Origin of the sequence: Spiroplasma poulsonii (genome assembly GCF_009866525.1) — a bacterium.
In the GTDB taxonomy this organism is placed as follows: Bacteria; Bacillota_I; Bacilli_A; order Mycoplasmatales; family Mycoplasmataceae; genus Spiroplasma; species Spiroplasma poulsonii.
In genome coordinates this window covers 1,602,932-1,660,602 of the sequence record NZ_CM020866.1, presented here as the reverse complement: position 1 = coordinate 1,660,602, position 57,671 = coordinate 1,602,932, and the positions used below count along the sequence as shown (strand labels likewise).

Below are 57,671 nucleotides of genomic sequence, written 5' to 3'. Positions count from 1 at the left end.
GGCATAATATATCTCCTTTCAATAAATTAAAAAATTGAAATTTGCAAACTCGCTCCGCTCGTTGTCGCTTTGCTCCATTAAAAAACATTATTGAATAAATTATCCGCTAATAAATTACGCGGAATAATTTATTCTTTTACTTTTTAATTTCAATATCTTTTGCAATCTTATTGACAGTATTAATAACATTATCTTTACCGTACTTTTTCACTAACGACCGCAAAATCAAATATTGCTTTGTTTGCATAATTTCAACTCCTTAAAACTAACTTAAAAAAGTTAACTAAATTGATAGTTAACTTTTTATGGTTTGGAATTTACAATTTACACGGGCTTGAAAACACGAAACAGTAACGGCAATTGCCAAAAATGCTGATGTTCCTGTTTTTAACGGCCTAAGTGATTATAATCATTCGACACAAGCCTTATGTGATTTATTTACGATCTTAGAACACACTGACCCAACCTTGTATTTGAATAATGACTTTAGCAAATTAAAAATTGTTTTTATTGGTGATCGAACTAATGTTTGTAGTTCGTTAATGCACATTACGACAAAAATGGGAATGAACTTTGTTTATATTGCCCCGAAAAAATATCAATCACCACCAGAGTGAATTGATATTGCCAAAGCAAACATTAGACTTCTTGCATTACTTGTTAAAAAATTGCAAATATTTGTAAAAAAGATACTAATAGAAAAATATAATTTTAATTAATTATGTTTTTTATTTAAAAATTTAATATTTTTCCACAACGAAAAATTAATTTATTATTTAAATTATTTAATTTTAAATAAATATTTTATGTTAAATATAATAATTGTAAATTATAAATTGAGGCAATTAAATTAAATCTTAAACCAAATCTTTTTCTTCGATTACGATATTTTTCTGTAATAATTTTAAATTTTTTAAGAATAGCAAAAATATTTTCAATAATAATTCTCATTTTTGAAACTAGTCTATTATATTGCTTTTGTTCTTTGTTTAAAGGGTTTTTCTTTGTTTTCTTTGTAGGTATTAGAACATTATTGTGATTTTTTTGTATTCCTTGATAACCACTATCAACTATTAATTTGGTATTTTTTAAAATTGGGATTTTTGATTCTTTAAATAAAGCATAATCATGTTTTTTTCCGAGCGAAAAACTTGTTGCAATAATTTTTTTGGTTTCTTGTTCGATAATTACTTGTGTTTTGATCGTGTGTTTTTTCTTTTTACCAGAATAAGATTGTTTTTGTCTTTTTTTGGGCGTTGGATTGGAGTTTCGGTAGCATCAATAATAATAGTTTTATCATTAAAATAATCATTTATTAGTGCTTTTTTACCAGCAAGTTGTTGAAAATCAGAGTTTTTAATTAAAATATCTTCAATTCACTTAATATTACGATAACAATTAGCCTCACTAATATCAAAACTTTTACCAAGATGAAAATAAGTCTGATATTCTCGTCAATATAATAAAGTCATCAATAATCTATTTTCTAATGATAATTTATTAGTTTTACCACCTTTTTTAAATTTTTCTATTTCAGCAACTTTTAAAATATCTAACATTTTATTAAAAGTGGATTTTTTTATTCCTGTTAATCTTAACCATTCTCTATCATTAAGAGTATTAAATTTATTATTGTTCATATTTTTATGTCCTCATAAATTATATTTTATAATAATATTTTAATAAAAAAGGGTATCGCAAGAAGTCTATTAAAGAAAACAATAGCGGTAGTATTTTAATTACGGAAGATTTAAATTATGTTAAAGATGCCAATATTATTTATACCGATTTATGATAATGAGTTGACCAAGAAGATGAAGCAGACGAACGTGTAAAAGCCTTTAAACCAACTTATTAAATTACTAATGCCCTAATGGCAAAATCGGGATTACAAGCAAGATTTATGCACTGTTTGCCAGCTTCACGAAACATTGAAGTTATGGATGAAGTTATTGATTGAACTCAATCAATTGTTTTTCAACAAGCTGAAAACCGTTTAACTGCCCAACTGGTCTTGTTAGTTTACTTTATCTATCCACGCCTCGATATTGCCACAGAATCTACAAAAATTTATCATAGTGGTGATATTACTAGTTGATTAGATAATATTCAGTGTCCGTGAAAACAATGTTATACTTTTAATCATCAAGAATAATCTTTATGAAAACAAAGAAATTAAAAATAACTGATATTATCCTTTTTAACTTTAGTGCCATTTTTGTCCTTGACTCATTTGCTGCTGCTGCAAAAATTGGATGATCATCAATTATTTATTGATTTTTACTCGCAATCTTTTATTTTCTTCCCTATGGTTTTATTAGTGCTGAATTAAGTTCTACCTTTGGTGCTGAAGGTGGAATGTATGTTTGAGTGAAAAAAGCGTTTGGACGAAAATGAGCTGCACGAACAAATTGGTTATATTGAATTAACGTTGGACTATGAATGTCATCTGTTTACTTAGCTTTTTCAAGTACCTTATCATTTGCCTTTTTTAATAATACGCTAAACTTTTGAATTCAAATTGGAATTGCCTTATTGCTAACTTGAATTATAATCGTATTAAATTTTATTCGATTAGAGAAACTAAAATGAATTCCAAATTTAACATCAGTCGCAAAATTAATTGTAACTGTTGCCTTAATTGTGGGTGCAATTTACTGATTAGCAAATGGGCATCCAGTTTCAACTCTAATTAATGATGCAAAATTTGGTTTTTTACCTTCCTGATCAACAGGTGTTATCTTTCTGCCAGTTATTATTTATAATTTTTCTGGCTTTGAATTACAAAGTAATGCTACTGATAAAATTGATAATCCCCAAAAAACAATTCCAAAAAGTATTTTAATTAGTGGAATTATTATCATTATTTGTTATTTAATTGGAACCGCCGCTGTTAACATTATTGTTAATGTTAACCACCTTGATGAAGCAAATGGAATTATCCAATCAATTGGTGCTGCTTTTAAAGCACCATGAATCACAATGATTGTTGCTATTTTTATCTTGTTTACTTTCTTTGGAACAATGCTTACTTGAACATCTGGCGCAAACTTAGCAATTAAAGAGGCGGCTGAAGACGGTGAATTTCCAAGCATCTTTGCTTCTAAATTAAAAAATGATACACCATTATGAGCATCAATTATTACCGGTATTATTTCAACTATTGTTATTTTAATTGGCGGAGCAATGCTATCAGCAACACCAAATGTTGCAAACCTATTTTGAACCTTATATGCTTTTTCATCGCTGATGTTTTTAGCCCCTTACTTTTTAATCTTTCCTGCCTATATTAAATTACGGCTTAGCAAGCCTAATATTGAACGGTCATTTAAAATTAAAGGACCCCTATGAGTTCAATGAATTATTGTTTTACTTCCAACCATTATTATTATTTCTGTTATTTTGTTTATTTTTGGTAGTATTGTTGTTAAGAATGACACCTGAGCTTTCAATAGTGGCGGACAACACGTTACCTTTTGTATTGTTGGGAGCATTATCGTCATTATTGTTGGAGAAATCTTAATTAGTTACAACAAATGAAAACATAAAAAAGGAGGAACACAACAACATGAATAAGTTATTAAAAACAATACCGCAAGATGATGAATATTATATGCCCGGAGAATTCGAACCACACCAAGGCTGTTGAATGGTTTTCCCGGAACGAATTGATAATTGACGAAAAAATGCTGAGCCCGCACAAATTGTATATGCAAAAGTTGCTAATACAATTAATAAATATGAGCCTGTAAGAATGATTACTTCGCCACGAACAAAAGAAATTGCCAAAAAATTATTGGATCCAACCATTAAAATTTTAATCTTCGAAAACGACGATGCCTGAATGCGTGATATTGGTCCAGCCTTTTTAAAAAACAAAAGTGGTAATGTCCGTGCCGTTGATTGAGTCTTTAATGCGTGAGGAGGTTTAAATGGTGGCTTATACTTTCCATGGGATAATGATGATAAAATTGCCTCTGAAGTATGTGCTTATTTAAGCATTGATCGTTATCGTACTTCGTTTGTTTTAGAAGGAGGTAGTATTCATGTTGATGGTGAAGGAACCTTATATACGACAGAAGAATGTTTATTAAATCCTAATCGTAATCCAGATTTATCAAAAGCAGAAATTGAAGCAGCTTTAAAACAATACTTAAATATTAAAAAAGTAATTTGATTACCCTACGGAATTTTCAATGATGAAACAAGTGGCCACATTGATAATATGTGCTGTGTTGTTAAACCAGGAACCATTCTCTTGGCCTGAACTGATGATCAAAATGATCCCCAATATGAACGTAGTCTTGCTGCCCTCAAAGTGCTAGAAACAACAACTGATGCAATGGGTCGTAAAATTAAAGTAATTAAATTGCCAATTCCAACACCAATGTATACAACAAGAGAAGATACTAGTGATATTGTTGACAAAGAACATGTTAAAGCACGATTAGAAAATACCCGCTTAGCTGGTAGTTATGTTAATTTCTACATCACTAATGCTGCAATCATTTTACCAATCTTTAATTTAGCAACCGATCAACAAACAATTGATATTATTAGTACTGCTTTCCCACATCATAAGATTGAAATAATTTATGCTTATGAAATTTTATTGGGTGGTGGAAACATTCACTGTATTACACAACAACAACTTTAACAAAGAAAAAAACGACAACATTGTCCTTTTTTATGTCCTATTTATTTTGAACAGCTTCAATTCCCGGTAACGGTTTACCTTCCATATATTCTAGGCTTGCCCCACCACCAGTTGAAATATGGGTGAATTTATCTTTATAACCCAACTGAATTGCAGCAGCCGCTGAATCACCACCACCAATTAGGGTAAAAGCATCTTTTAATTCGGCAATTGATTCACAAACAGCTTTTGTTCCAATACTATAGTTACTAAATTCGAACACTCCCATTGGTCCGTTTCAAGCAACTGTTTTAGCACCAGCTAACTCTTTTTTAAACAACTCAATTGTTTTTGGCCCAATATCTAAGCCCATATAACCTTCATCAATCTCAACTCCGTTAGTAACTTTTGCTGGAACATCAGCAAATTCTGGTGCTTCTAACGCATCAATTGGTAAAATAATTTTCCCATTAGCTTTTGCTAAAAACTCTTTTGCAATATCAATTTTATCAGCTTCTAATAATGAATTTCCAATGTTATGACCTTGGGCGGCAAAAAAAGTATATGCCATTCCCCCACCAATTAAAATCTTATCCGCTTTTGTTAATAAATGTTCAATTACACCAATTTTATCTGAAACTTTAGCCCCACCAATAATTGCAACAAATGGTTTAACTGAATTATCAACTCCTTGTGATAACATTTTTACTTCTTTTTCAACTAGAAATCCTAAGCATGATTCCTTAATATTTGAAGCAATCCCGACATTTGAAGCATGAGCACGATGCGCTGTTCCAAAAGCATCATTAACAAAAACATCACCTAAACTCGCTCAATATTTTCCTAATGCTGTATCATTTTTACTTTCACGTTTTGCAGTTGCATTGCCATTATCATCAACACTAACTTGCCCATCTTTATCAAGAATGTCAGCAAATCTGGTATTTTGAAATAAAATAACATCTTGTTCTTGCATTTCATTAATTGCTGCTTCTAATTCTTTTCCTTCAAAAGCATCAACAAATTTAACTGGTCGTCCTAACTTTTGTTCCAAAACTTTAGCAACCGTCGCCATGTCACATTTTTCTAAATCAGCTACTGTTTTTACTTTTCCCAAATGTGAAAATAAAATAACTTTTGCCTGATGCTCTAGCAAATATTTAATTGTTGGTAATGCTGCTGTGATTCGATTATCATTTGTTACTTGCCCATCTTTCATTGGCACATTAAAATCAACTCTAACTAAAACTTTTTTCCCATTAACTTGAACATCTTTTAATTCTTTTTTATTCATAATAACTACTTTCTCACTTTCTTTTGTGCTTTATCTAATATATATCTTATCGTAAATTTTTCCTTTTAACAGCAATTATCAAGATATTCTAAGGCAAATTGCGCTGCTTTTGCCCCGTCACTAACAGCTGTTGCAATTTGACGCAATGTTGTATTCGTCACATCACCAGCTGCATATAACCCCGGCACTTTTGTTAAACATTTATTATCAACAATAAAGTATCCATTTTCATCTAAGACATCTAAATTTTTTGCAAAATCACTAATTGGAATTGCACCAATATATGGAAAGACTGCGCTAACTTCTAATTCTGTTATTTCATCAGTTTTAACATTTTTGACAACAATTGCTGTTACCCGATTTGCATCAACATCTTTAATTTCTGTTACAATGCTATCAACAATAAAATCAATTTTAGGGTTAGCCTTTGCTTTATTAACAATGTTCATATCCGCACGGAATTGGTCACGACGATGAATCAAATAAACTTTATTAACAAACCGTGCTAAATACATTGCTTCTTCAATTGCAGCATAACCACCACCAACAACAACGACATCTTTTCCTCGATATAAAGCACCATCACAAACAGCACAGTACGAAACACCACGACTATTTAATTCAATTTCCCCAGGAATTCCCAATTTTCGTTCAACAGTTCCAGTTGCCACAATTACTACTTTTGCAAATAATTTTTTACCTGATAATAAATCTAATTCAAATAAATTATCTTTTTTAGTAATATTTGTTACGCGTTCTGCTAAATAGGGAATATTTAATTTTTGGGTTTGTTCAAACATTTTTAATGCTAAATCTGGGCCTTGAATACTATCAAACCCCGGATAATTTTCAATTTCACTGGTTTTTGTTATTTTTCCTCCTGGAGCCCCTTTTTCAATCATTGCAATCTTAGCCATTGCCCGTGCCCCATAAATTGCAGCAGTTATCCCCCCTGGTCCTGCACCAATGATTAATATATCATATATTTCATTAGTATTGTTTTTCATACAATCATCCGCCTTTTCTTCATTTCATAACAGCTATTCACTGTGCAAATAATATTAAAATTAAACCAATCCCAATCATTAAACTAAGAATAACATAATCAAGGATCCGCATATTTTTAATAAATAAATCATGATCATCACGTTGTGTTTCTAAAATTATCCGAATAATATTATAACCAGCAAGGTATATTCCTGTTTGGATCCCACAACGGAAAATCTTTAATCGATGGGGGTTTTCTACTTTTTCTAACTCTCGTTTATCAGCTTTTAAAATTTGTTTTAAACGTGCACCGTGATATTTAAAGTAAGTTTTCATTACTTGTTTTTTTGTCATTTTATGTTTATTTTTAAAATAAACTTTTTTTAAATTTACCTCCTGTGATAGGTTATTGACTATCATTGGGTCAGGTTTAATATCATAATATCATTTTGCTCAAATCCCTTTTCACGATAGTTTCGTAAAATCGGGTTCTTCTTTTTTAAACCGTCAATAATAACTATAACGAAATATTAATGGTAATGCAATCACAATTAAAATTCATAATAAAATATTAGCAAATGATTCATATAAAAAAATTGGTTGAAAATATTGCACATTATTAAAATCAGTTGGATCAACAGGACCACCACCAATTCCGACCGCTTGTGTTGGGTGAAAATTATTTGGGATTGGATCAGGAACATATCATTTAAACAAATTGTCGCGAATAAAACTTGGTAGTCACATTAATTGCTCTCGTGCAACAGCTGCTCCCAATAACTCATGATTAAAAAAATTACCTCAACGCCCAATTGCTTGTGCTAATAAAATATTTGGAACAATTAAATCAGCATAAACTCAAATGGAAATATTATGTTTCCGTGATTCAAATCCAAATCAAATTCACCCGGTTATTAAACCAAAAATTAAACCACCATGAATACTCATTCCTGGTTGTCAAAACGCAAATAACGTAAAAAAGAAAATTGGATTCTTAGCATCGTATTTTCCAAAAAAACTAGCTCCTAATAAAGCAATTGGTGAAATAACAAAGATTCCTAAATATAATCCTTGGGTGTGAATATGGCGTTTACGAAAATTAACTCACAACAAAATAATTGTAATTGCAAAGCCACAAAAAATTAAAAATCAATATGGTCGAAATCAATTCCCATACGTATCATGGGCAATTCATGTTCCTAAATTCACCAGCCCTACTCCTTTTTCTATTTTGAATATTTTTTAAAACGATCTTGTAATGTTTTCATTGAAGAGATACCAGCTGCTTCTAATTTTAATTTTGAAACAGCTGTTTCAACTAATTCACTAACATTTCGTCCATACGTAACGGGAATTGTTACAATTGGAACTTGTGTATCTAAAATTTTAATATATTTATATTCTGAGCCAAGACGGTCGATTGATTTATATTGCTCATCCTCAAGATGAATCAATTCAATTACTAAATCAATTGTTGTTTCATCTAATAAAACTTGTAAGCCATAAATTTTGCTTAAATCTAAAATCCCTAAACCACGAACCTCAATTAAATTTTTTAACATTTCATGTGATTGCCCATACAACTTATTATTTCGTTGTTGAATAATAATCCGATCATCACCAACAAATAAATGATTTTTTTTAACTAATTCTAATGTCATCTCAGATTTTCCGATGCCAGATTTTCCTTTTAATAAAATTCCTTTCCCAAAAATATTAATTAATGACGCATGTTCTTCCACTATTGGAGCAAAGTGTTCATCAAAAAATTCTAGGACAACTTGATACAAACGACTTGTGGTAATATTTTTTGCTAAAACAACCGGACAATCATGCTTGTCGGCAATTGTTAATAATACTTTATCCGTAAACTTTTCTGTCAAAATAATCATTGGAATGTTTTCATTTAAAATATATTCATAACGTTCTTTTTTTATCTCATCAGTTAATGTATTAACAAATAATTTCTCTTTATTTGATAATAAAACTACCCGACGGTTACTATTATTTTTTTCAAAATCAAATCCTGCTAACTCTAACCCCGGACGATTAAGACCATAAACTTTAACTTCACGGTTAAGTCCTTTTGCTCCTGCTAAAACTTCATATTCAAATCTATCAACAATATCTTTTACAATAAACTTTTCCACCCTAAGTTCCTCCTCGTAGTTTAATACTATCACAAATTTTTATTATGCCTCAATTTCAATAATAATATCGCGTAATTCTGCTGCTCGTTCAAAGTCAAGTTTCTCACTGGCTTCATACATTTCTTTTCGCAAATCGTGAAGCAATGCTTCTTTTGTTGTTTTATATTCTTTTGATTTTTTATTTTTAATTTTTTGTAATTTATCATCCTGACGTTTAATATTAGTATAATCACGAATGCTTTTAATAATTGTCGTTGGTGTAATATGATATTTTTGATTATACTCGTCTTGAATTCGACGACGACGCGCTGTTTCTGCCATTGCTTTTTCCATTGCATCAGAAACATTATCTGCATATAAAATAACATGCCCACTAGCATTTCGTGCTGCGCGTCCAATTGTTTGAATTAAACTACGTTCATTACGTAAGAAACCTTGTTTATCAGCATCTAAAATACAAATTAGTGATACTTCTGGGATATCAATTCCTTCCCGAATCAAGTTAACACCAACAATACAATCATAAACACCCTTTCGTAAGTCTAATAAAATTTGACTCCGTTCCAATGTTTTTAATTCACTATGTAAATAAGCAACTTTAACATTTTGTTCTTGTAAATAACTTGTTAAATCTTCTGACATTCGAATTGTTAAAGTTGTAATAAATACCCGTTCATTTTTTTCACGGCGACTTTTAACTTGGGCAATAATATCATCGATTTGCCCAACTGTTCCTTTTACCTCAACAGTTGGGTCTAATAAACCAGTTGGTCGAATAATTTGTTCAACTACTTTTTGATTAACTAATGCTAATTCATAATCACTTGGTGTTGCCGAAACATAAATAACATTCTTTAATTTTTGATTAAATTCATCAAAATTTAGCGGGCGATTATCTAGCGCACTTTTTAATCGAAACCCATAATTAACTAGTGTTTCTTTCCGACTGCGATCAGTATTATACATTGCCCGAATTTGGGGTAATGACATATGTGATTCATCAATAATTGTTAAAAAATCATCACCAAAAAAATCAATTAAAGTATATGGAGCTTCTCCTTCACTTCGTAAATCTAAATGCCGTGAGTAATTTTCAATCCCAGAACAAATTCCACTTTCTCGTAACGAATCTAAATCATATTCTGTCCGTTGTTTTAATCGTTGTGTTTCAACAATTTTTCCTTCCTGTTCTAATTCTGCTAGGCGAACTTTTAATTCTGCTTCAATCCGTTTGATTGCTTCTGCTAATCGTTCTGGTGAAGTAATATAATCTTGTGCCGGGAAAATTGTTAATGTTGATAACCGTTGTGTTACATCACCAGTTAACCCATCAATATATGCTAAGCCTTCAATCTCATCACCAAATAAATCAATCCGAATAAAAGTTTTAATATTTCATCCCGGAACAATTTTAATGACATCTCCTTTTGCACTGAAACTACCTGGAATTAATTCAATATCATTTCGGACATATCCTGAAGATACTAAAAAATTTGCTAACGCTTTTTTACTAATTTTCTGGTTACGATCAACTTGAAAAAAAGATTTTTTATATTCGTTGGGATCTTGGGCCCCATAAATTGCAGCAACCGAAGCAACAACAATTACATCCTTACGCGTTGTTAAAGCATTAAAAGCACTTAGACGCATCATATCTAATTCCATATTTTGACGAGCATCCTTGTCAACATATAAATCATTGCTAGGAACATATGCTTCTGGTTGATAAAAGTCAAAGTTTGAAACAAAATATTCCACCCGATTTTCCGGAAACATTTCTTTTAATTCAACATATAATTGCATTGCCAATGTTTTGTTATGAGCCATTACTAATGTTGGTTTTTGATAATTTTCAATAACATTTGCCATCGTAAAGGTTTTTCCAGTCCCAGTCGCTCCCAGTAAAACTTGATGTTTTTTACTCGCAAGTAAATTTGTTGTTAATTGTTCAATTGCTAATGGTTGGTCACCAGCTGGCAAATAATTAGCGATTAGTTTAAACATTATGACACTCCCCTTATACTGCTCTCTTTTTATTCTACTTTAATTATATCAATCTTCGCTTTAAATATTTTAAAAATAAAAAAAGTAAAATTAATTTTACTTTTTATCCATTCGTAATGTTGGCAACTGGAATATCAACTCCTGCTCAATAAATATCAATTGTTTCATTAGTTGTAAATTTCATAACTTGAATATTCATTTTATAAGTTCCTGTAACTTTACCACCAATTGGCGTGATTGTTACAGCATACTTTCCTTCAACTAAATTACCACCAGCACTACCACCAGCTGGTCGTGCATCAATTGTTGTATTCAAAGTAACACCATTGCGATATTCTCGTGGCATTCATTTTAAAACCGCTGCTTTAACTGCTGTTTCTAAGTCATCTTCTTTATAATTACTATTTAAAAATGATGGTGCTGGAATTTTATTTGAAAACTTTGTTAAGTCTAAGTCAACAACTGGTTTATTTAAAACTCCAACTATAATTTCTAATTTTTTATCCACTGTTGTAGCCGCGCTTTTTGCTGACACAATAACTTTATATGGTTTTACTGTTAATGCTTTTGTATCATCAGTTTCATTTTCAACAGTATATTCAATTTCGGTTTTATCAACTGCTGGAGCAACAAATGATTCAACATAATTTTTAACCGCTGCTTTTAAATCGCTAACCTTGTTACCAACAGTTAAATCAACTGAAAAATATTTTGTTGGAATTGTTTCTAAATTAAACTTAAAGTTAGCTTTATCAACAACATCAACTTTAAAATTACCTAATCCCTGAATTGTTTTAGCGTTTTTTTTGCTTCCAAAGTAAGTTCGTAAGTTCCAACCACTAATTTCCCACCGGCAGTTCCACCACTTGGTCTTGTTTTAACAACTAATTCAACTTCAGCAGGATCAATTTTAATGTTACTTTCTTTATCTAATTCAGCAATAACAACTTTTGTAATATCTGCTTCACTATCATTGGCTGTGAAAAAATCTTTTTTAAGTCACCCAAAATCAACAGCACTTAAATTAGGTAACATTGAATAACCATACTCATGAATTTTTGCTTTGCCACTAATTTGGTAGTAACCCATCAACATTTTTTTGCAGCAGGACTAACTTTTGCTTTTTTATACATTAGACTTCTTGCGATACCCCTTTTTATTAAAATATTATTATAAAATATAATTTATGAGGACATAAAAATATGAACAATAATAAATTTAATACTCTTAATGATAGAGAATGGTTAAGATTAACAGGAATAAAAAAATCCACTTTTAATAAAATGTTAGATATTTTAAAAGTTGCTGAAATAGAAAAATTTAAAAAAGGTGGTAAAACTAATAAATTATCATTAGAAAATAGATTATTGATGACTTTATTATATTGACGAGAATATCAGACTTATTTTCATCTTGGTAAAAGTTTTGATATTAGTGAGGCTAATTGTTATCGTAATATTAAGTGAATTGAAGATATTTTAATTAAAAACTCTGATTTTCAACAACTTGCTGGTAAAAAAGCACTAATAAATGATTATTTTAATGATAAAACTATTATTATTGATGCTACCGAAACTCCAATCCAACGCCCAAAAAAAGACAAAAACAATCTTATTCTGGTAAAAAGAAAAAACACAAGATCAAAACACAAGTAATTATCGAACAAGAAACCAAAAAAATTATTGCAACAAGTTTTTCGCTCGGAAAAAAACATGATTATGCTTTATTTAAAGAATCAAAAATCCCAATTTTAAAAAATACCAAATTAATAGTTGATAGTGGTTATCAAGGAATACAAAAAAATCACAATAATGTTCTAATACCTACAAAGAAAACAAAGAAAAACCCTTTAAACAAAGAACAAAAGCAATATAATAGACTAGTTTCAAAAATGAGAATTATTATTGAAAATATTTTTGCTATTCTTAAAAAATTTAAAATTATTACAGAAAAATATCGTAATCGAAGAAAAAGATTTGGTTTAAGATTTAATTTAATTGCCTCAATTTATAATTTACAATTATTATATTTAACATAAAATATTTATTTAAAATTAAATAATTTAAATAATAGACTTCTTGCATTACTTGTTAAAAAATTGCAAATATTTGTAAAAAAGATACTAATAGAAAAATATAATTTTAATTAATTATGTTTTTTATTTAAAAATTTAATATTTTTCCACAACGAAAAATTAATTTATTATTTAAATTATTTAATTTTAAATAAATATTTTATGTTAAATATAATAATTGTAAATTATAAATTGAGGCAATTAAATTAAATCTTAAACCAAATCTTTTTCTTCGATTACGATATTTTTCTGTAATAATTTTAAATTTTTTAAGAATAGCAAAAATATTTTCAATAATAATTCTCATTTTTGAAACTAGTCTATTATATTGCTTTTGTTCTTTGTTTAAAGGGTTTTTCTTTGTTTTCTTTGTAGGTATTAGAACATTATTGTGATTTTTTTGTATTCCTTGATAACCACTATCAACTATTAATTTGGTATTTTTTAAAATTGGGATTTTTGATTCTTTAAATAAAGCATAATCATGTTTTTTTCCGAGCGAAAAACTTGTTGCAATAATTTTTTTGGTTTCTTGTTCGATAATTACTTGTGTTTTGATCGTGTGTTTTTTCTTTTTACCAGAATAAGATTGTTTTTGTCTTTTTTTGGGCGTTGGATTGGAGTTTCGGTAGCATCAATAATAATAGTTTTATCATTAAAATAATCATTTATTAGTGCTTTTTTACCAGCAAGTTGTTGAAAATCAGAGTTTTTAATTAAAATATCTTCAATTCACTTAATATTACGATAGCAATTAGCCTCACTAATATCAAAACTTTTACCAAGATGAAAATAAGTCTGATATTCTCGTCAATATAATAAAGTCATCAATAATCTATTTTCTAATGATAATTTATTAGTTTTACCACCTTTTTTAAATTTTTCTATTTCAGCAACTTTTAAAATATCTAACATTTTATTAAAAGTGGATTTTTTTATTCCTGTTAATCTTAACCATTCTCTATCATTAAGAGTATTAAATTTATTATTGTTCATATTTTTATGTCCTCATAAATTATATTTTATAATAATATTTTAATAAAAAAGGGTATCGCAAGAAGTCTAATAAATTAATTTTTCGTTGTGGAAAAATATTAAATTTTTAAATAAAAAACATAATTAATTAAAATTATATTTTTCTATTAGTATCTTTTTTACAAATATTTGCAATTTTTTAACAAGTAATGCAAGAAGTCTAATGTACGAATTCACAGCAAATTAAATTATTTAACACCAATTGAATATAAAAATCTTTACTCTACATAAAATTTGTCCAAAAAACCCTTGCCATTCCATACCATCTTTAATTAAAGATAGTGTTTTTTTATTACAAGAAAAGAGTATTTGATATTTGATACATTGGGCTAGGTACCAAAGATAAAAAATATCTCGGTAAACAAACTATAACATAATTTTGTTATTTACCACAGTTTTTATTGCCCGTATTAATCGTAAATCACTCATCATCAACTTTTTGAACTGTAAAACTACAATTCAAACACTTTTGTAAATCAACATCCACAATCATTAAATTATGATTTTTAGTATCTTTATTCTCTACTTTTTTCATCATATTTTGTCTACTTTCATTTCTTCTGTTTTTTATTTTTTCTATGGTATTCATGTTCTTCTTCAACAAAAAAATAATTAACCGTATCAGTTCAAAATTCATTGCGAAATTCCTTATCTTTTTTTAAAAAATAATCAATTTCACTTGAAACCGGATTTCTTACTAAAAAATCATCAAACCTTTTTTTATGTTCTATACAAAAAACACATCCCCTTTCAACAAGCAATTTATTTTTTATACAATGTGGAACAATACAAATATTTTGATCTAATTTCATTGTTATTTGATTTCCTTGATGAGTTCTTCATAAGCTTGTTTTTGACGCCAATAATACGGGTTCTCCCAAATACTTATAAAATCATTATTTGATGTAGTAAAAACTTCCGATGTTTTAATTTCAACATTAGACAATAATTTACTAAAATCGTATTTATTTAACCATTTCATTATTTTAGTACGATTGTCATTATCACTAATATTATTAAATACTATTTTTAATATTGGTTTGTTGCGTTTTAATTCAGTTATTATTAATTCTAAATTATTATTTAAGTCTAATATTCCTTTAAAACTTGTACTATCACAATTGGTAGGAACAATTATTAAATCACTAAATATTAATCAATTTAAACTTAAATCATCTGTTGTTGGTGGATAATCAATCAACACATAATCATAACTATCAAATATATCTATGTTTTTTTTGTAAACTTGTAAACCGACTAAATACCAATTATGATTATCATAAATTTCTCGCATAATTGGTAGTGTTTTTCTTAGTGTTTCACCGCCAACAATAATATCAATATTTTTATATTTTGTTGGTTGAATTACTTTATTTATAGGTATTTCACAATCACTCGCAATAATTTTATGCAATGATTTTGACATATCTATATTTTCATACTGTAATAAATAACTTAAACTTGCTTGGGTATCTAAATCAATTAATAAAACTTTTTTATTATCATCTGCTAATTTATAAGCAACATTTTTGCATAATGTTGTTTTACCAACCCCACCTTTTTTATTACAAAAACTAATCATCTTCATTTTTACTATTCTCCAATCTATTAAAATAATCTTCTAAAATTTCATTCATTAAAGTTGTTTTACTTCATTTTCTTTTTTGTGCTAATTCATTAAATTTTAAAATTAAGTTAACTTTACAAGTCATAGGAGTTAACTTAATTCTTTTATCTTTTTTTATTTCAGCAGAAAAAGAAACAGTTTTGTTTAGTTTTTTTTCAATATCTATATCTTTTTTATCTAAAATTGGCATTTTATTTTCCTTTCTTATATATTAGTATTACAAATATTACAAGTAATATTTTATAATAAAACCAAAATAAATCAAGCATTTTATATAAAATATTACTTATATTACAAATATTACAAATAATATTTTATAATTATTTTAATTAATAACATCTTTTATTACCATTTCCCGATGAAAATAACACTCAATGCAGCACAGACAACGATAGCAAAACAAACAATGAAAAACCCTTATAAAATAAGGGTTTAAAATAGGGGGCTAGGCTAAATTATTCGATTTAAATTGGTTTAAACATTTCACAGGAATACTAATCAATTTTTATGTTAATATTATTTTGTATCAAATAATAACTTAGCAACATAACAAAATAATCAGAATTTCAGAAAGGAAATAACAAAATGAAAAAATTACTAAGCTTATTAAGCATAATAACAATTGCCGGAACTAGTATGCCAACAGTTATTGCCACAAGTAATTATGAAAAAAATGTTATTAAAGATTTATCTGAATTAAATTGAACAGATTTAATTACAAACAGAAATAAAAGAGATGTTAATACACGTGTAATAAAAACTGATGGAGCTAATAAACCAACAGCACAACAAATCAAAGATAGATTAAAAAATAAAAATCCTCAATTAGATATCACAAAAATTAATGTTATAAATATTACTAATAACAGTGCAACAATTATTATAATTGGATTTAGTGGTCAAAAAACAATAAATTTTGTAGTTGATAAATCTATTGATTTAAGTACAATTATTACAAATACAAATTTAGGAGAAATTGATTTTTCAAACTTTGATAATTATTCATATAAACAACAAATCAAAGATAGATTAAAAGAATTAAATCCACAATTAGACATCACAAAAATAAAAGTTACAATTCCTAACATAAATAATGCCATAATTACTTCAAATGATAAAAATATTTATACTGGTGAAATAAAGATAAATTATAGTAGACCAGTAAAATCAGTTTTTAAAAACCTTGAATTAGGATCAATTATGACTAATGGGACTGATAAACCAGCAGAACAACAAATCAAAGATAGATTAAAGCAATTAAATGATGATTTAAAAGATGTTATAAATGATTTTGAAATTAGTAATATCACGCGTACAAGTGCAAAAATAAGTTTTAATAGAAAAGATATTTTAAGTGGTGAAGCAGTGGTTAAATTCATATCTAATATTAATTTAAATAAAATTATTACAAATAATAATTTAGGCGAATTTATAACTAATAATTTGTCTAAACCAGCAGAACAACAAATCAAAGATAGATTAAAAGAATTAAATCCACAATTAGACATCACAAAAATAAAAGTTACAATTCCTAACACAAATAATGCCACAATTACTTCAAATGATAATACTTTTTATAGTGGTAACCCTATAAATGTTAACTACACTATTTCAATAAGTTCAATTAATTGATAAATATTATTTAAAATAAAAAGAGCATATCAATATGCTCTTTTTATTTTTTGTTGTTTCAAAATTTCGTAGCTGTTTAGTTATTGCAACTCCGGTAGTTATTGTGTGTGTCAGATGATGACTTTTTGATTTTCTGTTTTAAAGTCATCTTTGTTGATTTGGCGTTGAATTCAGTTAGCTAGTGTTTGGGTTGGCGTAATTCAATAGATTTGTCCACCATTGCGTAATCATTTAGTGTGTTCGTCTAATTTTTTCTTAAAACGACTTGGTGATTTTTGTGTTCGCTCAAATTCGACATAAATTTCACTATCATCATTTTTGGTGATAATTAAATCGGGATAAGCGTTGAGATTACCGTTTTCCATTTTGAGCTCTCGCTCTGTTTGATAATGTACAATATCGGTTTGTACAACAAGTCATTTAATTAACATGTCTTGGTGGGGGAGTTCATAACAATTTATCTTAATTGCTTTTTTATGTTCACGCCCAACAAAAGTATTACCCTTATGAGAGAGAATAAATATTTTTTCTTGTATGCTGGTCTATTTTATAAAAACCTTTTGAAGCGTTGGAATGGCAAGGGTTTTTTGGACAAATTTTATGTAGAGTAAAGATTTTTATATTCAATTGGTGTTAAATAATTTAATTTGCTGTGAATTCGTACATTATTGTATCAATTAACATAGTCAAATAATTCTAATTTAAATTGTTCAATATTTTTAAATTTTCTGTTTTTAATTAATTCTGTTTTTAAAATTTTATAGGTTGATTCAGAAACAGCATTATCATAAGGACAGCCTGGTTTACTATAAGATTTTGCAACATTGTTTTTAGCTAAAAGATTGTAAATGATATTGTTATTAAATTCGCTGCCTTGATCAGTATGAAATATTTTAATATTATCTAAAGAAAAACTAAGCTTTTTAAAAGTATTTTCAACTAATTTGGCATCTTTATGAGAACTAACATCATAACCAATAACTTCACGATTAAATAAATCAATTAGAAAGCACACATAATATCATTTGCTATTGATAGCAACTTGTGTTAAATCACTGACAACAACTTCATGTAGTTTATAATTATTAAATTCTTGATTTAACAAATTATGATATTTGTATATAGCGTTTTTGTTACTTTGATGTTTATATTTAAGTTTTGTATAATTGGAAATTAAGTTATATCTTTGCATTATTTTACTAATTTTTATTCGTGATAATAAAATATTTTGTTGTGCTAACATAACTTTAATTTTTCTTGTGCCATAATTTTTACGACTTTTTAAGAAAATACTGATAACAGCATTATCAATAGTATGGTTTGATTTAGGATTATTTGATTTCAATTGATAATAAAACGTTGATCTAGGAACTTTTAGTGTTTTGCATAAATTAGTAATTGCATATTTTTCTTTGTTGTTTTTAATAATTACTATTTTTTGCCTATTATCAGTGTGGCTTGCTTTAAAATATCATTTTCCATTCGTAATTGTTTAATTTCTTTTCTTAGATGAATTAGTTCATTTTCTTCTGGGCTTCGATTATCTTTTGCTTTAAATGAACCAGAATTATTGAATTCATAAATTCATTTTCAAACTGTTGATTTACCGACCCGATAGTCACTGGACAATTGTTTTGCTGTTTTACCTGTTTTATAAAGACTAACAATTTGTTGTTTAAATTCATCGGTATAATGATTCTTTGCCATAATTACACCTCCATTTATTAATTTAATTATAATCCTTACTCCACATTATTGTTGTCCAATTTATCTTAACCCATCCAAATTAATATCACCAACATTCATAGATGCTGAAGTAAAGAATTCAATCGGAATACGATTAAATATTCAGTGTTCAACCGCAATAAATACCATGTTAATAAATATTTTCTTCAATAACGGGTCTTTAAATGTTTCAAACTTTAATTTTGTAAAAGGATAGTTTAAATAAGAATTAATCATATTTTGAGCCCTTAATGCAAAAGTTTTAAATCATAATTCGACATCACCTTTAAAGAACTTATTATAACGAACAGGAACTTGAGTAATTTTACCTGTCATTGGAATAAAATTATTATAATTTTCCAAAGTAACATTTTGTCATAATTCATTTAACATTCAACCATCTCCTTATCATTTATTTCTTTTTGATTTGATTTTATTTAAGATAAACTTTTTACTACTTAATAGTGTTTTTGTTTTAATTGTTTTGTTTAAATCTTGGTTTGCTCTGAATTGTTTGTATGTTTGAAACGCTAAACCACCACCCAACAAACTAGTAACCGCACTGTTTTCTAGTGTTTTTAACATTTTATCTTTATTAGTAAGATTGTTTTTAAATTGTTCTTGCAATTTTAATACCTTAGCAATTGTTCGATATATTTTAAAACTATCTTTTACGATTTGTTGATAAGCAACTGGAGCAAAAGAAACTAAATTAAATAAACTTGCTTTTTTAAATCCTCAGCCAATAAACCATTCACTGTTCATATAGAATTTAAAAGGTTCAGAAGCCAAAACAAACTGTTCTGCTTTGATTAAAGTTGTCATAACGACAATAGGGGCATATTGCGTATTTTTATAATATATTGTTAAAGCAACTTCACCGGCAACTGATAAAGGAGCAATTTTAACTGCTAAAAAAACATCAGAACCATAGGCAAAAGGTAATAATTGGCCTTTTTTAATAGCCTTAGTTTCAAATTTAGATAATATTTTTTTAGTTTTATCAGTAATTTTATTAATTACTTTTTGTTTAATAGCAATTATTTGTTTTTCAATTGGGGCTAATAATTTTTTAGTTACTTTTTGAATATAAAAATTTGGGTTTAAATGATTTAAAATTTTATTTAATTTAATTGGTATTTGATGTAAAATATTTAATAATTTATTATTAAATATTTTACTGCCCCGCATTAAATTAGCATTTAATAGTAGGTTTTTACCAACACCTTTTTTATGAAGATTGGCCATAATTTTATATCATTCATCAGTATTTATTTTGCTTATTTTATTAATATTTAACCCATATTCAGACAATCATTTATTAGCATTTTTTTCATTTACGCTTGGTATTTTTTGAACTAATTTAGGACTTATTTTTTGAATATTTTTCTCAATTTTTAATAAATTATTAATTGTTTCTAAATTAGAAACTTTAAAACCTCTATAAAAATCATTTCGTGCTAATTTTCCAATTGTATATAATAAAGTTTCATTATTAGCCTGTTTTGTAAAATCAAATATTAATTTATCAGATAAAATCTTTTTACCCGTAACTTGGCTTACAATATCTTCTAAATTATTGGCAGTTATTAACCCTAATTTTTCAAGTAATTTATTTTCTTTGGCTAATTTTAAAATTCTAGTTGTGCGAGCAGCCCGTGTTAATTTACCAACACCACCAATTGCCGGTAACAAATTTAATGCAGTACTTTTTACTGTCACTTCCGAGGTTAATTTATCGTATATTTGATTTACAGCAAAATCGGTTGCCGTTTCTACTCCAAATGAGATAAATGCTGCAGCAAAATTAGATAAGCCCGCCCCCAATCCAATAGCCGAAACAATCCCCCCAGTCAAAACTGACAAACCAAGAGCTAAAACTTGAATTCCTAAAAATTCTAATAATTGTAAACCAAAACTTTTTTTTTGTTGCTGCGTAGACAATCTGGTCGGAGTTTTTTTAACAGCATAAATAAGAGCTGTTTTAGATGTTCCAATTGGCATATCTATCAAACGAAAAAGTATTATTTTTTAGTACTATTAAGAATTTTTAATTACGACATCAATTGTATTTGTTTGACCAGTAGCGTTGTTTTTACCATCAATTTGAACTTCAACAGTTTTATCATTTGTAATATCAATTGGTCAATCTTCACCCTTAGCTTCAATAAAATAATCGAAATCACTTTCAGTTAAAGAACTATCTACGACTTTTACTGCTTTTAAAACAACATCTTTAAATTGTTGTTTTAATTGTTCTGGTGTTATTTTTTTTGGGTCTGCAAAATGAATAGTTGTTTTATCTAATTTATTAATTTTACTAATATTAATTTTTGTAACAATATGTTTAATAATTCCTTTGGGTTCAACTACTGCTCCACCTAAATATAAAACCCTTTCCATAATCAAAGTATTACCCATTCCAGTACCTAACGCAGCAGCACCAACCCTTAACGGAGTATGGTCTTTTTTGCGTAAAATAAGGGGGTCATATTTTTTGCTAAATTTAAAGGCAATTGCATTAACTCCATTTGGTAATAATTCAATTGTTCCTTCTGAACCATCTTTATTAATAATTGGTAATTTTTTAGGAACCATATAGTATGTTGTTCCTTCAACAGTTTTCATTGCTCCACTTGTTGAAATTACGCTATTTATTTGGTCGTTTGCTCCAAGTTGTAACTGTAATTTATTACGAATTCCACGAATAAAATCAGCCGAACCCAATATAACTGTTTCTGATGGGGTAAAGCCGTTTTCATATATTTTATCCATAATTTCATCGTGGATTTGTAAAGCGTTTGTATCATCTGCTTTTTTACCTTGAATAGTTGTAATAGTTCCTTTATTAATAATTTCTAAAATTTTATTTCTTTTATAAGCAACCTCAGTATCCATTGCTTGCTCAATATCTGCCGCTCAAAGATTAGGATTAAAATCACTTTCTACGGGGTCTAATTTACGAGCAAAAGTTAAAATTGTATCTAATTCAACAATTCCATCTTCAAATTCTACTGTTGAGTATTTTAATAAATTATCATCAGTATTAAATACTTGTCCTTCATTTCCTAGACCTTCATTGTATTTAATATTTTTCTTTTTTTTATATGTTAAACCAAATTTATTGGCCTCTTTTCACGCAAATAAAGCTTCTCAACTAAATTTTTGTTGATAAGTTTGTAAATATCATTGTTCAAATGTTTCTCGGTCTTGTTTTGTTGCTTGATTAGCGATATCTCCGAAAATTCTTTGTGGGTTTTGTGCCATATTTTACTTCCTTCTTTCTATTTATTAAATACATTGTCTGTATCTAAAATATTGTTTTCTTTGTTTTCTACTTTTGGTACGCCACCAGTATTAACTGTTTGTACCTTAATTAATTCATCATAAACACTTTGCAATTGTGTTTTAATGATTTCAATATCATCAGTAATATAATAAGACTTTAATAAAACATTTTTAAATTCTTCATTATCAGTTAAAGAATTAATAAAGTCAATTACTTCAATTTGTTTTAATTGAATTGTTTGTTGTTCAATTTGTGAAATTAATTCAGTATTTTTTGTTTGTAGTTCGTTGATTTGCAGATTACTATTTTCTAAATTACTTGCATTAAATTCTTCAACTTCAACAGTATTTTCTAAAATAATCTCAGCAATTTTAATATCTAAACTACCATCTTCATTTTTGATATGTTCATTATTTTCATTAATAAGAACATATTTTACATTTTTTAATGCCATTGTTTTTCCTCCTAATTTTTAATATTTATATTTGTTCTTTTTCTAATCGCTTTTTCGATAATTTCAAAACTATCGACTCGAAAAGATAAAAAATAACGTTTATTTTTTAAATTTAGTTGATTAAATACTGAGCCTTTAATTTTTATCTCATCATCTTTTCTTAACTTTAAAAACTCAGATACAATTGGCGGGTTATATATTGATAATGTTGAATAATTTAATCCTTCTCATTGACATTTCGCAGAGCATGCATCAATTTCAACACCACCAGCAACCAGTGCCTTTATTTTAGTTTTAATCGGATTTTCATGTAATCTAACAGTTAATTCCAACTTGTTAACTCTTTTATTTTTTATTTTTGCCTTATTATTATTTACTGTTTTTTTAGATAAATTACTTTTTGTTTGTGCCATTATTATCACTTCCTTTTGCTAAAAAATATTGTAAATGTTTTCATGCATCATGTTCATGCTCTGTCATTTTAATATTTCCTTTATAAAAATAATTTTTCTTAATAACTGGCGATTGTAAAACATAATTTAAATTAAATAGATATTTACATAAAACTTTTAAACCACCAATAAATTTAGGAGTAGATAATGGATTTTTTATTTTTAAACCTTTATGCAGTTGATAATCTTCAATTATTATAATAACTTTATTAAAATAAGAACAAATTTTATTTTTAAATTGACTTAATATTAAATACATATTATTTATTGCTTCTTCTTCATTTTTGGAATTAAAAGTAATATTATTAATTATTTTCTTTTGCAGAAAATTATAAATAATAATACCAGTTTGTCCAATTCCAGCAGGATCAATTGCAATAATATATTTTAATTTATCTGGTTTATTTTTTTGTCAATTTGTAATATTTTTCATCCATCTGATGCTAAATCTAAAATATCGTTAATTTTGTAATGTTGCATATAAGAAGCAATAACATCCCACTTGTTTTTAAATAAATTTAAGTACATTTTTGCTCATTCTAAACACTGTAAATCATAATGATTTTTATGATGAGAAATACGACAATTAACAGGTTGACAATTAACTCAATCAAACGAAGTTGTTATTTCATTTCAAGTTTTATTAATATATTTACTTTTATATTCTTGCATAATATTTTATTCCTTTCTTCTTATTTTGTTAAATAAACAGAAAATTCCTTTGTTGGTTAATATTTTGATATTTAGTAAGAATATTTATATTTTAATTTAATTAGTTAATTCGCCATCCACCTCACTTCGGCGGTGGGTGGTGGCGATATTAAAACTTTATATTTAAACAGAATTTACCCCCCAACGGAAATAAAACAAGTTTACCCGGTTATTAATTACGTTTCATCCATCCCTACACAACTTTATATAAAGAAAATAACCTTTTGGAGCTCCAACCCTCTTGTTTTTTTAGTGTCTGATATTGTTTTTTTCGGTTTAACAGCACTCTTTTTATGAAAACAAGCAAAAAACACGCGCTCTGACATTTCGCAAGGGATTAATCTTGCCGAGAATTAAAGAAATAAATAGGAGTAGTAAATCCAATCGCTTTCACACTTTCTTTAAGGCTTCGCGCCATAGATGAGTTATCCATCTTTAAGCATCAAAATATTAAGTTTTAGTATTGCATTATTCATCAGATAGTACCTTTATTAAAAATGATATTATTAGTTGTTAAACCGAAAAAATATAATAAATCACAGAAAGGAAATTATAAAAATTAACTAGTTTGTAGGGAAAAAAGGTTAATTTTTAATTTTAAAGATACTATCTGATGAATAATGCAAATAAAAAATCGCTCTAATAAGCGATTACCTTAATTTATATTTAATTACTTTATTTATATTTTTTATAAAACCTCAACTTTTTTCTTACTACCTTTTTTATGGTTGTTAAGTTATCGATTTATGCTATTCACGGAACAAGAACCCAATATAACGAATTAGGTTCAACAGTACAAACGGGGGTATCAAATATTTATTCTACGACTGCTCGTGGAGTATCAGATACTAAACAAGGTATGCAAAAACATTTTAAAGAGCGTAAACAGTTTAAAATTAATCGCAATAAACAACAATTATCAAGTTTAGCAAAACAAGCAAAAACAAGAGAACAAGGATATCGGAGAGTGAATAAATAATGATTAGATTAGTTTTATTGGTTGCGGCAATCGCTATTTTTGGTACTGGTTTTATTACGGTGATTATAAATCAATTAACATCAGCAAAAAATATCATTATGGATTTATATAACTCAGATACTTTTTTACTTTCTTTATTTGGTAAAATGGCAATTTTGTTTAGTCATCCGTTAATGCTTACAATATCAAGTTTATATATTTTAGGTTTTATTGTTTCAAAAACATTATATAGTTAGGAGTTGAATTTATGGATAATAAAAATGAAAAGAAACAAAAAGAAAATGGTTTATTTATTTCTTGGGTTGATTTAATTTTGTATCTTGTTATAAGTTTTTTGTTAACCCTTATATGTGTATTAGATACAGTTTCAACTATTGATGAATTAAAAGAGAAATATGCTGGTATAAATGGTTATATAATTTATGGTTTATGATTTGATATATTATGATATATTTTAGTAATTCATTATTTTTATGGTTATTTATTTAATCAAATTATTAAATTAATAAAAGAAAATAAAAAAGATAAGGTGGTAAAGAATAATGCGTAAGTCATTATCTTTATTTGCGATATCTATTTTAGGTATTTTAGGTTTAATTATTCCATTTATTACTTTAACAGCATTTAAACCCTTAAATCAGCAGAATTATACTGTTAATCAACAAACAACGGGAATGAATGAAACTGATTTTATTAATACAATGTTTTTACGCAGTAGTTTTTTTGAAAACTGGTCAGAAACAAATTATTTTATTAACCCAACTTTAAAAACATTACAAATATTAACTTATAATGATAAATGATATTTAGACTTTTTAAAGGATAGTTATTCAACTGGGATTTCATTTGATAAGCCTAGTGATGAGTTTATGGATTTATATAAAAATTGAGATACTTATGCTAAACAATATAATATTGATAAATTTTATGATGTGGATAAGAAACAATTTTTAAAAGAATTAACTAATTTCTTTTATTCATTTGCTAAGTATTTTAATACTGTTGAAGTTATTAATAAATTAGAAAAAAGTGTTGATAATTTACAACAAGTTAATTTAAAATTTCAAAATTGAAAGTTAATCCCATTAGATAAATTAAATAGGAATCCAGATAATAAATGATATATTGGAATTGTAAAAAAGAAACAAAATGATAATTTTTCTATTATAAAATTTAATTTTTCAAATAAATTAATTTGAGATAATAGTGGAGTACCTTATCATATTATTAATGGTGTATGATATCTTTTTAAATCATATTATTGTTGAGATGGTTTAAATGAACCTGAAACGCCAAAAATAGATATTAATGACAATCCAATTTTTTGAACTGATGATGAATATCAAAATATTCGTTCTTTTTTATTAAAATATATTAATGCTATTGTGCAAGAAAATATTAGAGTTCAGCAAGGTGGTAATCCTGATTATGATGACTCAAATTTAGGTAGTCAAAGAATAATATTTGATTTTAAAATTATTAATAATATGGAAAAATTAGATTGAAAACCTGATGTTATTTTAACTAGAAAATCAATTTATCGGATGATTTTAACAATTGATGAAAATAAAAATATTGTTGCAGGTAGTTTAGAATTAACACATTTTAAACAATATTGGGGTGGTAATAATGCAAATAGTTATCGGTATACTGATGATTTAGGTTTTTTATTTTCTTTCATAAAAGAAAAAGAAGATACTTTTAATTTTAGTGCTGAAACTTATAATTATTATCAAGGTAATACTCCCAATACTGGTAAAATTGTTTTTGAGCAGATGAAAGGTCAAATTGATATTAATAAATTTTTAAAAGCCTTTTTTGCCCATGCTTTGGTACCTGTTTTTCAAAATCGTAGTAATTTTATTGAAAGTGGATATATTGATAATTTAGAATATGATATTGTTTTAATTAACTTTTTTGGTTTAAAATTAGTTAATTTTAGAGATGTTTTAATTGATGAAACTAATACTAATAAAAGTCAATTTGAAAAGTTATTAAATAGTATGTTCACGGTTTCGCAAAACTTTTATAAAGATTATTTACGTACCATTTTTGATTTAGAAAATAATACTTATGTGCAAGGTTATAATAAAAAATATGGTTTATTAGCAAATAATGGTTTTAAAATTTACCCACGATATTTTTATTTTTCAGATAAATATAATCAGTTAGATATTAAATTATATTCAGCATTTAAAAATCGATTTTATAACACCAATTATGGTAATGTGTTTAATTATGATTTTTCAGTTGCAAATAATTATAATATTAATCAAAATGAGGGTTATGTTTTTGAAGGCGCTTTAAAAGATAAATATGGTTTAAAATACAAAAAAATTGAAGAACAAAAAATTGGTTATAATGTTTTTGAATTACAAGCGCAAAAAGAAAATGATATGTATCGTTATTATGATTTTAATTTTGGGATTTACAACTGACAAGAAATAAACAACGGTGGATTATTCCCCGATGGACAATGATGACAAGCACAATATGAAAGTTGTAGTTGATATAATTTAGCGTGTCATATAAAAAATGCCGCAATTTGAGTTGTAAATAATATTCCTGGTGTAAAACAAGTAAATGAATTAGCAAGTGGAGTTGGTAAGATTTTTCAAACAATATATAGTTTTTTTAGTCAAACATTTGAGGTATGAAAATTTAGTCCAGCATTATATAACACAATAACAAATATATTCTTATTAATTATATTTATGAAATTTGTAAGATTAATATAAAAAGGACTTGTTAGTCCTTTTATTCTTTTCAATCTGTAATTTTACCGGTATTTGTATCAATTTCAGGTGTTTGAGGTTCATTTAAACCATCTCAACAATAATATGATTTAAAAAGATATCATACACCATTAATAATATGATAAGGTACTCCACTATTATCTCAAATTGATTTATTTGAAAAATTAAATTTTATAATAGAAAAATTATCATTTTGTTTCTTTTTTACAATTCCAATATATCATTTATTATCTGGATTCCTATTTAATTTATCTAATGGGATTAACTTTCAACTACTATTTTCTGGTGGTTGTTGCGGATTATATGGTGGTTCTGGTTTATTACCTTCTCCCCCGTTTTCATTGTTATTTGGTTTTTCACAACTAATTAATGATGTTGTACTTGTTGTAGTTAATCCGATTGCTCCTAAAATACTTAGTCATTTTTTCATATACTTATCTCCTTATTTAGAATGTTATAATTACTCTATGTAAATCATAACATATTTTAGGGGGTAAAATATGAAAAAATATGAAAGATTAGATATTAATGAAATAGTAAATTTAGAAAAATTAAAAGATAATGACTTGTTTAAAAAGAAAAATGGAACAATTAATATTCGGAAAATTGCTAAAAAAATGAATAGAGATTATAAAACTATTTGGCAAGAGTTAAATGTGTTTGATAATATTAATGATTATAATGCTACAAAAGCACAAAAAATACACGATAAAAATAAAAGACAATGTCGTAAATATTCAATAGACTTCTTGCATTACTTGTTAAAAAATTGCAAATATTTGTAAAAAAGATACTAATAGAAAAATATAATTTTAATTAATTATGTTTTTTATTTAAAAATTTAATATTTTTCCACAACGAAAAATTAATTTATTATTTAAATTATTTAATTTTAAATAAATATTTTATGTTAAATATAATAATTGTAAATTATAAATTGAGGCAATTAAATTAAATCTTAAACCAAATCTTTTTCTTCGATTACGATATTTTTCTGTAATAATTTTAAATTTTTTAAGAATAGCAAAAATATTTTCAATAATAATTCTCATTTTTGAAACTAGTCTATTATATTGCTTTTGTTCTTTGTTTAAAGGGTTTTTCTTTGTTTTCTTTGTAGGTATTAGAACATTATTGTGATTTTTTTGTATTCCTTGATAACCACTATCAACTATTAATTTGGTATTTTTTAAAATTGGGATTTTTGATTCTTTAAATAAAGCATAATCATGTTTTTTTCCGAGCGAAAAACTTGTTGCAATAATTTTTTTGGTTTCTTGTTCGATAATTACTTGTGTTTTGATCGTGTGTTTTTTCTTTTTACCAGAATAAGATTGTTTTTGTCTTTTTTTGGGCGTTGGATTGGAGTTTCGGTAGCATCAATAATAATAGTTTTATCATTAAAATAATCATTTATTAGTGCTTTTTTACCAGCAAGTTGTTGAAAATCAGAGTTTTTAATTAAAATATCTTCAATTCACTTAATATTACGATAACAATTAGCCTCACTAATATCAAAACTTTTACCAAGATGAAAATAAGTCTGATATTCTCGTCAATATAATAAAGTCATCAATAATCTATTTTCTAATGATAATTTATTAGTTTTACCACCTTTTTTAAATTTTTCTATTTCAACAACTTTTAAAATATCTAACATTTTATTAAAAGTGGATTTTTTTATTCCTGTTAATCTTAACCATTCTCTATCATTAAGAGTATTAAATTTATTATTGTTCATATTTTTATGTTCTCATAAATTATATTTTATAATAATATTTTAATAAAAAGGGTATCGCAAGAAGTCTAATAACACGTAGTGGAGTGCAAACTGGTTTTTATTTATTTTTATGAAATTTAATTCGTTTTGTTCTTGAAACACAACGTGATGATGTCTCAACATTATTTATTAAAAATTATCGGAAATTAGATTATGCTGTTTTAATTTTAATTGCAGTATTGGGATTAGTATTAGCAGTTTATGCGCAATGAGGAGCTCCAAGAAAATTCCGTAAAAATGGTTTTATTTATGAAAAAGAATATGTTGATTTTGAAAGTTTACAAACTTGAAAATTTGATAAATATTTAACTAATAATATCGTTATTGGAGAAGACAACTATGTTGATAAATTACCAACGATTATTAAAATAAAAGTAATGGAATTCCTAGGTTATCAAGATGAAACTTTTGATAAATATTTTGAATTAAAATATTTTAAAGCCAATGATCAAACTTTAACTAATAATGAAATTACTAATTATAGCTTTAAAATTGTCGCGTTACCAACCAAAAACAATAAGTTTATTGATGATTTAGTTGTTAATCAAACATATAAAGTTGATTTAAGCAAAGTTTTAAAACATGCAACGTTAAAATTAACTAAACCAAATAATAATCAATATTTAACATTATCAAATCAACAATTTGGAACATTATTAAATGATCTTGCTCATCATAATGAAACAGCAACGCAAATTAAAGTAATTTGGAATAAGTTTTATCCAAATATTAATGAGAAGAAAACAACTATTTTTAACCTTAATCTTAATGAATTAATTAATTTTGATGAATTAAAAATTAACCCAGATGCTAAAAAAATTGAAGTATCAAAATTCAAATTTAAAGAAAACCAATTTTATTATTTTAATAAAAAAGTTTGTTTTAAATTAAACTGACAATAAAAAGTGTACAATGGAAGTAGAAAGAGGGGGAGAGTTATGTTAACAAAAGAGATGGAAAAAGACTTACAACAATATATTAATGAACATCTTAAAATGCAATTTTTTTGTTATAATTTAAGTTCAGCCGCTGAAAAATTAGGTTTTCCTGGTTTTAGTCATTATTTTCAAGTTCAAGCCCAAGACGAAATTTTACATCAACGTCGAATTATGAACTTTGTATTAGATCGTGATGGTCATTATGAAGTAAAAAATATTACTGAAGAATATCATAATGTTAAAAATATTACTGAACTAATGGAAACCTATCAAACAAAACGGGCATATTTTGCTGATTTAACCAATAAATTAGCACATCATGCGCAAGAAGTTGTTGATTTAGTAACTTATAAATTTTATGATTGATTTATAATTGATTTTTATGAAGAATTAGCGGAAATAAAAGATATTATTGATTGAATTAAAATGTCAGATAATAGCTATTATAATATTGATGATAAAATGGGAGCAAAAGAAGAACCAGATACTTTAGCAGTTATTGATCCATTTAGTCCACATGCATAATAATACTTTTTCTTTAAAAATTTTTAATTTTAAAAGAAAAAGTATTTTTTATTGATTTCCAATTTAAAATTAATATTATGAGAAGTAAAGCATTAGAAGACAATTTAAAAACAATGATAATTAAGGGCAAGCCAGGTTTAAAATTGCCATCAGAAGCAATGCTGATGAAACAATATCAGGTTAGTCGAACGATTGTTCGTGATGCATTTAAAAAGTTAATTGGGGAAAATATGATTTATAGTCTGCAGGGGAAAGGTTATTTTACTTTAAATCAAGCCTTTTGAAGCACAGAAATATCGTTTTCAAAAAAATATGACAGTGCAGTTAATAAATTATATGTTGTTAATATTCCGTTTGATTCATATTTTATTGATACATGGAATGGCAAGGGTTTTTTGGACAAATTTTATGTAGAGTAAAGATTTTTATATTCAATTGGTGTTAAATAATTTAATTTGCTGTGAATTCGTACATTATTGTATCAATTAACATAGTCAAATAATTCTAATTTAAATTGTTCAATATTTTTAAATTTTCTGTTTTTAATTAATTCTGTTTTTAAAATTTTATAGGTTGATTCAGAAACAGCATTATCATAAGGACAGCCCGGTTTACTATAAGATTTTGCAACATTGTTTTTAGCTAAAAGATTGTAAATGATATTGTTATTAAATTCGCTGCCTTGATCAGTATGAAATATTTTAATATTATCTAAAGAAAAACTAAGCTTTTTAAAAGTATTTTCAACTAATTTGGCATCTTTATGAGAACTAACATCATAACCAATAACTTCACGATTAAATAAATCAATTAGAAAGCACACATAATATCATTTGCTATTGATAGCAACTTGTGTTAAATCACTGACAACAACTTCATGTAGTTTATAATTATTAAATTCTTGATTTAACAAATTATGATATTTGTATGTAGCGTTTTTGTTACTTTGATGTTTATATTTAAGTTTTGTATAATTGGAAATTAAGTTATATCTTTGCATTATTTTACTAATTTTTATTCGTGATAATAAAATATTTTGTTGTGCTAACATAACTTTAATTTTTCTTGTGCCATAATTTTTACGACTTTTTAAGAAAATACTGATAACAGCATTATCAATAGTATGGTTTGATTTAGGATTATTTGATTTCAATTGATAATAAAACGTTGATCTAGGAACTTTTAGTGTTTTGCATAAATTAGTAATTGCATATTTTTCTTTGTTGTTTTTAATAATTACTATTTTTTGCCTATTATCAGTGTGGCTTGCTTTAAAATATCATTTTCCATTCGTAATTGTTTAATTTCTTTTCTTAGATGAATTAGTTCATTTTCTTCTGGGCTTCGATTATCTTTTGCTTTAAATGAACCAGAATTATTGAATTCATAAATTCATTTTCAAACTGTTGATTTACCGACCTGATAGTCACTGGACAATTGTTTTGCTGTTTTACCTGTTTTATAAAGACTAACAATTTGTTGTTTAAATTCATCGGTATAATGATTCTTTGCCATAATTACACCTCCATTTATTAATTTAATTATAATCCTTACTCCACATTATTGTTGTCCAATTTATCTTAACCCATCCAACATATCAATGTTCGGATAATGATTTTATGATTTTAATTAAAGTTCGTTATCAAAATGATCAGATTAAAAAATATTCTATTATTTGAGTTAATAAAACAATTTTAAAAAATCTTAATTTTAAAGATTGTGAAGATAGTTTATTATCTTATATTAACTCTCGTAATATTACGCTAGTTAATAACCTGAAATATTTAGGCTTAGAATTACCTAATATCTATGACAAAAAGTTTTTGCAGTTAAATTTTAAAACATATATCCCGAAAAAATATTCAATTACTTTTTATGAATATCACGAAGTTGTTGAATGTAGTAAAGAAACATATCAACCTGAAAAATTTGAATTTTATAAAGTAAATTATTTTTAATAAGAACTTGTTACGACAAGTTCTTATTTTTATTTTGGCAAATAAAATTAAAATTGAAGGGAGAAATCAAAAATGGCAAAATCAGAAAATTTAAGGAAAAAAGAAAACTATTTTATGAAATTAAAAAACAAAATTAAAGCGCCATTTGAAGGGGGAAAGAATTCACAATTTAAAATTGGAATTAATAAATTTGCTAAAGCAATTTTAACAATGATTGCAATTTTGCCAGTTGCCGGATTGTTTATTGTTGTTGGTAAGATTATTGGACCATTAGGTTTTGGCCAAATTACGAGTATTACCAAAGTAGCCAACCATATTGGAACAATTATTGAGACAATTGGTTGGATGCCATTTCGTCATATTGGATTGTTGTTTGCCATTGCCATTGGTGGATTATGAGCTAAAAAAAGAGCAGGGGGTTGTTTTGCTGGAGCAATTGCTTATTTAACATTATTAAGTGTTGGAGCAACATTTTTTGTAACGAGAACAGGAACTGATGGAACTGAGTTTATGAATTATATTTTAGGGGGAAAATGAACCAACCAAAAAGATTATTTTAGTAATCAAGAAGGCGTTTATTCGCTTCGCTTCGACGCATTAGGAGGAATTATTACTGGTTTTATTGGAGCTGGGGTTTACAATAAATTTTTTGCTTTTAATCGGTTACCTAATGCATTATCTTTTTTAATGGCCCACGTTTTGTACCATTAATGGTAATTGTAATTTCTCTACCAATCGCAATTACTTTGTCTTTATTTTGACCATTAATTCAAACGGGAATAAATGTTATTGGAAAGAGTATTGCTTTAAATAATAAAATTCCGTTTATTATCCCCTTTGGTTATGGTTTTTTAGAACGTTTACTATTACCATTTGGATTACATCACATGATTACCATTCCAATGAATTATACTTCATTAGGTGGGGTTTTAGATTATACTAGTGTTAATACTTTCTCAGATACTTTATTTGAAAATTATCCGCTTACAAAAGAAGAACTGGTAGCTTTTTTTGATTATACTGTTGCTGAGCATTTAGTTGATAAAAAGAGTTTAGTTTCAGAAGGACAAGAACAAATGTTATATACCTGAATTACAGCGTTAAATTTAGTTAAAAATAATTGAACGGAATATGCAAATAATATTGTTCCAAATTCAACGGGGGTTAATGATGTTTATCAAATTGTAATGAACGCTTTTGAACCAGTGCGTTTTAAAGTTGGACAAATGGTTACTTCAACAGGGTCATTAATTGGTGCTGGAATTGGAATGATGTATGCAATTAGTAAAACTAATCGCGTTAAATATAAATCAATTTATATTTCTGGGGGATTAGCTTGCTTATTAACCGGTGTGACAGAACCAATTGAATTTATTTTTATGTATACAGCACCATTATTATATTTAGCACACGCGGTAATGACAGGAATGGCTTTTAGGATGGCTGATTTAGTTCCGATGCGAATTCATGCTTTTGGAGCAATTGAAATTATTATGAAATACTTTTTAGTATTAGGACCAACAACATTAATTACAGACAATATTAAAACTAATTTATGATTAGATGGTTGTTGATTTATTTTAGTTAGTGCTCTTTTTCTCGCAATTTACTTTGGAATCTTTTATGGGTTAACAAAAAGATTAAAACCAAATATTCCTGGTGTTGGTGAAGAAGTTAATATTGTTTTTTCCTTGACCCCTAATCAAAAAGAAACGGGGGGTAATGACAAAATAATTCATAAAATTGTTAGTTTACTTGGAACGGCAGAAAATATTGAAGAAGTTGATTGTTGTATGACTAGATTACGAGTTGTTGTTAAAGATGATAAAAAAGTGGTTGATAAATTTAAAGAAGAAACAGGTGCGATTGGGGTTATTAAGCAAGGAAAGTATTATCAAATTGTTTATGGACCAAAAGTAAGCATTTATAAAGAAAAAATTGATGAATACTTAAGTGATCAAATTGCAGAAGGGGAGGAGAAATATTAATGATTAAAGATAAGAATTTATTAGCATATTCATTTCCCCAAAAGAAACCATTTTTTGATCTTAACTATGATTATGCTGTTGTTAGAAAAATTAGTGATTTTTGATGGCAAGATGATAGTTTATATCTTGAAGTTACATTAAGTAATTTACAAAAATCAACTTTAAAAATAACATTATATTCTAATGGAATCATTAACTTACAGTATTATCAAAAAAAGATAAATAATAGTCGATTTGCTGAGCATTTAAACTCATTAAATCTTAAGAAAATTGATTTAATTAATCATCCTAATTATTTTGAAATAAAATTATTAAAGAATGAAAAGTTGGTAATTCAAAAGGAACCCTTTCAAATAACATTACTTGATTGCAATGCTGTTGTTAAATTTAAAACCAATACTCGTAAAGGATATGAAATGTTTGAAAATTATCGTACGCCCCCATTAGGTTGAAAAATTGGTAAAAGTAATGAATGACAACCATTTATGTCGTTTTGGTTAATGAATGATGAAAAAATATATGGGTTGGGGGAAAAATTTCGTTTTTTAGTTAAAAATGGAATTGAGACAACGATTTGAAATAGTGATAATTCTTGTGTTGCAAATCATGATTTAGCATATAACGGATTGCCGTTATTTTATTCAACAAAAAAATGAGGAGTATTAGTTAATACTGGTGAACAAACTAGTTTTGAAATTGGTTCGCCAGTAACTGATGCTATTAGTTTCCTTAGTTTTGAATCCTGTTTAGACCTTTATTTTTTTACGGGGTCAACAATGAAGGAACTGATTAGTCAGTATACCGACTTAACTGGTAAACCAACAGAAATCCTTGATTTGAGTTATGGGATATGATGTAATCGCTTGTATTATCATAATAAAGCTGAATTGTGAGCAGAAATTGAAAAAAGCAACAAAGTTAATTTCCCATTAGATGTTATTTGTTTGGACCCAAAATGATTAGAAAACCGCTATACAAAAAGTTGTAACTTTGAGTATAACGAAAATGCTTTTGGTTCTTTTCAAGAATTATTTGCTCAATTAAAAACAAAAAACATTGCCGTTTGTTTTTGAATTAACCCTTATTTATAAGCTGATAATAGCGTGAATTGACAAATTGCTTTGAAAAATAATTATTTAGTAAAAATAACAAATGATAATTCATATGCCCATCCGCTAACAGGAACCGAAACTTATCAAACAAATTGTGGTATTGTTGATTTTACTAATCCAGCTGCTGTTAAGTGATATCAAGATGAATTGCAAAAATTATTTAAATTAGGATTACGATTTGTTAAACTAGATTATGGGGATGGTATCCCACCCAATCCCACCCAATGCTTATTTTAATAACGGTTTAACGGGAGAAGAATTTCGCCAATATTATCATTTTTTATATTGTAAAACAGCATATGATGCTAGTGTTAAGTATTTTGGGCCAAACAAAACATTATCTTTTTGCCGGCCAGGATATATTGGCACACAACGCTTCTCAGAAAAATGATCTGGTGATAGTTATTCAAATTTTACAGAATTAAAGATTCATTTAAATGCGGGGTTATCGTTAGGAGTGAGTGGGGAAATGGCATGAGGAACTGACATTGGTGGTTTTTATAGTAGACTTCTTGCATTACTTGTTAAAAAATTGCAAATATTTGTAAAAAAGATACTAATAGAAAAATATAATTTTAATTAATTATGTTTTTTATTTAAAAATTTAATATTTTTCCACAACGAAAAATTAATTTATTATTTAAATTATTTAATTTTAAATAAATATTTTATGTTAAATATAATAATTGTAAATTATAAATTGAGGCAATTAAATTAAATCTTAAACCAAATCTTTTTCTTCGATTACGATATTTTTCTGTAATAATTTTAAATTTTTTAAGAATAGCAAAAATATTTTCAATAATAATTCTCATTTTTGAAACTAGTCTATTATATTGCTTTTGTTCTTTGTTTAAAGGGTTTTTCTTTGTTTTCTTTGTAGGTATTAGAACATTATTGTGATTTTTTTGTATTCCTTGATAACCACTATCAACTATTAATTTGGTATTTTTTAAAATTGGGATTTTTGATTCTTTAAATAAAGCATAATCATGTTTTTTTCCGAGCGAAAAACTTGTTGCAATAATTTTTTTGGTTTCTTGTTCGATAATTACTTGTGTTTTGATCGTGTGTTTTTTCTTTTTACCAGAATAAGATTGTTTTTGTCTTTTTTTGGGCGTTGGATTGGAGTTTCGGTAGCATCAATAATAATAGTTTTATCATTAAAATAATCATTTATTAGTGCTTTTTTACCAGCAAGTTGTTGAAAATCAGAGTTTTTAATTAAAATATCTTCAATTCACTTAATATTACGATAACAATTAGCCTCACTAATATCAAAACTTTTACCAAGATGAAAATAAGTCTGATATTCTCGTCAATATAATAAAGTCATCAATAATCTATTTTCTAATGATAATTTATTAGTTTTACCACCTTTTTTAAATTTTTCTATTTCAGCAACTTTTAAAATATCTAACATTTTATTAAAAGTGGATTTTTTTATTCCTGTTAATCTTAACCATTCTCTATCATTAAGAGTATTAAATTTATTATTGTTCATATTTTTATGTCCTCATAAATTATATTTTATAATAATATTTTAATAAAAAAGGGTATCGCAAGAAGTCTAGTGAAGAACCATTTGATGAATACCTTTATATGCGTTGAACACAAGTGGGAATGTTATGTCCTTTATCACGTTTTCATGGAATTGGCCCGCGTGAACCATAAAACTTTTCAGCAAGGGTGTTAGATAACGCAATAAAATATGCAAAATTAAAACGAAAACTATTACCATATTTTAAAATGTGTGAATTAGAGGCAGCAACAACAGGGGTTCCAATTTTGCGAGCAATGGTGTTGGAAAATGAAGATGATTCAATTGCACAATTAATTTATGATCAGTTTTATTTAGGAAGTAATTTATTAGTGGCACCTGTTTTAACACCACAAACAACAAAGCGAGAAGTTTACTTGCCAGCTGGAGAATGGTTTTTGTTCGGGCAAAAAGAAAAAAAATATCTTGGAAAGCAATCTTATTTATTGGTTTGTCCGGTTGATGAAATGCTAATTTTTGTAAAAGGAAACAATATTATTCCAACTATTAAAGAAGATAATTATCATTTTGAACAATTAGATACTGTTTCATTGGAATTAAATCTTTATGGAACATTACCAGCACAATACGACTTAAAGTTTAAACTTAACGAAAAATTAATTATAATCACTTATCAAAATAAAAAGTTTGATGTTTCATCAAATCATAATTATCTTGTAAAATAGGTGCTATTTACATTTTTTCCTTAAAAAAGAGTATAATATATAATACTTTAAGTAGAGGAGACATAATTATGGAAATATCTATATGAGTAATAACCATTATTGCTGTTGCAATTGGTTTTTACTTTCTTGGGTTTTTATGTGAAAAATATCTAAGATTTAAATTAATTAAAAAAACGAAGTTAAAAATAAAACAAGCTGAAGAAAAGGCAAAAAAATTATTAATGTTGCAAAAGCTGATGGAAAATTTGAAGCAGCACAAATTCGACAAGAAATGAATAATGAATTAGCTCGTAAACGAGAAGAATTTTTAGAAACAGAAAAGTTCTTAACAAATAGAGAGCGTTTAATTATTGAACGTGAAGAAGTATTACATAGTAAAGAACAAGAAACGTTTCGTAAAAAAGAAGAATTACAGGGAAAGATTAATTATTACCAAGAACTAGTTGAACATAATCTTCAACAACTTGAAAAAGTTGCAGGTTATTCTCTTGAAGAAGCGAAAGATGTACTTTTTAAAGAAATAAGTGACCATTACCAAAAAGAAATTGGTGAATTTTTAAAAAATGCTGAGAATACAGCAAAAATTAATGCTAAAGAAACAGCGATTAGTATTGTTACTAGTGCAATTGAACGGTATGCTGTTAATATTGTGGTAGAGAAAACAACCACTTCTGTTTATTTAGAAGATGATAATATGAAAGGCCGAATTATTGGGAAAGATGGTCGTAATATTCGAACTTTTGAAGTTGCTGCTGGAGTTGATCTAATCATTGATGATACTCCAAATGTTGTTCAAATTTCATCTTTTAATCCTATTCGTCGTGAAATTGCCAAAAAAACATTAGAAAAATTATTAATTGATGGGCGGATTCAGCCAAATCGGATTGAAGAAACAATCAAATTAGAACAAGATGAAATTGAAATGACAATTTTAGAAACAGGAAAAGAAGTTGTTGCGGAATTAGAATTAGATAATATGGACATTGAATTGATTCGTCATTTAGGAATCTTAAAATATTGAACTAGTTATGGCCAAAATGTTTTATTACATTCAATCGAAGTTGCTAAATTAGCAGCAACAATGACTAGTGAATTAGGTTTAGATGCAACGATTGCAATGCGAGCTGGTTTATTACATGATATTGGAAAAGCAGTTGATTTTGACAACGAAGGAAGCCATGTTACCTTAGGAGTTAAATTAGCAACAAAATGTGGTGAAAATTCAATTGTTATTAATGCAATTGCTTCACACCATGGTGAGGTTCCTGCTAATAATCCATATTCAGTTTTAATTTCTGCAGCTGATACATTATCAACAGCACGCCCAGGGAGTCGTAATAATAATCTTGAAAATTATATTGCCCGAATGTCTGAATTAGAAAAAATCTGTCAAACAGTAGTTGGCGTTCAGTCAGTTTATGCTTTACAAGCAGGTCGTCAAATCCGTGTTATTGTTAATCCAGTTATTAGCGATGATGACCGTACCCATAAAATTGCAATTGATATTAAAGAAAAAATTAAAAAAGCAAAGGCAATCCCAGGAGATATTGTTATTACGGTAATTAGAGAATTACGAATCACAGAGACTGTTATTTAAAAGAATAATTTTTTATTCTTTTTTTATGGAAGTTTTCGTATTATAATTAAGAGGAAAGATTTTGTTATAAAAAATAAAGGAGAATTAGTAATGATTGGAGATTTTTTAGCAAACCGATTAAAAAAATCAATTGAAAAAAATATGAAAAAATCAACCCTAACTAGTGATGCTATTAGTGAAACAATGCGTGAAATTAGGTTAGCATTATTAGAAGCGGATGTTAATAATGAAGTGGTAAAAGATTTTATTAAAGCAGTAGAAGCAAAAGCCCGTGGCGAATACATTTTAGATGGTTTGAATTCATCACAAATGATGGTTAAAATCGTTCATGAAGAATTAGTTAATATTTTTGGGAAAACAGCAAAGGAATTATCTTTTGCTTCAAAACCAACAATTGTGATGATGGTCGGATTACAAGGGAGTGGGAAGACAACAACAACTGGTAAAATTGCTAAGTTTGTGGAAAAGAAATATCAAAAAAAACCATTGTTGGTAGCTTGTGATATTTATCGTCCCGCTGCAATTGATCAGTTAAAAACAATTGGAAAAAATTTAAATATTGAAGTATTTGAACGGGGAACACAAAACCCTGTTAAAACAGCCCAAGAAGCAATTAAATATGCGAAAGAAAATAAAAATGATGTTATTTTAATTGATACGGCGGGACGTTTACATATTGATGCAGAATTAATGCAAGAATTAAAAGAAATTAAAAATAATATTACCCCTGATGAAATCTTACTTGTCGTTGATGGGATGACGGGACAAGATATTATTAATGTTACAACAGAATTTAATCAGTTGTTAAAATTAACTGGCGTTGTTGTTACTAAGTTAGATGGTGATGCTCGTGGGGGAGCGGCATTATCAATTACGCACCTAACCAAATTACCAATTACCTTTATCGGAACTGGAGAAGGAATGAGTAATTTACAAATTTTCTATCCTGACCGAATGGCAGATCGAATTTTGGGGATGGGAGATGTTCAAACCTTAGTTGAAAAAGCAAAAGATGTTTTAGATGAACGTGATATTAAAAAAACAATGAATCGAATGATGATGGGACAGTTTGATTTACAAGACTTGCTAAATCAAATGCGACAAATCTCAAAAATGGGGAAAATGGGGGGAATTATGAAATTACTACCCGGGATGCCAAAAATGAGTGATGAAAAAATTGCTGATGCAGAACGTAAATTAAAAGCAACAGAAGTCTTGTTATCTTCAATGACAGTTAAAGAACGTCGTGAACCACGGTTGTTGAAACACTTATCACGAAAAAACCGTATTTTAAAAGGTTCAGGACGAACAGAAAAAGAATATAATGAGTTAATTAATCAATTTGAAAAAACAAAAAAACAAGTAGATGAAATTGCCCGTCAAATTAAATCTGGTCGTATGCCAAACATTCCTGGTATGGGTGGTTTAAGTGGAATGGGCTTTAATTAAAATAATATTTCAAAGATTTATTATAAAAAATTGGAACCCAAATGAAAAAAAGTTTAAGTTACAATCTTTAATTGTTCTTAAACTTTTTTTCATTATTTAGTTCTTATTTTGTTTTTTAATTTCTTGGTGATATATAGAGATCAACATCATCTCTATAATCGCCAACAACTTATTTTGATGCAAATGAATAGTATAAACCATTATCAAAACTTTCGCCAAACGTAAACATCACTGCTCATTTTGTCCAAACTTCAGCAGTCCAAGTTAGATCATTATTTCAATTTTGTTCTCCTTTAGGGTTCCCTAATGCTGAATGTAATTTAATGTTAAATAAATCAAGGTCTTCCAAATCATTGGCTTCTTCAGAAAATTTAAAATCCTTTACTAAGAAAGCAATAACACTTTTAAGACCATCTTTGCGGTTTTGTTCTAATACTTTTTTAAATATTTTATTAGGAACTCTTAATTCAACTATTTTCCCAGAAAAAGTACCACCGCGGGCATATTTAATAAATTGAATAATAATTTTTCCTCAACTTGCTAATTTTTTATTAATTGCTCCTTGTGATAAATTCACAGTAATTGTGGCATCTTCGTTATCTTTATTTGTGATATTACCAAATAATCCTAATCCATAGATGTTAAAATAATTTAGACTAATTTTAAATGCCCCTAGATTTAGACCAAGAGTCTCATCAACATTAAAAATGGGACCAACATTTTTTTTGTAAAAATCAACAAAATCATTAGGTTGGACGCTGTCAATGTCATCTCAACCAACACCATTATTCATTTTATCCCCAATTCATTTTTGTAATAAGACATTAACTGGTTTTGTTCTTTCTGTTAAACCATCATAACCTTTATTTTCTAATGTTAATACTCCATTTTGTTCTTTTTCAATTAACGCAGTATCATTGTAAGTAATATTAATATCTTGAAATTTCTTTTGACTTGTAATATAAGTTTTAACAGTAGTTTTGAAAATATCATCTAATGGTTTAGAATCTTTTGTAAAATCTCATATCATTTGATCATATAATGGGGGAGTGTTGCAAATAAACGGGTATTATTTAATTTATTTAAAAACAAGAAACTTTTTTCTTTTATAAAAAAATAATAACACAAAAAAAATAATAACACAAAAAAAATAAAAATACAAATAATAATTTCATATTTTTACACACTAAAAAATATTTTAAAAACTAAGATTATATTATTTTAAATTAACTAAAATTAAATTTCATAATTTTTAAATCTAAAATTTTTTTAAATGTTGAAAACGAAAATGTTTTATTCCCATATCCTAAACAAGATTTTACAACTCTTGAAACATCGCTTTCAGCAGATACGCCAATATTTCACTCTTTATTTTGATTTAAAATACCATTTTTTAAATTAATAAAATACCTTAATTTAATTCTTTCATTCTGTAATGATTTTAAAAAAGTTATAAATTCGTCGTATTTTCCTTGTAAAAATAACTCTTTTGCGTGTAAATAATTTTTAAAGGATTCTTTACTACGATTACCACAATATATATTATTCTTTAATTCTCTTATTGCATGAAATCTATCAAATATAAACATACCATCTAAAATTTTAGCAGTTTTTTTAATTCATTTAGCACTATCTCCACCAATAATTAATTTAATATTTTCATAATTTTTAAAAAATTTCTGAATTTGTTTTTTAATAAAGAACGCATTAAATTCTGCACCCCGAGTTTTCTTATTAAGAAAAAAATAACAATATTTTTTATTTAAAGATTTATTATTTTCTTTTCCAGTATTAAATGAAATTATTCTAACAGTTTGCAAATAAGATTTATTATTTTTATTTTTTAAAGTTACATATGCATCATCTAAATTAATATATAAATTTTTACAATTTTTCAAATCTATTTTTTTATCTTTTCTTTTTATTAATGCTTTTCGTAAAATACGCGAAACAGACGAACAATGTAATTTGTAATTAAACATATCTAATATATCACTATATCTTTTATTTTTTACTATTTCAACAGTTATTTTTAGTTTTAAATTATTAATTATTCTTTGCCATTTTTTAACTCCAAATTGTTTATCAACAAGAGGAACATATTTTCACTTACCCTTATAAAAATATTTGTAAATTCTTCGCTTATAAATCAATATTCCAAATTCTGTTTTAATTTTTCTAGTTTTTATTTCTTTTACAAAATATTTTGTTTTATCTCGTTTTTTAAAAATTATATTATCAATTCTTTCTATTTTTTCTATTAACTAGACTTCTTGCATTACTTGTTAAAAAATTGCAAATATTTGTAAAAAAGATACTAATAGAAAAATATAATTTTAATTAATTATGTTTTTTATTTAAAAATTTAATATTTTTCCACAACGAAAAATTAATTTATTATTTAAATTATTTAATTTTAAATAAATATTTTATGTTAAATATAATAATTGTAAATTATAAATTGAGGCAATTAAATTAAATCTTAAACCAAATCTTTTTCTTCGATTACGATATTTTTCTGTAATAATTTTAAATTTTTTAAGAATAGCAAAAATATTTTCAATAATAATTCTCATTTTTGAAACTAGTCTATTATATTGCTTTTGTTCTTTGTTTAAAGGGTTTTTCTTTGTTTTCTTTGTAGGTATTAGAACATTATTGTGATTTTTTTGTATTCCTTGATAACCACTATCAACTATTAATTTGGTATTTTTTAAAATTGGGATTTTTGATTCTTTAAATAAAGCATAATCATGTTTTTTTCCGAGCGAAAAACTTGTTGCAATAATTTTTTTGGTTTCTTGTTCGATAATTACTTGTGTTTTGATCGTGTGTTTTTTCTTTTTACCAGAATAAGATTGTTTTTGTCTTTTTTTGGGCGTTGGATTGGAGTTTCGGTAGCATCAATAATAATAGTTTTATCATTAAAATAATCATTTATTAGTGCTTTTTTACCAGCAAGTTGTTGAAAATCAGAGTTTTTAATTAAAATATCTTCAATTCACTTAATATTACGATAACAATTAGCCTCACTAATATCAAAACTTTTACCAAGATGAAAATAAGTCTGATATTCTCGTCAATATAATAAAGTCATCAATAATCTATTTTCTAATGATAATTTATTAGTTTTACCACCTTTTTTAAATTTTTCTATTTCAGCAACTTTTAAAATATCTAACATTTTATTAAAAGTGGATTTTTTTATTCCTGTTAATCTTAACCATTCTCTATCATTAAGAGTATTAAATTTATTATTGTTCATATTTTTATGTCCTCATAAATTATATTTTATAATAATATTTTAATAAAAAAGGGTATCGCAAGAAGTCTATTATTTACCATCACTTCCTAACTAACATAAATAATTGATAAAAACACCTTACTTTCACACATAGAGTTCATTTTTATTAGTATTAATACCAGCAAATCATTCACTTTCAATTATTTTCCTAAATGATTGAAAACCATTATAATTTATAAATCACTCTATATTAATTACTTTGATAGTATTAAACGGATTCGGACTTTTGTTATAATTTAGTTTCTGATACATTACTCAAATCAACTCGCTTTCTATTGCACTTCATTGAACAAATATTTAACTTAAAATATAATTTACCAACAAATTTTCTATTCAAAATAGAATGACAAATTTGACATTTACGTTTAATAAAAAATATTCAAATTCCTAACATAATTAATCACACTCCTTACTAGGTAATTTGTGATTTTGTATACCAAATAATTTTTCTAAATCTTTAATAACAAATTTCAACATTCCAATTTCAATAGTTTTATTATCATTATATTGACTACGTTGATATTTAATAATTTCATATTTATATGTTTTTATTAAATCAACTATTAATATTTTTTGTTCTAATTCGTTATTTCTATTAGGACAATTCTTACAATCGTGATTTCCGGGTCTATTTTCTAAAAAATTTATATATTCATTTTTTTCAACAATTTCATTTTCGTAAAATGATTTAATTTTTAATAAAATTTCTTTAACATATTTTGGTTTATAGGTCATTAACCCCGGCATTTTTAAATACTGCAATTCTTCATCTATTTCTTCTTTAACTGTTTTTGTCATAAATTACTCCTTGCCATACTAATCAATTTCCTTTTCTAACTATTCTGCAATATGTTGATAAAAACTCATTTCTTTTCGAATAATATTAACGGATTCATGATGAATTCCATATTCATTCAATTGAATTAAAGTAGCTTGCATAGTTCTAATTTTCATTTTAATTTCATCTAATAATTCTTGCATAATTATTGTCTCCTTACTGTAATAAACATTGGTATACTAATGTAACTTAATTCTTGTTAAATAAACATTGGTAATAACAATGTTAAAATATATAAAAAATAAGTAAGACACACTGAAAAATACTATTTAATTTTTAATAATAGTTATTAAAATATAAAATTAATCATTTATAATTAAATTGATATTTTTACACTATACACTGTTTACAAATAAATCCTACTAAAAAATATTTTTCATAATAGACTCAATATTATGAATAATAAACAATATAAATTTATCCACCATAGAAAATATAGTTAAAATTATATGTATAATAAGAATTTTTATAATTCCAACATTAACAATAATAATAAAATTTATTAAAAAATAAATTTGTAAACAGTGTATAGTGTAAAAATAAACAATAAAATTATTTAATAAAATCACATATAAAAACTAGTGTGCCACAGCTAAGATATATGATCAATTATAATAAATATTAAAATCCTTTAACCATAACACGGAAAAAGTTTAAAATCTTAATAATTACAAAAATACCAAATGGAATTAAAATAATTCATGCATCACCTAAAAAGGTCATTAATTGTGGTAATACAGCATAAATTGCTTCTTTAACTTTCATCATTGCTCGCCCTAAACCACTTCAAATAGAACCCATTCCATCTGAAATAGTAGGTTTATCACCAACTGCTAAAAAATTAATTGCTGTTGTTAAATACATACCTAACATTATTTCTTATCCTCCTTATTTTCAATTTCTTTTTTATCTTTTTTCTTTCCTCGAATTTGGCGAATTTTTTGATAAATTGATAAACCAATTCAAGCAAAAATACCTAATATAATAACAACACTAAAAATTGTCGTTAATCAAACTGGCATAACTTATTCCTCCTAAAAATCTAATTTTCGCGGCACGCTTCGCGTGTTCGCTATGCTCAAAATAAACTATATTGAATAAATTACCGCTAATAAATTACGCGGATAATTTATTCATCTTCTTTTACATTATTAGTTACTATTTTATTAACAGTATTAATAACATTATCTTTTCCATACTTAGTTACTAAGGCCCGCAAAATAAAATAATGTTTTCTTTCCATTAACAAATCAACTCCTTTCTGAGTTGATTTGTTGAACTTCACTTACACGATGCCTTCAATTGCATCAACAATAACTTCAACATTTCCCACCGTAGTACTTAACCCGGCAATAAATAATGCTAAAAAGAATAAAATTCCTAAAAAATTCCCAACACCAACAATGGTATTTTGATTAATAATATGAAAGGTTTCTGGTAAGACATTAAAGACAAAGACCATTGAATCATTTCCAAATTTATTTGTAATTTGTTCTTGAAATAATAAAATATTATTTTTATCTGAAACTAAATTATTAACGATTGCACCAGAAGCACCAAAAATAAAGATTAAGTTAGTAATTGATAAAAATAAAATTCCAATTACTAATAAATAAGCTTTTGAAGTATTAGACTTCTTGCATTACTTGTTAAAAAATTGCAAATATTTGTAAAAAAGATACTAATAGAAAAATATAATTTTAATTAATTATGTTTTTTATTTAAAAATTTAATATTTTTCCACAACGAAAAATTAATTTATTATTTAAATTATTTAATTTTAAATAAATATTTTATGTTAAATATAATAATTGTAAATTATAAATTGAGGCAATTAAATTAAATCTTAAACCAAATCTTTTTCTTCGATTACGATATTTTTCTGTAATAATTTTAAATTTTTTAAGAATAGCAAAAATATTTTCAATAATAATTCTCATTTTTGAAACTAGTCTATTATATTGCTTTTGTTCTTTGTTTAAAGGGTTTTTCTTTGTTTTCTTTGTAGGTATTAGAACATTATTGTGATTTTTTTGTATTCCTTGATAACCACTATCAACTATTAATTTGGTATTTTTTAAAATTGGGATTTTTGATTCTTTAAATAAAGCATAATCATGTTTTTTTCCGAGCGAAAAACTTGTTGCAATAATTTTTTTGGTTTCTTGTTCGATAATTACTTGTGTTTTGATCGTGTGTTTTTTCTTTTTACCAGAATAAGATTGTTTTTGTCTTTTTTTGGGCGTTGGATTGGAGTTTCGGTAGCATCAATAATAATAGTTTTATCATTAAAATAATCATTTATTAGTGCTTTTTTACCAGCAAGTTGTTGAAAATCAGAGTTTTTAATTAAAATATCTTCAATTCACTTAATATTACGATAACAATTAGCCTCACTAATATCAAAACTTTTACCAAGATGAAAATAAGTCTGATATTATCGTCAATATAATAAAGTCATCAATAATCTATTTTCTAATGATAATTTATTAGTTTTACCACCTTTTTTAAATTTTTCTATTTCAGCAACTTTTAAAATATCTAACATTTTATTAAAAGTGGATTTTTTTATTCCTGTTAATTTTAACCATTCTCTATCATTAAGAGTATTAAATTTATTATTGTTCATATTTTTATGTCCTCATAAATTATATTTTATAATAATATTTTAATAAAAAAGGGTATCGCAAGAAGTCTATTATCTTGGTTTTGTGGACCAACACCCCAGCAAACCGCATCATAATTCCCATTCCTAATGATGTTGTAAAAAATGCTAACGAGAAAACACTACTTCAAGTTTGGCTTTGCTTTAATTTCTCTAGGTTTTCAACTAAAAACAATGTCGCTAACCCTTGACTACTACCAGGCACCGTTAAAATATAGATTGCTAAAATTAAAATAATTAAAAATAATAAGGGCATAAAAAACTTATTAAGTTTTTCAATTCCTTTAATACCAAATAATAGTATTAATCCAACTAATAACACAATAACACAACAAAAAGAAACGCTAAAAAAACAATCCACTGAAAACCACCGTTATTAGTGATCCCAAAGCCACCATGTTGTAAAATCTGACTATTAAAAATATTACCATTAACATTACTAATTAACGCAGGACTAAATTCAATCCCAATGGAAATAACGGTGTAACCAACTAATACAGCATAATAAATTGGAATAATGATCATTAAAGTTGCTTGAAATCAACCAACAAATTTACTAAAGCAAACACTTTCTTTTTCAAAAATATTAATAACACTTTTACGACGAAGATTCCCTAAATTAAATTCAAAAATTAATAATGGGACTCCGACAATTAACATTGCAAAAATATAAATTAAGAAAAAATAAAATCCTCCATTTTTATTAATATATCCCGGTAACCCTCAAATTGCCCCTAAACCAATTGCTGCACCTAACGATGAAACAATAAACCCAAATTTTGTCATCTGTTTCTTATTACTCATTTTAATCTCCCTTCTTCTTTAAATTAAAAAATGCAATCATTGCATTTTTTATTCATCTGTTTTTTTACGAGTTGCTTTTCTTCGAGCAGTACTTCAAATAATAGCAATAATAATGCTGACACAAAAGACCCCAAAGATAACAATCAAAGCAATTTTCATAGCACTAGCTTTTGTATTATAATTAATAATATTATCATAACCAAAAACATTGCCACTATATTCCCCTTTAATTCCTAATTCATTTAAAATATTACTAAATTTCTTTGCGGCATTTGTTGGAGCCGAAGTTACCATTCCATAATAAACATCAACCGCATGCCCCATTTCATGGTCTAATGCAGTAAAGATGTTTGGTGAACTTCATCACCCCATTTGGTATTCTTGACTAATACCACTTTTTAAATAATTGTTAAACCCTTTTGCCGAAAAAACAATAAAAGCAAGAGAACTTGATCAAATTTGATCCGTACCTGGAATTCTATAAAAATCATATCGTGTAAAAGCCTCGGTTTGATCTGCTTGGTTAACTAATGGGGTATCTGGTGAAAATAAAAAACCAGCTAAGAAATATTTAAAATTATCACCAGTCATAGTATAAGTAATATTAAATAAATTTAAAATTTGTTTCTCAAAACTATTAACAGTACTATCTTCTCAACCATAATAATTTCGCATTGCATCAACACTATCTTTTAAGAAAATGGTACTACCGGTTTGATAATTAATGGTTTCATATTTTGTCAATTTTTTTAAATCACTATCTAATTTATCAAATGATGAATAGTGACTCTGCGTGGCTTGCTGAACAAAATCTTGATATTTCTTTAATGATACTGCAGAAGCTTTCGTATATGAATCATTCATCATATTTGCTAAGCCAGCAGATAAATTATTACCATTAAAATTAATGATATTATCTTGTAAGACATCACCATTAAATATCATAACATCATTAGTGACATCTTTCGTAGCATTTGTTTGTCACATTATTAAGCTTGTTTTAAGAGCATTATAAGTATAACTATTATTTCAAATATTAACATTATTTGGAATTTCTTGTTGTAACCCAAATCTTGTCCCAAAAAGTGATTGATATTGTAAATCAACTACATCACTTGGTTTCATTGTTAACGTTGTGTCATAAACTGCTGGTTTTGTTACTGTAATTGAAGTGGTTGAATTAGAAAAATACTTATCAATGTACTGTAAACTATTTTGTAACGTATCAGGTCTTGCTCCAAAATTATTACTTTGTAAGTATGGATAAATATCTATGAAAAAATTATTTAAAATTTCCCAGCTTTTATTTTTCATTTCATCAGGGGTTGTAATTCATTTTGAATAAGTTTCCGCAAAAAATTCTTTTCAACTACCCATTCCATAAATGCTAATATTAACAATTGATGCCATTAATGCTGTTTCAAACACATTCGCATTTTGCATTGTAACATTACTTGTACTTTGGGCTGTTGAATAAATTATGGCTTTATTGTTAACAATATTTTGTTCTAATGTTTTAACAGTTCTATTAGTACTAATATTTGAAGATTTAGAAATAAAATAACGTAATAAATAACCAGAATAAACAAAATCATCAGTATTGTTTGAAGTAGATCCTGATAATGATCCCTTATAGGGTACTGGTTGAATAATAAAATTAGTAGCGGGAATTAATGTTGTTGTAGCAGAACTAAACACTAATAAACTATTTAGTATTGTCTGAAATTTTCGCATAATTTTTTCTCCTTTTGATATTAATTGGCCTCAAATGTTATGTCAGTTTAAATAAGATACTTATTTATTTTATCAAAAAAAATAAAAAATAACTAATTTTCAATAAAATAAAAAAATATCATCCCTCAAACAAATTATTAAACATTTTATAATTAATGAAGAAAAGACTAACCCTTTGGAATACCAATTAATATATTTCACATGGCTAGTCTTTATTTTAATTTATTAAAACAACAAAAATCACTTAAAAACTTAATTTCATTGTTCATATTCATAAATCTTGGTAATAACACTATCAACATCATTATCATAAAAGACAAAAGGAACAACTGATTTTGATTGAGTTGTATAACTATATAAATAAACTGATTTTTCAAGTTTATTAACCGCTGAACTAAGTTTTGCCGCCGTTTTAATGGCTGCTAATGCGACATCTTTTGAAGAAAAATAAATAAATTTCCCCGCTTGATTTGGATCAGTAATTCGATATACAACATAACGTCCATCAGAAATTATTAAATCTCATGATCTTTTCATTTTTAAGTTTCATGTTTTAATTTCATTTTTATGAACAAACTTTGATGTTAACTGAATTTTATTAGTTAACTGTTGGATTGCCTCCCTGGCACTACTTGTTGTTACTTCTTTATTACCAAAAACATCATACGCTAAATATTGTTTCCGTAATGTTCGGTCCTTATTAATTAATTCTTTTTCCTTTGCTTCTTGTAATGTTGCTGCTAAAATTCGCCCATCACGATCAGAAACATCAGGATCAGGAGAATACGAATACATTAACTTTGTCTGAAAGCTTCCTTCTAAATATAAGAATTTATCTAATTGTTCTGCTGTTGCTAAAAAATCTGGTCGTAATTGATAATAATACTGACCATCATGAACAACCGGCTTTGCTAATAACTTTTCTTTAACAGGAATTCAATTTAAATAACTTTGAATTAAGGATTAGCTATATCCTTTGTTATAATTAACATCATAAGCTTTATCCTTATAAATAAATCCTTTCCCATTAGTACTCTCAAAAGTAGGATTTGTAAGATAATTACCTTTTTTAATATCTTGATATGGGTAGTATACATTATTTTGAGGTTTTTAATAAAATTAAGTAATTAGAAACAAATTAAGTTTCGCTTATAATTAAATGATAACAAAATTTATAAAAAATTCAACTTTTTTAAAAACATAATTTTTATTTGAATAAATAATTTATAAATTTATGAATTTTGATACACTAAAAAATACTTTTTAAAGTTATTACTAATTTTAAAGGGTTTTTTATTTTTTATAAAGATAAAAATTGCTTTTTAGATTGATTTAAATTAAATATATTAAATTCAATTTTTTCTTTATTTTTATTAGTTTTATCAATTTTTTCTTCATTTGTTTTACTATTAAGTCTTAACATTGAAGCAATTAACATATTGATAAATGTTTCTTTACAATATATTTTCGCGCCACGCCCCTTAACTGCCTTAATGTAGTGTGATATATCACCTTCCATGTGACAACCAATATTATATTCTAATGCTTGATTTTCAATTCCTTCTTTATTATTTTTAATTAATTCAATAGTTTCTAATAAAATTTTCTTTTTATTATCAATAACATAGGGCAAATGACACATTAAAAAATCTAATAATACTTCATAATTTCCAGTAAAAAAATATATTTTTGATAATTTATATTTTAATCTATGAATTTGGTTTTTCTTACGATTTGGGAATAATTCTTTAAATCTTTTTACTAAATGAAATTTATCTAAACTATATGATACGGTGTTTTTTTTATTTTTTGCTTTTATTGCTATATAAATTTTTTTAATTTGTTTTTCACCATCACTTAATATTAATATTTTAGTATCTTCATTAATATCATAAGTATCCATTGATTTAAAAATTTTATCAATAAAATTATCAATATTAGATTTATCATTTTTATTCTTATGATTTTTATTCATCATTTGAAAAACGCCTTTTTTCTTTTTCATTTTTTTTCTGTTTTTTGTTGATTTTTCTTCATCAACACCAACATGCATAGTTGAAAGAAATATTTTATTTTCAACTCTTTTTTTATTTTCTCACATAGGTTCAAATGCCCCATCAATTTGAATATATAAAACATTATTTGGAATTTTAATTTTATTGTTATTTTTATTACTAATGTAATCGGTTTCTTCTAAATCTGCATTTTTAAAAATATTAGATATTGTTCTTTCACTAAGATTAGCGTTTTCGACAGTATCTAAAATATCTTTATATCTTTTTCCATCGCCTAAAAATGAAGTAATTTTATTTATTAAATTTTGTTCATTTCTTTGGTATTTTTTTAAACCTAATTCTTCATCCAAAGGATAGCGGTTTATATATTCATTTTTTTCTTCATCATATTTAACATATCTTCGTCTTTTTAAAGTTATATCTCCATCTTCTGTTTTAATTGTTTTTGGTATTTTTGATACAACCTTATATCCTTGTAATATTTTTCCTTGTTGATATAATTTAAATATCTCATTATCTCTTTCAATCAAGAAATTTTTAGTTTCATTGTTTGTTTCTATTATTTTATTTTCTTTATAATTTCCTAATAAATTTTGTTTTAATTCCATTTTATAATTTCCTTTCTTAATTAAAAAAATATTTTAAATTATGCTAGTTAATAAATTATGATATTTAATACTTAATATTATTTTATCAAAATGGGGGTACATGAAAAATGCAGGATTTTACAAAAATTAATAACAAAAAACGAATTACTAGTTATGAACATTTAAATAAAAAATATGATTTGAATTTTAGTGACTATAATTTTGGTTTTGATTGAGAAGTATTTAAAGAATTTGTTGGTGATAGTTATGCCCGATATTTTACTTCGCCAACTTTTTTTAAGTTTGTTTCAGCGGGGCGTGGTACTAATAAAACATGAAATCATTTAGCAGAAAAATTATTTTTTGCTTGTAATTTTACAGATGCTTCATCTAATATTTTACGAAGATATGCCAACACCCACGAAGATACTACATTTGGCGATACAATTAATGTCTGTAATTATCTATATGATAAATATGGGATTGATATAGGACCCGACAATGAAAATGGTATTGTTTGACCTAAAAATGTTAAAGAAGGCGGCGAGATTGTTTTTCCTAGTGGTGTTCGCATTGCTTTTGCGGGTTATGCTAATGGTAATAAAATTATGGGTAAAGTTGGTAAAGGTAGCGGTATTATATCGGCGTGAACAGATGAAATGATACATGCCGAAGAAAAAGAAATCTTAACTGATAAAGAATTAGATAAAAGATATAATAATTTAAGAGTTTCAATGTTTCGTTCTAAAAGTTTAAAAGTATCTTATGAAAAATATACCGATGAAAATAATAATGAACAATATAATCTAGATAATTCTATTCCTGTAAAAGAATTATCTTGGACATTTCAAGAATGAGATAACATAGCAAAACAACATATAACAGTAACAACATATTTTCATAAAACATATTCTAATCAATTTACTTTTAATCCTTTTGATAAATACCATGTATTTTATGAAAAATTTGTAACCCCATATTTACCCTTAAATGAAAGAATTAAAAATATTTTAAAAGAACATAACCAAGTATATTCAGAAAACAAACAAGCATTTAATGGTTTGGGTATTTTTAATTTACGATTAACAATGGGTTCTGTATGAAATAAAATACCTGATATTACTAAAAAACTTGTTTTAGCAAATAAAGAAGAGCGACCTGATTTATTTGAACTTGAATACTACGGTTTTGAATATAACGATAATGACCCCAGTATTTATGTTTTACGAAATTATCGTAAATATATTAAAGAGTATAATTTACAAGATTTTTATAATTCCAATACAAAACAGTATCAATTTGATAGTTATTCAATTGGTGTGGATTATGCTAATGGTAGTGAAGACCATACAGTGTTTTTATTTAGTGGTTATAAAATTAATGAAAATAATGAATATGATAAATATTTAATTGAAGAAAATGTTGTTACACCTAAAAACACAATGAATTTAAATGAAATAGTTGAATATTATGGACAATGAATAATTAATACATTTGATAAATTTGATGATTTTGAATATGCTACATTTCATTATGATATTAATGCCCACGACTTTATGCAAAAATTACAAGAAGATATTTATCCTTATTTGGGTTATAAAATTAAAATGTTTAAAGCCAAAAAACATCAGACATCCCTTAATAAAGAAGCAGGTATAATAAATCGTGTAACATGAATAAGAAAAATGTTTGTTCAAGGCAAAATATATGGCACATTAGATAACTTTCCATTTTTAGATAAATGCATTAGTGAACTAAGATTTAGTGACACCAAAACAAACACACCCGATAGTAAAATGTATCATGACCCATATGATGCTTTGTTTTATGGTTCTTATCCATATCGTTTTAAAATGAGAATATAAAAAAGGTTTTTAAAACCTTCTAACATTTATAAATTTTATTTACTTTTTATTTATTAAATAATTGGTATTTAATGACTTTTCTAAACTAGGTGATTTTTCTTGTATTTCATTACCATCATCATTTTTCAATAGTTCAGGATGACAATTTTTATAACTTAATTTAAGATGTTTTCTAACTGTATTAAAATCTAACACCTCAACTTCAATTTCATCACCAATATCAAAAAAATCTTTAATATCTTTAACAAAGTAATCTGAAACTTCACTAATATGGATTAAACCATCAGCCTTTTCTTCTCTACAAAAAGCACCATAAGGTGTAACGTTTGTTATTTTAACATTAACTTTATTTCCTTTTTTATACATAAATTAAATATACTTCCTTTCTTTAAATAATTTAATTATATCATTAAGACTATAAAAAATCATTTGCAGGAATTGGGCGAGCGGTTGATTTTCTTAAATTTTTGTGATAAAATGATTTACAAGTTAAAAAAATTTTTGAGATTCTTTCAAACAAATTTGGGAACCTTTATAAAATTCTTCGCTTAACGCTTAGAATTTTTCCCAAGTATTTTGAAAAGCGCGGCAAAAGTTTTTTTAAACTTTAAGTTATTTTTCACAAAACTATCGAAAATCACCGCGAGCCCAGATTAATGCAGTATAATCACAATAATAAACATATATTCACCTCCTTTCTAAAATAAACATATTTAAAAATGCTTGACTTGCATATATATATATATATATATAATGTCAATAGGTCTTGATAAAAATTTGCAAGATTAAATAAAGGAAATAACGAAATGAAAAAACTTTTAAGTTTATTAAGTGTATTAACTATTAGTGGAACTACAATGCCAACATTGGTTGCTAATATAAGTTATCCTTACAATAATTCAGATACAAGAATATCTTTTCAAGATAATCATGAAGAATGAGGATGGGGACCATCAAGAGGAAGAATTGATTTTAATGTTTTATCAAAAAAAATTGAATTTGGTGGTTTTGGATATGCTGATAATAAATTTGATACTTCAGTAACTATTCGTATTACAGATGAAAATAAAAATATTGTTAAAACAATTTTTATTAATAAAAATAAATCTTTAAATGATATTATTAGAGAATATAATTTACAAAATGGTATTGATTATAAAAATGGTTATTCTATTGATATTTGATCAGAAAAAGCAAATTCAACAATTTTTCATTATAAAAATAATTTAAATAATCGTGTATGAAATCTTTCAACCGGACCTCATACTGAAAAATTTATAATAATGAATGATAAATTGTGAGAGCCAAATATTTTAATAGAAAAATTTCCTAATTTAATAACTAGACCATTAGTTAGACGAACAAGTAATAATAATCAAAATAATTATGCACCAAATTTAGTAATAGATGAATGAGATGACAATCTTAGTCAATATTATGATTCTTTAATTAGTGTTGTAGATTATTTAAATAGAGAAGGAATAATAGAACAATTTGGCAGAACGAACGGCACTTACCGTTTAACTAACCAAAATGGATATTTTATTATAGGTATACAATTTCAAGGTTTATCTAGTTTAAATAATACTGTTGAATTAGTTTTTGATAGATCAAATTTATATCTTCAAGGATTTATATTAAGAGAAGATAATGGTAGACAAAATAGTGCTGATGGAACATATTATTATTTTTCAGATAGTACTTATAGAACAAATTTAGGAATTAATCATTTAACTAATGTTAATTTAAATTTTGGAGGAAGTTATACTAATTTAATCGCTGATGGAGATCTTAATATTTCTTCACAATCATTATTTAGTTCTTTTCGATTTTTAGCATCTTTTAATAATAGCAATCAACAAAGAATAAATATATCATCAAATTTAATGCGTATAATTTTAGCTACTTCAGAATCACTTAGATTTAACAATATAATTAGTACGATTCAACGTAATAATAATCCTATTTCATGGAGAAGCTATTTCTCAAATTTATTAACTAATTGAGGTTCAATGAGTCAAGAATTTATAAGACGAGTAAATAATATGAATAATGGTGTGCAAATTTGAGATCCTGTTAATGATAATTCTAGTAGAATTTCTCCAGCTTTAATGGCTTTTCTTTTAAATATAAGAATATTAAATAATAAATAATTAAAATTTCTTATAATAGGAATAAATTGAGTTTATTCTTATTTTTAATTAAATTATCAAAATTTATAAAAAACACAAAGGAGATAAATATGAAAAAAATATTAAGTCTTTTAGGAACAATAACTTTAATTGGAACAAGTACAACCAGTTTAGTTGCTTGTAATACATCACAATATAGTGAAGAACAATTAAAAAAAACAAAAAGAAAAATACAAAATAGATACAAAAGATGGTATTTTAGAATGAATAGCACCACAAGAAAAACCATTTAATCAAATTGATAATAAATGATATTTTGTTGTATGAAAAACTAATAATTGAAATATTA

Annotated in this window: 75 protein-coding genes and 2 pseudogenes (1 of these 77 cut by a window edge); 28 read left to right on the top strand and 49 right to left on the bottom strand. The window is 26.1% G+C overall.

Annotated features, from left to right (window positions below; all coding sequences use genetic code 4):
• Nucleotides 1-5: the start of a hypothetical protein gene (locus MSROBK_RS09415; RefSeq protein ID WP_084217950.1), read on the bottom strand. The gene continues 145 nt to the left of window position 1, outside the view; the window shows 5 of its 150 coding nt (coding positions 1-5); its start codon is at nt 3-5; the stop codon falls past the left edge of the window.
• Nucleotides 6-305: 300 nt separating this feature from the next.
• On the opposite strand from MSROBK_RS09415, the gene MSROBK_RS09410 reads away from it, so the two are divergent.
• On the top strand, nt 306-719 hold the full coding sequence (locus tag MSROBK_RS09410) for a hypothetical protein (protein WP_040094239.1): 414 nt from the start codon (nt 306-308) through the stop codon (nt 717-719).
• 85 nt (nt 720-804) lie between these two features.
• Here MSROBK_RS09410 and MSROBK_RS14225 read toward each other — a convergent pair whose 3' ends face one another.
• The gene (locus MSROBK_RS14225; protein ID WP_242441474.1) at nt 805-1,203 is read right to left on the bottom strand and encodes a transposase family protein; all 399 of its coding nucleotides are present in this window, start codon (nt 1,201-1,203) and stop codon (nt 805-807) included.
• Nucleotides 1,188-1,640, bottom strand: coding sequence for an IS5 family transposase (locus tag MSROBK_RS14220; protein ID WP_040092446.1), 453 nt, complete (start codon nt 1,638-1,640; stop codon nt 1,188-1,190). The genes MSROBK_RS14225 and MSROBK_RS14220 overlap by 16 nt, the downstream gene beginning before the upstream one ends.
• A 233-nt stretch (nt 1,641-1,873) precedes the next feature.
• Between MSROBK_RS14220 and MSROBK_RS11885 the strand changes: the two genes are divergently transcribed.
• From MSROBK_RS11885 to aguA, 3 genes are read left to right on the top strand one after another with little or no spacing between them, the layout of a single operon-like run.
• Nucleotides 1,874-2,155 carry a Rossmann-fold NAD(P)-binding domain-containing protein gene (locus MSROBK_RS11885; RefSeq protein WP_052443550.1) on the top strand — a complete coding sequence of 94 codons (282 nt, stop codon included), beginning with the start codon at nt 1,874-1,876 and terminating at the stop codon, nt 2,153-2,155.
• 5 nt (nt 2,156-2,160) lie between these two features.
• Nucleotides 2,161-3,576 carry an APC family permease gene (locus MSROBK_RS09395; protein ID WP_040094238.1) on the top strand — a complete coding sequence of 472 codons (1,416 nt, stop codon included), beginning with the start codon at nt 2,161-2,163 and terminating at the stop codon, nt 3,574-3,576.
• On the top strand, nt 3,569-4,657 hold the full coding sequence (gene aguA / locus MSROBK_RS09390; protein ID WP_040094236.1) for an agmatine deiminase: 1,089 nt from the start codon (nt 3,569-3,571) through the stop codon (nt 4,655-4,657). Before MSROBK_RS09395 ends, aguA begins: the two co-directional genes overlap by 8 nt.
• A gap of 37 nt (nt 4,658-4,694) precedes the next feature.
• Here aguA and MSROBK_RS09385 read toward each other — a convergent pair whose 3' ends face one another.
• The 7 genes from MSROBK_RS09385 to MSROBK_RS09355 form a co-directional block, all read right to left on the bottom strand.
• Complete coding sequence (locus MSROBK_RS09385; protein ID WP_040094233.1) at nt 4,695-5,930, bottom strand: phosphoglycerate kinase; 1,236 nt, start codon at nt 5,928-5,930, stop codon at nt 4,695-4,697.
• Between the two features lie 65 nt (nt 5,931-5,995).
• Nucleotides 5,996-6,937 (bottom strand): thioredoxin-disulfide reductase, encoded by a 942-nt coding sequence (trxB, locus tag MSROBK_RS09380; protein WP_040094230.1) that lies wholly within the window; start codon nt 6,935-6,937, stop codon nt 5,996-5,998.
• Nucleotides 6,921-8,126, bottom strand: coding sequence for a prolipoprotein diacylglyceryl transferase (locus tag MSROBK_RS09375; protein ID WP_040094228.1), 1,206 nt, complete (start codon nt 8,124-8,126; stop codon nt 6,921-6,923). The genes trxB and MSROBK_RS09375 overlap by 17 nt, the downstream gene beginning before the upstream one ends.
• A 17-nt stretch (nt 8,127-8,143) precedes the next feature.
• Nucleotides 8,144-9,067, bottom strand: coding sequence for an HPr(Ser) kinase/phosphatase (hprK, locus tag MSROBK_RS09370; protein WP_040094226.1), 924 nt, complete (start codon nt 9,065-9,067; stop codon nt 8,144-8,146).
• Between the two features lie 42 nt (nt 9,068-9,109).
• Nucleotides 9,110-11,071 carry an excinuclease ABC subunit UvrB gene (gene uvrB, locus MSROBK_RS09365; RefSeq protein WP_040094224.1) on the bottom strand — a complete coding sequence of 654 codons (1,962 nt, stop codon included), beginning with the start codon at nt 11,069-11,071 and terminating at the stop codon, nt 9,110-9,112.
• 103 nt (nt 11,072-11,174) lie between these two features.
• Nucleotides 11,175-11,579 carry a hypothetical protein gene (locus MSROBK_RS09360; RefSeq protein ID WP_052443549.1) on the bottom strand — a complete coding sequence of 135 codons (405 nt, stop codon included), beginning with the start codon at nt 11,577-11,579 and terminating at the stop codon, nt 11,175-11,177.
• Nucleotides 11,580-11,848: 269 nt separating this feature from the next.
• Complete coding sequence (locus MSROBK_RS09355) at nt 11,849-12,166, bottom strand: hypothetical protein (protein ID WP_052443548.1); 318 nt, start codon at nt 12,164-12,166, stop codon at nt 11,849-11,851.
• Between the two features lie 107 nt (nt 12,167-12,273).
• On the opposite strand from MSROBK_RS09355, the gene MSROBK_RS14215 reads away from it, so the two are divergent.
• Both MSROBK_RS14215 and MSROBK_RS14210 read left to right on the top strand, forming a co-directional pair.
• A complete protein-coding gene (locus tag MSROBK_RS14215) occupies nt 12,274-12,726 on the top strand; it encodes an IS5 family transposase (RefSeq protein WP_040092446.1) in 453 nt (150 codons plus the stop codon).
• Nucleotides 12,711-13,109, top strand: a complete 399-nt coding sequence (locus MSROBK_RS14210; protein ID WP_242441474.1) for a transposase family protein — start codon at nt 12,711-12,713, stop codon at nt 13,107-13,109. Before MSROBK_RS14215 ends, MSROBK_RS14210 begins: the two co-directional genes overlap by 16 nt.
• A gap of 196 nt (nt 13,110-13,305) precedes the next feature.
• Here the strand turns inward: MSROBK_RS14210 and MSROBK_RS14205 are convergent, their stop codons facing one another.
• The 6 genes from MSROBK_RS14205 to MSROBK_RS09325 all read right to left on the bottom strand — a co-directional run bounded on the left by MSROBK_RS14205 (nt 13,306) and on the right by MSROBK_RS09325 (nt 15,997).
• Nucleotides 13,306-13,704 (bottom strand): transposase family protein, encoded by a 399-nt coding sequence (locus tag MSROBK_RS14205; protein ID WP_242441474.1) that lies wholly within the window; start codon nt 13,702-13,704, stop codon nt 13,306-13,308.
• A complete protein-coding gene (locus MSROBK_RS14200) occupies nt 13,689-14,141 on the bottom strand; it encodes an IS5 family transposase (RefSeq protein WP_040092446.1) in 453 nt (150 codons plus the stop codon). The genes MSROBK_RS14205 and MSROBK_RS14200 overlap by 16 nt, the downstream gene beginning before the upstream one ends.
• A 421-nt stretch (nt 14,142-14,562) precedes the next feature.
• Complete coding sequence (locus tag MSROBK_RS09340) at nt 14,563-14,718, bottom strand: hypothetical protein (protein WP_157944249.1); 156 nt, start codon at nt 14,716-14,718, stop codon at nt 14,563-14,565.
• Between the two features lie 7 nt (nt 14,719-14,725).
• Nucleotides 14,726-14,992, bottom strand: coding sequence for a hypothetical protein (locus tag MSROBK_RS09335; protein ID WP_040094221.1), 267 nt, complete (start codon nt 14,990-14,992; stop codon nt 14,726-14,728).
• 2 nt (nt 14,993-14,994) lie between these two features.
• Complete coding sequence (locus MSROBK_RS09330; protein WP_040094219.1) at nt 14,995-15,768, bottom strand: ParA family protein; 774 nt, start codon at nt 15,766-15,768, stop codon at nt 14,995-14,997.
• Nucleotides 15,755-15,997 (bottom strand): hypothetical protein, encoded by a 243-nt coding sequence (locus MSROBK_RS09325; RefSeq protein ID WP_040094217.1) that lies wholly within the window; start codon nt 15,995-15,997, stop codon nt 15,755-15,757. Before MSROBK_RS09325 ends, MSROBK_RS09330 begins: the two co-directional genes overlap by 14 nt.
• A gap of 395 nt (nt 15,998-16,392) precedes the next feature.
• On the opposite strand from MSROBK_RS09325, the gene MSROBK_RS09320 reads away from it, so the two are divergent.
• Complete coding sequence (locus MSROBK_RS09320; protein WP_040094215.1) at nt 16,393-17,442, top strand: hypothetical protein; 1,050 nt, start codon at nt 16,393-16,395, stop codon at nt 17,440-17,442.
• Between the two features lie 95 nt (nt 17,443-17,537).
• Here the strand turns inward: MSROBK_RS09320 and MSROBK_RS09315 are convergent, their stop codons facing one another.
• From MSROBK_RS09315 to MSROBK_RS09270, 10 genes are all read right to left on the bottom strand, one after another.
• Nucleotides 17,538-17,870, bottom strand: coding sequence for a hypothetical protein (locus tag MSROBK_RS09315; RefSeq protein ID WP_133165078.1), 333 nt, complete (start codon nt 17,868-17,870; stop codon nt 17,538-17,540).
• A 167-nt stretch (nt 17,871-18,037) separates the two neighbouring features.
• Nucleotides 18,038-18,838 (bottom strand): IS3 family transposase, encoded by an 801-nt coding sequence (locus tag MSROBK_RS09310; RefSeq protein WP_242441467.1) that lies wholly within the window; start codon nt 18,836-18,838, stop codon nt 18,038-18,040.
• A gap of 32 nt (nt 18,839-18,870) precedes the next feature.
• Complete coding sequence (locus tag MSROBK_RS09305; protein WP_040093636.1) at nt 18,871-19,146, bottom strand: IS3 family transposase; 276 nt, start codon at nt 19,144-19,146, stop codon at nt 18,871-18,873.
• Between the two features lie 60 nt (nt 19,147-19,206).
• Entirely contained in the window at nt 19,207-19,557 is a 351-nt protein-coding gene (locus MSROBK_RS09300; protein ID WP_040094211.1) for a hypothetical protein, read from the bottom strand.
• Between the two features lie 12 nt (nt 19,558-19,569).
• Entirely contained in the window at nt 19,570-21,168 is a 1,599-nt protein-coding gene (locus MSROBK_RS09295) for a hypothetical protein (protein ID WP_040094209.1), read from the bottom strand.
• A 36-nt stretch (nt 21,169-21,204) separates the two neighbouring features.
• A complete protein-coding gene (locus MSROBK_RS09290; protein ID WP_040094207.1) occupies nt 21,205-22,431 on the bottom strand; it encodes a hypothetical protein in 1,227 nt (408 codons plus the stop codon).
• Nucleotides 22,432-22,448: 17 nt separating this feature from the next.
• Nucleotides 22,449-22,907, bottom strand: coding sequence for a hypothetical protein (locus MSROBK_RS09285; RefSeq protein WP_040094205.1), 459 nt, complete (start codon nt 22,905-22,907; stop codon nt 22,449-22,451).
• Between the two features lie 11 nt (nt 22,908-22,918).
• The gene (locus MSROBK_RS09280; protein WP_040094204.1) at nt 22,919-23,320 is read right to left on the bottom strand and encodes a hypothetical protein; all 402 of its coding nucleotides are present in this window, start codon (nt 23,318-23,320) and stop codon (nt 22,919-22,921) included.
• Nucleotides 23,301-23,792 (bottom strand): hypothetical protein, encoded by a 492-nt coding sequence (locus tag MSROBK_RS09275; RefSeq protein WP_040094201.1) that lies wholly within the window; start codon nt 23,790-23,792, stop codon nt 23,301-23,303. The genes MSROBK_RS09280 and MSROBK_RS09275 overlap by 20 nt, the downstream gene beginning before the upstream one ends.
• Complete coding sequence (locus tag MSROBK_RS09270) at nt 23,747-24,031, bottom strand: hypothetical protein (RefSeq protein WP_040094199.1); 285 nt, start codon at nt 24,029-24,031, stop codon at nt 23,747-23,749. The genes MSROBK_RS09275 and MSROBK_RS09270 overlap by 46 nt, the downstream gene beginning before the upstream one ends.
• Before the next feature lie 701 nt (nt 24,032-24,732).
• On the opposite strand from MSROBK_RS09270, the pseudogene MSROBK_RS09265 reads away from it, so the two are divergent.
• From MSROBK_RS09265 to MSROBK_RS09250, 4 genes and pseudogenes are all read left to right on the top strand, one after another.
• A pseudogene (locus MSROBK_RS09265) lies at nt 24,733-25,049 on the top strand (hypothetical protein).
• Nucleotides 25,049-25,285 carry a hypothetical protein gene (locus MSROBK_RS09260; protein WP_040092604.1) on the top strand — a complete coding sequence of 79 codons (237 nt, stop codon included), beginning with the start codon at nt 25,049-25,051 and terminating at the stop codon, nt 25,283-25,285. The pseudogene MSROBK_RS09265 and the gene MSROBK_RS09260 overlap by 1 nt, the downstream one beginning before the upstream one ends.
• A gap of 11 nt (nt 25,286-25,296) precedes the next feature.
• Nucleotides 25,297-25,599, top strand: coding sequence for a hypothetical protein (locus tag MSROBK_RS09255; RefSeq protein WP_040092983.1), 303 nt, complete (start codon nt 25,297-25,299; stop codon nt 25,597-25,599).
• Nucleotides 25,592-27,787, top strand: a complete 2,196-nt coding sequence (locus MSROBK_RS09250) for a spiroplasma phage ORF1-like family protein (protein ID WP_040094197.1) — start codon at nt 25,592-25,594, stop codon at nt 27,785-27,787. The genes MSROBK_RS09255 and MSROBK_RS09250 overlap by 8 nt, the downstream gene beginning before the upstream one ends.
• 19 nt (nt 27,788-27,806) lie before the next feature.
• Here MSROBK_RS09250 and MSROBK_RS11880 read toward each other — a convergent pair whose 3' ends face one another.
• Nucleotides 27,807-28,235, bottom strand: a complete 429-nt coding sequence (locus MSROBK_RS11880; protein WP_040092571.1) for a spiroplasma phage ORF1-like family protein — start codon at nt 28,233-28,235, stop codon at nt 27,807-27,809.
• Between the two features lie 70 nt (nt 28,236-28,305).
• On the opposite strand from MSROBK_RS11880, the gene MSROBK_RS09240 reads away from it, so the two are divergent.
• Nucleotides 28,306-28,590, top strand: a complete 285-nt coding sequence (locus MSROBK_RS09240) for a helix-turn-helix domain-containing protein (protein ID WP_040094195.1) — start codon at nt 28,306-28,308, stop codon at nt 28,588-28,590.
• Between the two features lie 120 nt (nt 28,591-28,710).
• Here MSROBK_RS09240 and MSROBK_RS09235 read toward each other — a convergent pair.
• Nucleotides 28,711-29,546 (bottom strand): IS5 family transposase gene (locus tag MSROBK_RS09235; protein WP_105628953.1). Its coding sequence is split into 2 segments (ribosomal slippage): nt 28,711-29,150 and nt 29,150-29,546, totalling 837 coding nucleotides; the frame shifts between segments, so codons are not numbered across the junction.
• 83 nt (nt 29,547-29,629) lie between these two features.
• Here MSROBK_RS09235 and MSROBK_RS09230 point away from each other — a divergent pair.
• The 3 genes from MSROBK_RS09230 (at nt 29,630) to MSROBK_RS09220 (ending at nt 31,467) form a co-directional block, all read left to right on the top strand.
• Entirely contained in the window at nt 29,630-30,487 is an 858-nt protein-coding gene (locus MSROBK_RS09230; protein ID WP_174842688.1) for a hypothetical protein, read from the top strand.
• Between the two features lie 36 nt (nt 30,488-30,523).
• Nucleotides 30,524-31,048, top strand: coding sequence for a ferritin (locus tag MSROBK_RS09225; protein ID WP_040094192.1), 525 nt, complete (start codon nt 30,524-30,526; stop codon nt 31,046-31,048).
• A gap of 77 nt (nt 31,049-31,125) precedes the next feature.
• On the top strand, nt 31,126-31,467 hold the full coding sequence (locus tag MSROBK_RS09220; RefSeq protein WP_040094190.1) for a winged helix-turn-helix domain-containing protein: 342 nt from the start codon (nt 31,126-31,128) through the stop codon (nt 31,465-31,467).
• Here MSROBK_RS09220 and MSROBK_RS09215 read toward each other — a convergent pair.
• Together MSROBK_RS09215 and MSROBK_RS09210 are read right to left on the bottom strand one after the other, a co-directional pair.
• Nucleotides 31,455-32,255, bottom strand: coding sequence for an IS3 family transposase (locus MSROBK_RS09215; RefSeq protein WP_206780852.1), 801 nt, complete (start codon nt 32,253-32,255; stop codon nt 31,455-31,457). The two genes, MSROBK_RS09220 and MSROBK_RS09215, sit on opposite strands and share 13 nt — an antisense overlap.
• Nucleotides 32,256-32,287: 32 nt before the next feature.
• Nucleotides 32,288-32,563, bottom strand: coding sequence for an IS3 family transposase (locus tag MSROBK_RS09210; RefSeq protein ID WP_040092565.1), 276 nt, complete (start codon nt 32,561-32,563; stop codon nt 32,288-32,290).
• Between the two features lie 104 nt (nt 32,564-32,667).
• Here MSROBK_RS09210 and MSROBK_RS09205 point away from each other — a divergent pair, with 104 nt between their 5' ends.
• From MSROBK_RS09205 to MSROBK_RS09185, 6 genes are all read left to right on the top strand, one after another.
• The gene (locus tag MSROBK_RS09205; RefSeq protein WP_052443547.1) at nt 32,668-33,006 is read left to right on the top strand and encodes a UTRA domain-containing protein; all 339 of its coding nucleotides are present in this window, start codon (nt 32,668-32,670) and stop codon (nt 33,004-33,006) included.
• A gap of 72 nt (nt 33,007-33,078) precedes the next feature.
• Complete coding sequence (locus MSROBK_RS11875) at nt 33,079-33,717, top strand: PTS transporter subunit EIIC (protein WP_242441459.1); 639 nt, start codon at nt 33,079-33,081, stop codon at nt 33,715-33,717.
• Nucleotides 33,717-34,994 (top strand): PTS transporter subunit EIIC, encoded by a 1,278-nt coding sequence (locus MSROBK_RS11870; protein ID WP_242441458.1) that lies wholly within the window; start codon nt 33,717-33,719, stop codon nt 34,992-34,994. Before MSROBK_RS11875 ends, MSROBK_RS11870 begins: the two co-directional genes overlap by 1 nt.
• Nucleotides 34,994-36,085 carry a TIM-barrel domain-containing protein gene (locus MSROBK_RS09195; RefSeq protein WP_052443546.1) on the top strand — a complete coding sequence of 364 codons (1,092 nt, stop codon included), beginning with the start codon at nt 34,994-34,996 and terminating at the stop codon, nt 36,083-36,085. The genes MSROBK_RS11870 and MSROBK_RS09195 overlap by 1 nt, the downstream gene beginning before the upstream one ends.
• A gap of 12 nt (nt 36,086-36,097) precedes the next feature.
• The gene (locus MSROBK_RS09190) at nt 36,098-36,343 is read left to right on the top strand and encodes a TIM-barrel domain-containing protein (RefSeq protein WP_052443545.1); all 246 of its coding nucleotides are present in this window, start codon (nt 36,098-36,100) and stop codon (nt 36,341-36,343) included.
• On the top strand, nt 36,300-36,689 hold the full coding sequence (locus MSROBK_RS09185) for a TIM-barrel domain-containing protein (protein ID WP_159373264.1): 390 nt from the start codon (nt 36,300-36,302) through the stop codon (nt 36,687-36,689). The genes MSROBK_RS09190 and MSROBK_RS09185 overlap by 44 nt, the downstream gene beginning before the upstream one ends.
• An 85-nt stretch (nt 36,690-36,774) precedes the next feature.
• On the opposite strand, the gene MSROBK_RS14195 is transcribed toward MSROBK_RS09185, so the two are convergent.
• Both MSROBK_RS14195 and MSROBK_RS14190 read right to left on the bottom strand, forming a co-directional pair.
• Nucleotides 36,775-37,173, bottom strand: a complete 399-nt coding sequence (locus tag MSROBK_RS14195) for a transposase family protein (protein ID WP_242441474.1) — start codon at nt 37,171-37,173, stop codon at nt 36,775-36,777.
• Nucleotides 37,158-37,610: an IS5 family transposase gene (locus MSROBK_RS14190; RefSeq protein ID WP_040092446.1), complete on the bottom strand. Its 453-nt coding sequence runs from the start codon at nt 37,608-37,610 to the stop codon at nt 37,158-37,160. The genes MSROBK_RS14195 and MSROBK_RS14190 overlap by 16 nt, the downstream gene beginning before the upstream one ends.
• Before the next feature lie 185 nt (nt 37,611-37,795).
• Between MSROBK_RS14190 and MSROBK_RS09175 the strand changes: the two genes are divergently transcribed.
• The 4 genes from MSROBK_RS09175 to ffh all read left to right on the top strand — a co-directional run bounded on the left by MSROBK_RS09175 (nt 37,796) and on the right by ffh (nt 41,378).
• Nucleotides 37,796-38,332: a glycoside hydrolase family 31 family protein gene (locus tag MSROBK_RS09175; protein WP_040094186.1), complete on the top strand. Its 537-nt coding sequence runs from the start codon at nt 37,796-37,798 to the stop codon at nt 38,330-38,332.
• A 68-nt stretch (nt 38,333-38,400) separates the two neighbouring features.
• The gene (locus tag MSROBK_RS11865) at nt 38,401-38,619 is read left to right on the top strand and encodes a hypothetical protein (protein ID WP_040094184.1); all 219 of its coding nucleotides are present in this window, start codon (nt 38,401-38,403) and stop codon (nt 38,617-38,619) included.
• Nucleotides 38,604-39,929, top strand: coding sequence for a ribonuclease Y (rny, locus tag MSROBK_RS09170; RefSeq protein WP_052443543.1), 1,326 nt, complete (start codon nt 38,604-38,606; stop codon nt 39,927-39,929). Before MSROBK_RS11865 ends, rny begins: the two co-directional genes overlap by 16 nt.
• A 90-nt stretch (nt 39,930-40,019) precedes the next feature.
• Nucleotides 40,020-41,378, top strand: coding sequence for a signal recognition particle protein (gene ffh, locus MSROBK_RS09165; protein WP_040094182.1), 1,359 nt, complete (start codon nt 40,020-40,022; stop codon nt 41,376-41,378).
• Between the two features lie 169 nt (nt 41,379-41,547).
• Here ffh and MSROBK_RS09160 read toward each other — a convergent pair whose 3' ends face one another.
• The 16 genes and pseudogenes from MSROBK_RS09160 to MSROBK_RS09105 all read right to left on the bottom strand — a co-directional run bounded on the left by MSROBK_RS09160 (nt 41,548) and on the right by MSROBK_RS09105 (nt 53,346).
• Nucleotides 41,548-42,408 (bottom strand): hypothetical protein, encoded by an 861-nt coding sequence (locus MSROBK_RS09160; protein ID WP_105629016.1) that lies wholly within the window; start codon nt 42,406-42,408, stop codon nt 41,548-41,550.
• A gap of 196 nt (nt 42,409-42,604) precedes the next feature.
• Nucleotides 42,605-43,630 carry an Mbov_0401 family ICE element transposase-like protein gene (locus MSROBK_RS09155; RefSeq protein WP_308506893.1) on the bottom strand — a complete coding sequence of 342 codons (1,026 nt, stop codon included), beginning with the start codon at nt 43,628-43,630 and terminating at the stop codon, nt 42,605-42,607.
• A gap of 177 nt (nt 43,631-43,807) precedes the next feature.
• Nucleotides 43,808-44,206 (bottom strand): transposase family protein, encoded by a 399-nt coding sequence (locus tag MSROBK_RS14185; protein WP_242441474.1) that lies wholly within the window; start codon nt 44,204-44,206, stop codon nt 43,808-43,810.
• On the bottom strand, nt 44,191-44,643 hold the full coding sequence (locus tag MSROBK_RS14180; protein ID WP_040092446.1) for an IS5 family transposase: 453 nt from the start codon (nt 44,641-44,643) through the stop codon (nt 44,191-44,193). The genes MSROBK_RS14185 and MSROBK_RS14180 overlap by 16 nt, the downstream gene beginning before the upstream one ends.
• Nucleotides 44,644-45,078: 435 nt before the next feature.
• Entirely contained in the window at nt 45,079-45,480 is a 402-nt protein-coding gene (locus MSROBK_RS09145) for a hypothetical protein (RefSeq protein ID WP_040094179.1), read from the bottom strand.
• 39 nt (nt 45,481-45,519) lie between these two features.
• Nucleotides 45,520-45,663, bottom strand: coding sequence for a hypothetical protein (locus tag MSROBK_RS11190; RefSeq protein WP_168226817.1), 144 nt, complete (start codon nt 45,661-45,663; stop codon nt 45,520-45,522).
• 478 nt (nt 45,664-46,141) lie between these two features.
• Nucleotides 46,142-46,393 carry a hypothetical protein gene (locus tag MSROBK_RS09140; RefSeq protein WP_040094177.1) on the bottom strand — a complete coding sequence of 84 codons (252 nt, stop codon included), beginning with the start codon at nt 46,391-46,393 and terminating at the stop codon, nt 46,142-46,144.
• Nucleotides 46,393-46,542, bottom strand: a complete 150-nt coding sequence (locus tag MSROBK_RS09135; protein ID WP_004027793.1) for a hypothetical protein — start codon at nt 46,540-46,542, stop codon at nt 46,393-46,395. The genes MSROBK_RS09140 and MSROBK_RS09135 overlap by 1 nt, the downstream gene beginning before the upstream one ends.
• A 263-nt stretch (nt 46,543-46,805) precedes the next feature.
• Complete coding sequence (locus MSROBK_RS11860) at nt 46,806-46,982, bottom strand: hypothetical protein (RefSeq protein WP_227991139.1); 177 nt, start codon at nt 46,980-46,982, stop codon at nt 46,806-46,808.
• Nucleotides 46,983-47,313: 331 nt separating this feature from the next.
• A pseudogene (locus MSROBK_RS14175) lies at nt 47,314-47,757 on the bottom strand (transposase family protein); the annotation flags it as partial.
• Nucleotides 47,758-47,957: 200 nt separating this feature from the next.
• A complete protein-coding gene (locus MSROBK_RS14170) occupies nt 47,958-48,149 on the bottom strand; it encodes a DDE transposase family protein (RefSeq protein WP_040094173.1) in 192 nt (63 codons plus the stop codon).
• A gap of 19 nt (nt 48,150-48,168) precedes the next feature.
• Complete coding sequence (locus tag MSROBK_RS11855; protein ID WP_227991119.1) at nt 48,169-48,441, bottom strand: hypothetical protein; 273 nt, start codon at nt 48,439-48,441, stop codon at nt 48,169-48,171.
• A gap of 56 nt (nt 48,442-48,497) precedes the next feature.
• Complete coding sequence (locus MSROBK_RS11850; protein ID WP_227991127.1) at nt 48,498-48,989, bottom strand: SLC5/6 family protein; 492 nt, start codon at nt 48,987-48,989, stop codon at nt 48,498-48,500.
• Between the two features lie 48 nt (nt 48,990-49,037).
• Nucleotides 49,038-50,723: a hypothetical protein gene (locus MSROBK_RS09115; RefSeq protein WP_040094171.1), complete on the bottom strand. Its 1,686-nt coding sequence runs from the start codon at nt 50,721-50,723 to the stop codon at nt 49,038-49,040.
• Nucleotides 50,724-50,975: 252 nt separating this feature from the next.
• Nucleotides 50,976-51,518, bottom strand: coding sequence for a hypothetical protein (locus tag MSROBK_RS09110; protein ID WP_227991240.1), 543 nt, complete (start codon nt 51,516-51,518; stop codon nt 50,976-50,978).
• Between the two features lie 505 nt (nt 51,519-52,023).
• A complete protein-coding gene (locus tag MSROBK_RS09105; protein WP_040094170.1) occupies nt 52,024-53,346 on the bottom strand; it encodes an Mbov_0401 family ICE element transposase-like protein in 1,323 nt (440 codons plus the stop codon).
• Between the two features lie 107 nt (nt 53,347-53,453).
• On the opposite strand from MSROBK_RS09105, the gene MSROBK_RS09100 reads away from it, so the two are divergent.
• Nucleotides 53,454-55,190 (top strand): hypothetical protein, encoded by a 1,737-nt coding sequence (locus tag MSROBK_RS09100; RefSeq protein ID WP_040094169.1) that lies wholly within the window; start codon nt 53,454-53,456, stop codon nt 55,188-55,190.
• A 39-nt stretch (nt 55,191-55,229) separates the two neighbouring features.
• On the opposite strand, the gene MSROBK_RS09095 is transcribed toward MSROBK_RS09100, so the two are convergent.
• Nucleotides 55,230-55,556, bottom strand: coding sequence for a S1 RNA-binding domain-containing protein (locus tag MSROBK_RS09095; protein ID WP_040094168.1), 327 nt, complete (start codon nt 55,554-55,556; stop codon nt 55,230-55,232).
• A 440-nt stretch (nt 55,557-55,996) separates the two neighbouring features.
• Here MSROBK_RS09095 and MSROBK_RS09090 point away from each other — a divergent pair, with 440 nt between their 5' ends.
• Together MSROBK_RS09090 and MSROBK_RS09085 are read left to right on the top strand one after the other, a co-directional pair.
• Nucleotides 55,997-57,343 carry a ribosome-inactivating family protein gene (locus MSROBK_RS09090; RefSeq protein WP_040092751.1) on the top strand — a complete coding sequence of 449 codons (1,347 nt, stop codon included), beginning with the start codon at nt 55,997-55,999 and terminating at the stop codon, nt 57,341-57,343.
• A gap of 89 nt (nt 57,344-57,432) precedes the next feature.
• Nucleotides 57,433-57,615 carry a lipoprotein gene (locus tag MSROBK_RS09085; RefSeq protein ID WP_159373263.1) on the top strand — a complete coding sequence of 61 codons (183 nt, stop codon included), beginning with the start codon at nt 57,433-57,435 and terminating at the stop codon, nt 57,613-57,615.
• Nucleotides 57,616-57,671 lie beyond the last annotated feature (56 nt).